Here is a 56,965-nt window from a genome sequence, read left to right on the forward strand (position 1 = left end):
GTGTGGCCAGCGGCGCGCTGCTACCGGTCACCCTGGCCCTGGGTGCCGATCTGTGGTCGCAACGCAACCGTGCGACGGTTCTCGGTGGCATTGGCGCCGCGCAGGAGCTCGGCAGCGTGCTGGGCCCGCTCTACGGCGTCCTGTGTGTCTGGCTGTTCGGTTCATGGACCGCGATCTTCTGGGTCAATGTGCCGCTGGCGATCATCGCCATCGTGTTGGTGCAGTTCAGTGTTCCGGCACATCAACATGACCCGAATCGTCCGAAGGTCGACGTCGTCGGTGGCGCGCTGCTGGCCGTCGCGCTGGCTCTGCTGGTCGTCGGCCTGTACAGCCCCGACCCCAAGGTGTCCGCGCTACCCGAATGGGCGCTGCCGGTCCTGATCGGATCCGGCGTCGCATTCGCGACGTTCATCCTGTGGGAATCGCGGGCCACGACCCGGCTGATCAAACCCGAAGGCGTTCGGTTCGGGCCGTTCTTCGCGGCCTTGGCCGCATCCCTGGCCGCCGGCGCGGCCCTGATGGTGACACTGGTCAACATCGAGCTGCTCGGGCAAGGCGTGCTGCAGATGGACAAGGCCGACGCGGTCTTCTTGTTGTCCAGGTTCCTGGTCGCGCTGCCGATCGGCGCGGTCATCGGCGGCTGGCTGGCCACCCGATTCGGCGACCGGATCATCGCGGTGATCGGCTTGCTTATCGCCGCGTTCGGGTACTACCTGATCTCGGGCTGGCCCGTCGACGTGTTGTCGGCCGTGCACAACTTCGGGTTCTTCACGCTGCCGCGGTTGGACACGGACCTGGTGGTCGCCGGTGTGGGTCTGGGCCTGGTGATCGGCCCGCTGTCCTCGGCAGCGCTACGCGTGGTACCCGCCGCCCAGCACGGCATCGCCTCGGCACTTGTGGTGGTGGCCCGAATGACGGGAATGCTCATCGGCATGGCCGCGCTCGGCGGCTGGGGCATTCACCGCTTCTACCAGAACTTCGATGCACTGGCCGCCAAGGAGCCCAAGCCGGAAGGCAAGCCGAATCTCTTTGTGCTGCAACAGCAGCTCCTGGACAGGAGCATCCACGCCTACAGCCAGATGTATAGCGAGATGTTCGCAATCACGGCAGTGGTTTGCGTGATCGCCGCGGTCATCGCGATATTCATTGGCTCACACCGCAAGGCGGGGAACGAGGCTCAGTAGCACGTCGGGCCCCATTCGCTCGATCTGGTCGTATTCCCAGCGCAATGCGCGTGAGAGGGTGGTGACGCCAACGTCCTCCACAGCGGGGACGTTGCCACCCAACAGCATCGGGGCAAGGTAGGCCAGGATCCGGTCCACCAGGCCCGCGCGCAGGAAGGCCCCCGCCAGTGTGGGCCCACCCTCCAGGATGATGTCGGTGCGATCCGCCAGGGCCGCGAGCACCTCGGCCGGATCGTGCGTCCGGATCACCATGGTGTGCGAATCGTCGTTCAAAACCTTTGCGTCCATGGATACCTCGCGCATGCCGACCACAACGCGCAGTGGCTGATGCGCCACCAGCTCGTTATCGGGGGTGCGGGCGGTGAGCTGCGGGTCATCGGCGAACACGGTACCGGTGCCCACCAGAACGGCATCGGCGAAGGCTCTCCGCCGGTGTACGTCGGCCCGCGACTCCTCGCTGGTGATCCATTGGCTGGTGCCGTCATTGGCGGCACTGCGGCCGTCGACACTGGCACCGTACTTCCATGTGACATGGGGACGTCCGGTGCGTTGTTTGTGTAGCCACTCTCGCAGCGGCCCCGCCGACACCCGGTCGGCGGCGAGACCATCGATGATGTCAACACCCAGCGCGCGTAGCCGCTCGGCTCCCCCGGCGGCCCGCGGATTCGGGTCAGCTACCGCGTAGGCGACACGCGAAACACCAGCCGCGACAAGTGCATCCACGCATGGCCCGGTTCTGCCCTGGTGGTTGCACGGCTCCAAGGTGACAATGGCGGTACCGCCCCGCGCGGCAGCGCCGGCCGCCGCCAATGCCACCACCTCGGCATGTTCCTGCCCCGGCGGACGGGTGCCACCTACGCCGGCGACCGCTCCCGCCGCATCCAGGATGACTGCGCCCACAGGTGGATTCGGATATGTACTGCCCTTGACCTCCTCGGCAGCCCTGATCGCCAGATCCATGGCGGCACCGAGGTCGATCGGGTTGGTCATATCAACGAGCCAAATGTGCTGCGGCCCTGGCGGCCTGCTCACGCAGCGCCCGCACCGCCGCTTGGGGGTCCTGCGCCCCGTAGACCGCGGAACCGGCCACGAAACAGTCGACGCCCGCCTCCGCTGCCTGCTCGATCGTGTCAGCGTTGATACCGCCGTCGATCTCCACCAGCACGGTCAGCTCACCGGAATCGACGAGCTTGCGCACCGTGCGCACCTTGTCCAACACACCTGCGATAAACGACTGTCCGCCGAATCCGGGCTCTACCGACATCACCAACAGCGTGTCAAAGTCCTTCAGTACCTCGAGATATGGCTCCAGCGACGTACCCGGCTTGATACTCAGGCCCGCCTTGGCTCCCGCGGCCCGAATGTCGCGGGCGACGGCGACAGGATTCTCGGTGGCCTCGGCATGGAACGTCACATTGTGTGCCCCCGCCTCCGCATATCCGGGTGCCCAACGATCCGGGTTGTCGATCATCAGGTGGCAATCGATGGGGATATCGGTCGCCGCCAGCAGGCTGTCGACAACAGGAAGGCCGAGTGTCAGGTTCGGTACGAAATGCCCGTCCATCACGTCCACGTGCAACCAGTCGGCTCCTGCCACGGCCGCCATCTCGTCGGCGAGACGTGCGAAATCGGCGGACAGGATCGACGGGGCAATCATGGGAGCGCGAAGAGACATGTCGTTCAGCTTATGTGCCGCTTTATGCGTGTTTGCGCAGGAGGGCGGTGAACATCGCGTCAGTACCGTGCCGGTGCGGCCACAGCTGCACCGCATCCGTGTCGCCCAGCCCGTCCACACCGGGGAACACCGCGCGAGCATCCTCGGCAGTCACCGCATGACGTCGCACCGCATCCGAGACCACCCCGACCGTCTCCGCCAGGTGCGGCGAGCAGGTGCTGTACACGATGATGCCGCCCGGTCGAGTCAATTCGATGGCACTGGAGAGCAATTCACGCTGCAGTTTGACCAGTGCCGGGATGTCACCCGGCTGCCGGCGCCAACGAGCCTCCGGACGACGACGCAGCGCTCCGAGTCCCGTACACGGCGCGTCGACCAGCACACGATCGAAGGAGGCTGACGGCAGCCCGCTCTCGCGCCCGTCGACGGTGAGCACGGTCACCGGCAAGGATTTCGCGGCCGTGGCCACCAACTGGGCCCGATGGGCAGCGACCTCGACCGCCGTGACATGGGCACCACGCTCGGCTGCCAGCGCCCCCAGCAGTGCGGTTTTGCCGCCCGGCCCGGCGCACAGATCGAGCCACTGCTCGTCGGCGCCATCCAGGGGAGCCAGCGCGGTCGCGCGGGCGACCAGCTGACTACCTTCGTCCTGTACCTGCGCCAGGCCGTCGCGGACCGACTCCAGCCGCCCCGGGTTGCCACCGGGCAGGTACACCGCATAGGGCGAGTAGCGGCCGACGGTGCCGCCTACCTCTTCGGCCAACGTTGCCGCGTCGATATGCCCCGGACGTGCGGCGAGATGAACCACGGGGCGCTCGTCGTCACTGGCGAGCACGTCAGCGAGCTCAGAACCTGCCGGTCCGAGCGCATCGGAGAAGGCCTGTGCAATCCACCGGGGGTGAGCAGTCGCAAAGGCAAGCCGTCCGATCCGATCGGATTCCGGCGGGGACAACTCGTCCACCCAGCCCGACTCATCACGACGGGAGATGGTCCGCAACACCGCATTCACGAAACCCGCTCTGCCCTGGTCAAATTCGACGGCAACCGCGTCCACCGTGGTCGACAGAGCGGCATGGGGCTCCACACGGGTCCGCAACAATTGATAGGCGCCCAGTCGCAGCGGGTCGCGCAGACCCTCGTCAACCTGGTCGATCGGACGAGCTGCGGCCGATGCGATCACCGCATCGAGAAGCCCACGGGCCCTAGATGTTCCGTATGCAAGCTCGGTCGCAAAGGCGGCATCGCGACCGGTGATACCGCGTTCGCGCAGCAGTGCGGGCAATGCAAGATTGGCATACGCATCTTGCCGAGACACCGCACGCAAGACATCGAGCGCGGCCTGGCGCGGCGGGTCGAGTTTGTTGCGCGCACGCTCCGGCGGCCGTGAATCCTGGCGAGGACTCTGGCGCGATTCCGGATTGGGCCGTCGACGCGGCGGGCGTGTGCTCATAGTGCGTGAACCTCCGAGTCCAGTCGCGCGCCGCGCGCCCAATCGGCGGCGTTCATCAGTTTCTTGCCCTGGGGCTGTACCTCATTGAGTGCGATCGCGGCGGTTCCGGTGCCCACCAACACGTCACGTTTGCGAACCGCAACGGCGCCGGGCGGCAATTGCTCATCGGCCTCGATCCCGACCGGTCCAACCTTGACCCGTGTCTCGCCAATTGTGGTCCAGGCCCCCGGCTCGGGCGTCATGGCCCGTATATGGCGATCAATCGCCTGTGCGGGAAGCTCCCAGCGGATGCGCGCCTGCTCCACCGTGATTTTCGGTGCGGTACTCACGCCGTCCGCGGCTTGCGGCACAGCCACCAACGCCCCATCCTCGATCCCGTCCATTGTCGATTCGAGCAATCCCGCACCGGACTCGGCTAGCCTGCCCAACAGCGCACCGGCGGTGTCGGTCGGCAAGATTCGCTCGGTCACCACCCCATACACGGGTCCACTGTCCAGTGCGGGCTCAATGAGAAACGTTGTGGCGCCCGTGATCTCATCGCCAGCGGCGATAGAAGCTTGTACCGGAGCCGCCCCACGCCAGGCGGGAAGCAACGAGAAATGCAGATTCACCCAACCGTGCCTGGGCACTGCCAGCAACTCCGGTTTGAGCAAGGCCCCGTAGGCCACGACAGCGCAGCAATCGACATCGAGTTCCGCCAACTCACCGACGAACTCGGGATCGTTGGGACGCGCTGGGGTGAGCACCGGGAGCCCGTGTTCGCGCGCCAGCTCCGCCACCGGCGAAGCCGCCGATGCCCGCCCTCTGCCCGCGCGGGCGGCGGGCCGGGTCAGCACCGCGACCACCTCATGACGAGACGCCAACAGCCTCTCTAGCGACGGCAACGCCGGGGCCGGAGTACCGGCGAACACTATGCGCACCGCGCCAGTCTAGGAAGGATGCACCGCACACATCGAATCCCGCTCGGACCGGCGCGGCCCGGACGGGGCACCGGCTTCGCCGAGGATAGCGGGAAAAAGTCTGGCTACATCCGATACCATAATCGCGATGGCTACCAGAGGACGAGGCCGGCCGACCGGCGCTCCTTACGATCGCAAACTGCGAACCGAGGAGTTACTTGACGCTGCGGAACGGGCGATTCGCAACAGCGGCGGGGCCGTCTCCATCGCGGAGGTGGCCAGGGAGGCCGGGTTCGCCAGGTCCGCGTGCTACGCCATATTCCCCACCAAGGCCGACCTACTGCGCTCGTTGAGTCGGCGCCATGCCGACCGATTGATTTCGGGCGCGTGGCAGCACAGTATGGTCGGCACCACACGCGACCAGATCCGGGCCTTTTCCGCTCTGGTGATCGACTGGATCAGCGCGGAGCCGGAGCTGTATATCGCCCTCGACCGCGATCTCACCGCCCAGGAACAGCTCGACCACGGAGTCTTCGACCTCATCGCTCAAGTAACAGAGGAGCATTTGCACGCCCAGTTTCCTGGCGACGAGATGATCCCGCTGGCACCCATCTGGTCGCGCCTCGCGGTCGGCGGCGTATTGATGACCATCAACTGGTGGAGCGCCTCACGCACCATGACTCGCGACGACCTCATCGGCTACATCGTCAACACCTTCGCCGAAGGCATCGGCGACCGATCCCGACTTGCCGCCGCAAACACCTGAAATTCGCCGGATCATCCCACGTGCAGTGGATCGATCTGAATCCGGACGGGCTCGGCGTCGCGCCGCGCGCTCAGCGTTGCGACGCCCCGGCGCAAAGCCGCCGCCAATTCCAGGCCCGCGGCGCGTTCGACTCGGACCAGCATGCGCACCACCTCGACACCATCGGATATTCCGGCCGGGCGGCGCGCCCCGATCGGAAGATCGACGGGCCCCAGTAGCTCGGCCCCCGCAGGAAGATCAGCGGTCTCGATGAGTGCGGCCACGGCGGCAGAAGGCCCGTCGATGGCGGCAATGTGCACGTGCGGCGGCAGCCCGACTTCGGCGCGTGCCGCGAGTTCGGCGGCGGCATGCCCCACCGGATCCCACCGGATCAGCGACTGCACCGTGGGCAGGGTGGCATCCGCGACCACCACCACGGTTCCGCCCTCCTCACGCCCGCGCACCAACGCGGCGGCTGCCATCCATTTGCGCAAGGTGTCTTCCGCGGCGCGCAGGTCCTGACGGCCCAGCAAGGCCCATGCGTCCAACAGCAACGCCGCGCCATACCCGTTGGGCGTCAAAGGTTCTGCACCCGGCGTGCACACCACCAAGGTGGGCGGACCGGTGACCGTGGCATGTACCTCGCCGCCGCCGGACGTCAACACCGGAACACCCGGTAGCGCCCTGCCCAGCTCTTCGGCCGTCCGGCGCGCGCCCACAACCACGGCGCGCACGGAGGTAGAACCGCAGCGGGCGCACCGCAGGTCCGCATCGACCCGTCCGCACCACCGGCAGCTGGGGCTGACGACGTTCGGTGCCCCACCGGGTCCTTCCAGCGCCAGCGGTCCGGTGCAATGCCGACAGCGGGCGACGGTCCGGCATTTTGTGCAGGCCAGCGCGGGCACGTATCCACGCCGTGGCACCTGCACCAACACCGAGTGCCCCCGCTTCAGCGCGTCCCGGGCCGCCGTGAGTGCCACCATCGGCAGGCGCGCCGAGCGTGCCGCGGGATCGCGTTCCTGCGCATACCCGCTGTCGTCGAGAGCGCTGATGCGCGCGGAGGCCTTCCGCACCGCGGACCGGGCGGCAACCAGGTCATGCGCCCAGCCGCTCTCGACGAGCGCCTGCGACTCTGCGGTGCGCGCGTATCCCCCGATGACCGCGGCGCAGCGCAGCTGATGTGCGCGCAGCATCGCCACATCCCGGGCATGTGGATAAGGAGACCGAGGCTCGGCGAGATTGTCGTCGCCGTCGTCCCACACCATCACCAATCCCACATCGGCCACGGGCGCGAACACCGCGGCCCTGGTACCGATCACCACGGTCGCTGCGCCACGCAGGACTGCCAACCACCGGCGGTACCGCTCGGCGGGTCCCAGCTCAGCCGAGAGTGCCACGACACGATGTGCGCCCACATGTTTCACGCATTCCGCGGACAACGCATCGATATCTCGCTGGTCCGGGACGATCGCCAATACTCCCCTGCCGGTGCTCGCCGTCGCCGCCGCGGCCTCGGCGAGTCGCGCGCACCAAGACTCCCCCGGCAGCGCCTGCCACACCGCACGCGCGGCACGGCCGTGCGACAGCGCCTCCAGGAACCGCTCGCCGCGCTGATACCGAGCCCAGCAGGAGCCATCCAACGCCGGCGCCTCGAAGTCGTCGACGACCGTCGGACGAGTTTCCTTCTCGACGCGCGCGTGCCGGGGCGGCAGAGCCAGGCGCAGCACGTCCGCGCGGCTTCCCGCGTACCGCGCCGCCACCGCGTCAACGAGCCGGCGCACGTCCGGCGTGAGCACCTGGGTGCGCGATACGACACGATCCAGCCACCCGAGCTTGCCGGGGTGGTCAGTTTCCGAACGGCGCTCCAGCAGGATGGCGTCCACCAGGCGGCCGTGGAACCGTACCCGCACGCGCACACCAGGCTGGGCATCGTCTGATTGCTCCGCGGACACCAGATAGTCGAATTCGCGATCCAGATGAGGCACGGTGAGCAACGGCAGCACCCGAGCAACCGGCTCGTGTTCGGCCACCACCCGCGTCGCAGTCACCTGGTGGTTCTAGCAGACGCCCCTGACTTGCAGGTCAGCACCCGATACAGTGACGACATGACCGCCACCGAAACCGGCATCGACCCGATCATCATCAAAATTCTGGAAGCTGTTCCGATTCAACTCGTTTCGCCGGACGGACCCCAGGCATCCCGGGACGCGTATCGGGCGATCGCCACGGCGCGCCCGCCGTGGATCGAGGTGGCCAAGGTCGAAGACCGCACCATTGCGGGGCCCGCGGGCGAGACACCGGTCCGGATCTACTCCCCCGCCGAGAGCGGGGTACGTCCCATCTTCATGCTGATCCATGGCGGTGGCTGGGTCATCGGCGACCTGGATACCCACGACGCGGTGGCCCGTGCCGCAGCGGTACAGGCCGACGCCGTGGTGGTGTCGGTGGACTATCGATTGGCACCCGAGCACCCTTACCCCGCCGCCGTCGAGGACTGCTGGGCCGCGCTGCAGTGGGTGCATGAGCACGCTGCCGAGATCGGCGGCGACGCGAGCCGTCTTGCCGTGGGCGGTGATTCCGCGGGCGGAAACCTGTCGGCGGTCATGGCGCAACTGGCCCGCGACAACGGTATTGAGCTGGCCTTCCAGGTGCTGTGGTACCCGGCCACCACCTTCGACGTGACACTACCGTCGATGGTCGAGAACGCCGAGGCACCCGTCCTGGATTTCAAGACCGTGGGCGCACTGAGCAAGTGGTATCTCGGGGACACCAATCCGACGACCGCGGGGCCGACGCTGGTCCCGGCCCGGGCGGAGAGCTTTGAGGGATTGGCTCCGGCATTCATCGGCACCGCACAGTTCGATCCCCTGCGCGATGACGGCGCCAAATACGCCGAGCTGCTGAGCGGCGCCGGTGTGCCGGTGCAGCTGCACAACGCCCCGACGTTGATCCACGGCTACCTCGGGTACGCCGATATCGTGCCCGCCGCCACCGAGGAGCGCGATCTGTCACTCGCAGCACTCAAGAAGGCGCTGCACGGCTAGGCCCGCGCCTACCGCGGCCCAGTGCGTACATGAGGGCGGCGCCCAACACGGCGCCCGTCGGCCACGAGAGTGCCGTCATGCTCTGGGCCCGCGGCAGCAGTGCGATGGTGACCGCTGCGGCACCGGAAATGCCCAGCGAGATCAATGCCGCCGGATTGAAGCCCCGCGTGTAGTAGTACGCGCCGCCGGTGGATTCCGAGTACAAGTCGGCGGTATCGGTGCGCTGTCGGCGCAACAGGTAATAGTCGACGACCAGAATCCCGAAGACTGGCCCCATCAAGGCACCCACACCACCCAGGAAGTACACGATGGCGGCCTCGTTCCCCCAGATTTTCCAGGGCAGCACCGCGACCGACAGCAGCGCGGTGATGATGCCGCCCGTACGGAATGAGATGTATTTCGGTGCGACATTGGAGATGTCGTACGACGGCGAGACGAAGTTGAGCACCACGTTGATACCGACGGTGGCGATCGCGAAGAGAATTGCGGCGACCACGACGACCGCATCCGAATCGATATCCGCGACCAGCGCCACCGGGTCGGTCATCGCACTGCCGTACTTCTTGAGCGCGGCAAGCGAAATGACGATCGAGATCACCACGAAGGCGGTCTCGTTGAACGGGATACCCAAGGCGTTCCCGCGCAGAATCGCACGTCTACTCGGCGCGAATCTTGCGAAATCCGCGTAGTTCACCAGCGGGCCCGCCATGAAGGCAACCATCAGGAACACCACCCCGGTGAAGGCCAACACCGCGGAGCCCGCCGACAACGGCGCTCCGGCGCGGGCACCGAAGTCGATGCTCCAGCCGACACCGTCCAACATCCATATCGCCAGGGCAATCATCCCGATCCAGACCACCGGGCCTGCCACATCCGATACCTTGCGCACCACCTCCATGCCGTAGTTCAGGATCACCAGCTGCACGGTCCACAGGGAAAGGAACGCGGCCCATCCCAACGCATGCAGGCCCAGGAAGGTCGGTTCCGTCCAGGAACGCAATCCCGGATCCAGTCGCAAGAGCAGCACGATGACCGCGGTGGACGCCAGGTAGGTCTGGATGCCGTACCAGAAAATGGCCACCAGCCCGCGCAGCAGCGCCGGGATGTTGGCGCCGAAGACCCCGAAGGTGGCGCGTGCGAAGACCGGGAAGGGCACTCCCAGCCGTTGGCCCGCCACCCCGATCAGATTGCTACCCGCCCAGAGCACCAACACCCCGGTAACAAGCGCCAGCAGGGTCTGCCACCCCGTCAGCCCCAGCGCCAGCATCCCCACGGCAAATCCGTAACTGCCCAGGCTGTGTGCCGAGGTCATCCACAGGCAGAAGATGTCCCAGGTGCGCCAGGTGGCCTGCGCTGCCGTGGTGGGTGCCAGGTCCGCGTTACTCAATCTGCCCGGCGTCTCCGCCGGGCCTTCGGCCTGCACCACCATCAGTCGCTCTTCGCCGTGATCTGTTGCGACAGAGCAGGAATCATAGTTTCCCCGTAGACCCGCAGCGTCTCTTCCTTATTGTCGTGCTGCAGGTATCCGGCGAACTGGTCCACCCCTAGAGCCTTGAGCTCGGACAGCTTGGCAATGTGATCGTCTGCGGTGCCCAGCACGCAGAAGCGGTCCACGATGTCGTCACTGACGAATTCGGCGTGCGTGTTGCCCGCCCTACCGTGCTGGTTATAGTCGTACCCCTCGCGACCGGCGATGTACTCGGTAAGAGATTGCGGGACTTGACCGTTGGCACCATACCTGCCCACGATATCGGCGACGTGGTTACCCACCATGCCGCCGAACCACCGGCATTGGTCGCGCATATGCGCCCAATCCGATCCCACGTACATGGGTGCTGCCACGCAGATCCGCACCTCGGCAGGATCACGCCCGGCGGCGACGGCAGCCTCCCGCACCGCCCCGATCATCCAACGCGCGATATCGATATCGGCAAGCTGCAGGATGAAGCCGTCGGCGACCTGTCCGGTCAGAGCGAGGGCCTTGGGGCCATATGCGGCTACCCATACCTCGAGCTCGGAGCCCCGGCTCCACGGGAATTGCAGAGTGGCACCCTGATATTCGACGGCGCGCGAATTCGCGAGCTCCCGGATGACATGTATTGATTCACGCAACGTGGCCAGCGTGGTCGGCGCTCCACCCGTTACCCGGACCGCCGAATCGCCACGACCGATACCGCAGATGGTGCGGTTGCCGTACATGTCGTTCAAGGTCGCGTAGAGCGATGCGGTCACAGTCCAATCCCGCGTCGCCGGATTGGTGACCATGGGGCCCACCACAATGCGCCGCGTTTCGTGCAGGATCTGGCTGTACAGCACATAGGGCTCTTGCCACAACAGGTGAGAATCAAATGTCCACAGATGACTGAAGCCATGAGCCTCGGCGAGTTTCGCCAGCTGCACCGTTCGTGCCGCCGGTGGATCACATTGCAGGACAACTCCGAAATCCATCCGTGGGGCCCTCTCCATCAACCGTCCTCAGATGAGGTATTGACACAGGTCGCGACGCAGGAACGCGCCGTCCCCCTTGCTGCCGAGATACTCGTCGCCGTCGACGATCACCTTCCCGCGGGACAGCACGGTGTCGACGTGCCCGTCGATCTCGTACCCTTCCCACGCCGAGTGGTCCATGTTCATGTGGTGGGTCTTGCCCAGCCCGATCGAGGTGTGCCCGTTGGGGTCGTAGACGACGATGTCCGCGTCCGCGCCCGGAGCGATCACCCCCTTACGCCCGTAGAGCCCAAACATCCGGGCCGGCGTGGTCGAGGTGATCTCCACCCATCGCTCGACGGTGATCCGGCCGTCCACCACTCCCTGATACAGCAGGTCCATCCGATGCTCGATCGATCCGATTCCGTTGGGAATCTTGGAGAAATCCCCGATGCCCATCTCCTTTTGCCCCTTCATACAAAACGGGCAGTGATCGGTCGACACCATCTGGATGTCGTTGGTGCGCAACGCGCGCCACATTTCATCCTGATGATGCTCGCGTTTGGACCGCAGCGGTGTGGAGCAAACCCACTGGGCGCCCTCGAATCCCGGCGCGCCCAGGTTGTCCTCCAGCGACAGATACAGGTATTGCGGGCAGGTCTCCCCGTATACATTCTGTCCGGCGTCACGTGCGGCGGCCAGTTGCGCGACAGCCTGTTTGGCCGAGACATGCACGACGTACAACGGTGCGCCCGTCAGATTGGACAGCATGATGGCGCGGTGCGTGGCCTCCTCCTCCAGCTGCCAGGCTCGGGCGATGCCGTGGTAGTAAGGATCAGTCTTGCCCGCGGCAAGCAGCTGGGCCACCAAAACGTCTATCGCAGGGCCATTCTCGGCGTGCATCATCGTCATCAGCCCGGTGTCGGCCCCCACCTGCATGGCCCGCAGTATCTGGGCGTCATCGCTGTAGAAGACCCCGGGGTACGCCATGAACATCTTGTAACTGGTGATGCCCTCGTCGGCCAGTCCCCGCAGCGCTACCAGTGAGGCATCGTTGACATCGCCCACGATCTGGTGAAAGGAGTAGTCGACCGCACATTGGCCGGCCGCCATCTCATGCCAGGTCTGCAGCGAATCCTGCAGCCGCTCACCAAATTTCTGGACCGCGAAGTCGATGATGGTCGTGGTACCACCCCAGGCCGCGGCGCGCGTCCCCGTCTCGAAGTCATCGGATGCCGTGGTGCCGCCGAACGGCATCGACATGTGGGTGTGTGCGTCGATACCACCGGGAATGACGTACTTGCCGCCCGCCTCGATCACCGTGTCGACGGTTGTGGTCAGGTCCATGCCGAGCAGCGTGCTGCCGGGCAGCACGACCGCCGCGATCTTCTCACCGTCGACCAGGACGTCCGCGGCGCCGCGCCCGGTCGCCGACACCACGGTGCCGCCTCTGATCAAAGTCGTTGCCATGGCGGCCTCCTACGGCGCGACGATCGGGCCGTAGGTGTCAGGACGGCGGTCCCGGTAGAACTGCCAGTCATCCCGAACCTGGCGGACCAGAGACAGGTCCAGATCCCGTATCACGATCTCTTCGTCGCTCTCGGAAGCGATTTCACCGACATAGTTACCGTGCGGGTCCACGAAGTACGAACTGCCGTAGAACGTCACCGCCTGGTCCCCAAACTCGTCCGTTTCGCTACCTATCCGGTTGTTGGCCCCGACGAAATACTGGTTGGCCGCTGCGGCAGCGGGCTGTTCAAGTTCCCAAAGCCTATTGGACAGACCCGGTTTGGTAGCCGACGGATTGAAGACCAGCTCCGCTCCCCCGAGCCCGTAGTTGCGCCAGCCCTCCGGGAAATGCCGGTCGTAACAGATGTAGACGCCGATCTTGCCGACAGCGGTGTCGAACACGGGGTAGCCCAGATTGCCTGGCCGGAAATAGAACTTCTCCCAGAACCGATCGAGATGCGGTATGTGGTGTTTGCGGTACTTACCCAGGTACGTACCGTCGGAATCGAGGACGGCAGCGGTGTTGTAGAGGACGCCGGGTTGCTCCTCCTCGTACACCGGTAACACCATCACCATCTGGTGTTGCCTGGCGAGCGCCGCGAACCGCTCCGTGACCGGTCCGGGCACAGGTTCGGCGTAGCCGTAATACTTCTTGTCTTGCACGATGCCGAAGTACGGGCCGTAGAACAGTTCCTGGAAGCAGATCACCTGGGCGCCCCGGGACGCGGCCTCCGCGACGAAACGCTCGTGTTTGACGAGCATGGATTCCTTGTCGCCAGTCCAAGTCGCTTGCGTCAGTGCGGCTCTGATCACCGTCATTGACCGACTTTATGCGTACGGCGCTCCTCGCGCGCGCCAAACGGCACAACGGCCGGTCGCACCCCGACGACTGACCACGTGGCCCGACCCCCGTGAGCACGTGGTAGAACACGTTACAGTTTTGCGGCCGGCATTCGGGCGGATCCGCCTACTCACGTAAAGGGAAAGTCATGCACTGGTACACCGGCAACACCGTTTACGACACCGTGCTGACGGCTGCCTTCGGCTTCGCGGCATTCGTGATCATCGGGGGCTTTTTCGCCCAGAGCTCGTACGGGCGTTTCTCCACCACAAAACTCGGGCTCAACCTGAATCCGAAGCTCGGTTGGTGGCTGATGGAAATCCCGGCGACCGTCGTGTTCTTGATCTGCTACCTGACTGGGCCCGCCCGCTTCGAGCCGGTGTCACTGGTGCTCGCCGGGATATGGATGCTGCATTACGCCAACCGCGGCTGGTTCTTCCCGCTCTCCATTCGCCAGGTGCCGGGTAAGCGCAGCACCTTCAACGTCTCGGTGGTCGTGATGGGCATGCTGGTGACATCGATGCACGGATACCTCAACGGGACTCTGTTCAGTCATGACTTTTTCGGACAGTACGACAACGCGTGGCTGCGCGACCCACGCTTCGTGGTGGGCCTGGTGCTCTACCTGTGCGGCTTCGCGCTACTACTCAGCTCCGAGTCGATCGTGCGCAATCTCCGCGACAAGAACCCCGGCGGTGGCGAATCCGAGTACCGCATTCCGCTCGGCGGCGGCTTCCGGTTCGTCACCAGCCCGGCGTATCTCGGCGAGCTCATCGCCTGGTCCGGCTTCGCGCTGCTTACCTGGGCACTGCCCGGTGTCGTCATCCTGCTGATCACCGCCGGCAACCTGATCCCCCGCGCGCTGGCCACACACCGCTGGTATCAGGAGAAGTTCGTCGACTACCCGGCCAACCGGAAAGCACTGATTCCCGGCGTCCTCTAGGCGTCGAGCACACGTAAAAGCCCCCGAACACCCAGCGGTGTCGGGGGCTTTTACGTGTGCTGGACAGAAAGGGCTAGATGGCAGCCTTGAGGGCGTCGACGCGATTGGTCTGTTCCCAGGGCAGCTCGATATCGGTGCGGCCGAAGTGGCCGTATGCCGCCGTCTGCGCGTAGATCGGACGCAGCAGGTCCAGGTCGCGGATGATCGCCCCCGGACGCAGATCGAACACCTCGTTGATGGCCTTCTCGATCTTGACCTGGTCAACGGTGGCGGTGCCGAACGTGTCGACGAACAGACCCACCGGGGCCGCCTTACCGATGGCGTAGGCGACCTGCACTTCCGCGCGCTCAGCGAGTCCGGCCGCGACAACATTCTTGGCAACCCAGCGCATCGCGTAGGCGGCCGAGCGGTCCACCTTCGACGGGTCCTTGCCGGAGAAGGCGCCGCCACCGTGGCGGGCCCAGCCGCCATAGGTGTCGACGATGATTTTGCGACCGGTCAATCCGGCGTCACCCATCGGACCGCCGAGCACGAACTTGCCCGTCGGGTTGACCAGCAGCCGGTAGTCGGAGATGTCCAGGTCGTCCTGGTTCAACTCGTCAAGCACCACCTGGACCACCTTCTCGCGGATATCCGGAGTCAGCAGGTTGTCCAGGTCGATGTCCGCGGCGTGCTGCGTGGACAGTACGACGGTGTCGAGGCGCACCGCCTTGTCGCCGTCGTACTCGATGGTGACCTGGGTCTTACCGTCGGGACGCAGGTACGGGAGCAGGCCCTCCTTGCGCACCTCGGTGAGGCGGCGGGACAGCCGGTGTGCCAGCGCGATGGGTAGCGGCATCAGCTCGGGGGTGTCGTTGATCGCGTAGCCGAACATCAGGCCCTGGTCGCCGGCGCCCTGGGCGTCCAGCGGATCCGCGGCACCCTCGACTCGCGCCTCGTGGGCCGTGTCCACACCCTGCGCGATATCGGGCGACTGTGCACCGATGGCGATGTTCACGCCACAGGAGTTGCCGTCGAAGCCCTTCGAGGAGGAGTCGTAGCCGATCTCCAGCACCCGCTCGCGGACGATATGCGGGATGTCGACGTACGCAGAGGTGGTCACCTCACCCGCGACGTGGACCTGGCCCGTGGTCACCAACGTCTCCACCGCCACCCGGGACTTCGGGTCCTGCGCGAGCATGGCATCCAGGATCGAGTCACTGATGGCATCACAGATCTTGTCCGGATGTCCCTCGGTAACTGATTCACTGGTGAAAAGCCGTCCAGCTGAGCTCACAGCGCAGCCCCTTTCAGATCCTTTTAAGGTCGTTTTAATACCTAATCATTATGGCCGACGAACCAAGATCGGGGCCATGCCCGGTTGTCAGTTTCTCTGACAAAGCCCGGCAACGGCATCCACAATACGGCTTGCCATCAGAACTTTGGTGCCGTGTTCGAGGACAACTTCGGTGACCTCGCCGCTGGCCTGAGCCGAAAGCAGCCAACCGTCATTGCTGTCCACTTCGAACGCCCGCCCCTCGCCAACCGCGTTGACTACCAACAGATCACAGCCCTTGCGCTGCAACTTAGCGCGAGCATGGAACAGCACATCCCCATTCGCGTCGCCGGTTTCGGCGGCAAATCCGACAATTGCCCGCATCCTGGGCAGCTGCCCGTCTGCGCGCGCACGGACCACACCGGCCAATACATCGGCGTTGCGCAGCAATTCGATGGGAGCGTCGACGGGGTTTTCGCCGTCGGCGCCGTGGCTCTTTTTGATCTTGCTGGTCGCAACGTGGGCGGGACGGAAATCTGCCACCGCCGCCGCCATGATCAGCGCCTCTGCCGCGGGGGCGTGTTTGGTGACCGAGTCCTGCAATTGCGCCGCGGAGCTGATGTGCACCACCTCGACCCCAGCGGGATCGGGTAGCCCCACGGTGTGCCCCGCGATGAGCGTGACCTCGGCGCCGCGCTGCGCGGCGACCCGGGCAATCGCGTATCCCTGCTTGCCTGAACTGCGGTTTCCGATGAAACGGACGGGGTCCAGAGGCTCGCGGGTACCACCGGCAGTCACCAGAACGCGCACCCCGGCCAGATCGTGCGGCAGCGCATCGGCGCGGGCCAGCAGCAGTTGGGCCAGGGTTGTGATCTCCTCGGCCTCGGGAAGACGCCCCGGACCGGTGTCGGCGCCGGTAAGTCGGCCCGACGCGGGCTCTAAGACAACTGCGCCATGGCTCCGCAATGTCGCGACATTCTGCTGCGTCGCCGGGTGCAGCCACATCTCGGTGTGCATCGCGGGGGCGAACAACACCGGACAACGCGCGGTCAACAGCGTCGCTGTCAGCAGGTCGTCCGCACGGCCCGTGGCGGCGCGGGCCAGCAGATCCGCGGTGGCGGGCGCAACCACGACCAGGTCGGCGTCCTGTCCGAGTCGCACATGCGGAACCTCGGGAACGTCGTCGAACACCCCGGTGCGGGCCGGCTCACCCGAAAGTGCCTCGAAGGTCGCGGCCCCCACGAACTGCAGGGCCGATTCGGTGGGAATGACCCGGACGTTGTGCCCGGCCTCAGCGAGCTGGCGCACCACGGTGCAGGCCTTGTAGGCGGCGATTCCCCCGCCCACTCCGACGATGATCCGCGACACAGCCCGGACCTCAGGCCCGATGCTCTTCGCGCGAGCCGCTCATCGCAGCTTCTACTCGCCTTCGGTGTGCTCGAGCAGGTCGCCGTGGATCTCGCGCAGCGCGATCGACAGCGGCTTCTCCTGCAGGCCAGGCTCGACCAGCGGTCCCACGTACTCAAGGATGCCGTCGCCCAGCTGGTTGTAGTAATCGTTGATCTGGCGGGCGCGCTTGGCTGCGTAGATCACCAGCGCGTACTTGCTCGATGCCCGGGCGAGTAGCTCGTCGATCGGCGGGTTGGTGATACCCAGCGGCGTGTCGAGAGCGGCGTCGTAGCTATCGGTGCCCGGTTCGACGATGACGTCGGTCTGGGAGGTGCTCACTAAGAAATCTCCTGGATAGGTAGATGGCGCTGAATATGGCTGGCGCGGTATTGGCACTGCGTGTTCGTACTGCGCTGCCGATTAACGTCCGACCAATAACGATACCAACTGTGCGCTGGCATTTTCCAACTGGTCATTGACGACGACGACATCAAAGTCGCTTTGAGCCGCCATCTCGACCTCGGCGGTTTCCAATCGCCGAGCGATCACGTCCTCCGATTCGGTGCCCCTACCGGTGAGCCGCTGTACCAGCGCCTCCCAGCTCGGCGGAGCCAGGAAGACCGTCAGGGCCTGTGGAAGTGCGGCCTTAATGGCGCGCGCACCGGCCAGGTCGACCTCGATGAGGGTCGGGCGACCGGCCTCCATCGCCGCACGAACAGGTGCGGCGGGCGTTCCCGAACGCTGCAGACCGCGGTGGATATCGGCCCATTCCAGCAGCGCACCGGTATCGATCAGCCGCTGGAACTCCTGGGCCGTGACGAAGTGATAGTCCACACCGTCGACCTCACCTGGTCTAGGGGCCCTGGTGGTGGCCGAGACGCTGAAGAACAGGCCGTCAACGTCATCACGTAGCCGGCGTACAACGGTGGATTTACCGACGGCGGAGGGGCCGGATAGGACTACTACCCGGCCCCTCGTCGAAGCTGTCATCTGGAGAAGATCAGGAGAAGTCGAACCGCTCCAGCAGCGCCTTGCGCTGACGGTCACCCAGGCCCCGCAGACGGCGGGTCGGAGCGATCTCCAGCTCGGTCATGATCTCCTGCGCCTTGACCTTGCCGACCTTGGGCAGGGCTTCCAGCAGTGCGGAAACCTTCATCTTGCCCAGGACCTCGTCGGTCTCGGCGTCCTTGAGCACCTGCTTGAGATTGGTGCCGCCTTTCTTGAGCTTCTCCTTGAGCTCGGCCCGGGCGCGTCGGGCGGCAGCCGCCTTCGCCAACGCGGCGGCGCGCTGCTCGTCAGTCAACTGTGGAAGGGCCACGATTCCTCCGTCTCATACGAAACTCGTCGGTTTTTCTATACGGCTGGAAAACAACCAGCCAGCGACAGCGACCGTACCCACGCCAACCGACATATGTGAACCCCACCCCCCTCTTCTCGGTGAAAATCGCCTGCTAGAGGGGCCGCGAGCGATCCCGCCGAGCAACCATCGCATCCGCGCGTTCCCACCCGGCATTTGCGCAGGTCGCAATTGAATAATGCTGTTGCACAATGTATTTCATTCAGAGTTGACAACACCACCGATTCCTGTGCCGGAACCGGAGACAAGCAAACCGTGATTGCCGTGAGGGCAAACTGAAAATCTTGTGTGAATCTCGTGTTGCGCGTGTCGCGACCCGTCAACGTTCAGTTGAAGAGGCGCAGGTGAGGGCACCGCAGACCGGGTGCCCGTGAAGTTGCTTAGCAAGGCGCACCAGTTGCTGGGTAGGGTGCGAAATATGGGTGACCTGCTGCGCCCATCACGTGATCGTGATCGGGTATTGGACGCCGTGAGGCTCGTGTCGCTGGCCACCGTGGTGGCCTACCACGTCCTCGCGGGTAGCCCCACCCTCGTCAAGGGCAAACCGGCGATGGCATCCAACTACAACGTGCATTGGCTGTTCTGGCTGATCCCGCTCATGCCGCTGTTCTTCTTCGCGGGTGCAGCGGCAAATCTTCATTCCTGGGAGTCCGGCAGATCCTGGGGACAGTTCCTGATGGGCCGCGCGACGCGGCTCTTTCGCCCCGTGTTCTATTTCCTGGCGTTCGTCGCGCTGGTGACCACCTTGCTGCGCATCACCATGGGCAACTCCCCTCAGCTCCTGTACCTCGAGATGCGGCATATCGAACTGCTCTGGTACGTGGGGGCATATCTGCTGACATTGGCGTTCCTGCCGCGGCTGGCGCGCATCCGTACCGCGGGCCAACTCGGCTGGTTCGTTGCGGCAATGTGCCTGTTCACCGCCCTGATCGACACCGTCAGCCTCATCACCGACACCTGGGTGACGACCGGCTGGACCAACATGATCTTCATGTGGCTCATCCCCGCCGCGCTGGGCATCGCCTATCAGCGCAGGCTTGTCCCCCGCCGGGTTGCGTTGGCGTACGCAGCCGCCGCTCTGGCCGCCACCGCGGCGCTGGCCACCCTCGGGCCGTATCCGTCGGGGCTGATCGCCAACATGCCGCCAACCTTGCTGCTGGCCACCAGCGCGATCGTGGAATGCCTGGCGGTGATCGTGTTCGCGCCGGCCATCAATCGCTGGGCACAGGGCGCCAGGACCTGGCGGTTCCTCGAGCTGTGCAATAGCGGCAGCATGACGATCTACCTATGGCACTGGGTGGTCACGTTCCTGCTGTCCTACGGGATTTACCTGGCCTTTCGCATCGGTCTGGTGGGCCAGCATGATGTTTGGTACTGGCCGGGAAACATGCTGCGACTGACCATCGTGTGCGCCATCGTGGCCGTCTTCTTCGTGCCGCTGCGAGCCACCGAACGCCGGCCGCTGCCGTGGTGGGACCGCCCTGTGCCACCGATGAAGGGCGGGCGCGATATCGCGGTCGGCGCACTGGTGCTGATCGGCGCGGTGCTGACACTGATCTACACCCGGATCTACGTCATCGATCCGCACTGGGGCGGATTCACCCCAATCGGAAGATGGATCGTTGTGGCCTCGCTCGTACCCTTGGCCGCCGCCCGATTCCTGTGTCGAAAACCGTTGTCCGGCAAGGCCAATAGTCGACCACCGGATCATTCCGCAGGCGTGGCGACTAAGCAGGCGGTGCCGGGATAGGCGGCTTGGGTTGGATCGGCGGCTAGTAGGGGTATGTCCAGGTCCCGTTCTGCGCGTCTCCGTCCGGAGCGGTGAGCGACCAGGTCATGGTGTAGACCCCAGACGGCAGTATTGCGCTCGAAAGCCCTATGCCGACAACCGCATCGGTGGCTTGAGTGCTTCCCGTTGAATACGTCTTGCCGTCCGGGCCCGCGACGCTCACGGTGGGCTTGGTGGGCGCCTCGCTGAGATCATCTTCACCTCGGTGGGCGCGCTGGTGACCGTGGATCCTTGCGTCGGGGTCGTCGACACCACCGTCACGTGTGCCGATGCGGTCGGCACCCACACTCCCCATTTTCTGCCGGCCAGGTGCCGTGTCTCTGCAGCATTATGAGCGCACAGACCTGCGCGCGCAGCACGAGAATCGGCGACCGACCCAGGGCCGCTCAGTCGAGCAGGTAAGCGACGCTGTCGCGCAAGCGATCAACCTCGGCACGCAGCGCCGCGACATCCGGTCCGGCGCGCAGCACCTCCCGCGAGACCGCGGGCAGCAACAGCGGTCCCGGGGCACCGCCCAGGCCACGCAGATCCTCGGGCTTGCCGCCCTGAGCGCCCAGCCCCGGAACAAGTACGGGGCCGCCGATCGACGACAGATCCGGCGGATCGGTGACGGTGACCCCGACCACCACACCCACAGAGCCCGGCCCCTCCTCCTCGGCGTTCAGCGCGGCCACCTGGTCCACCATCGCCTGCGCGACGGTCAGCTCCCCGGTGCGTGCCCGCTGCACCGGGGGCGCCTCCGGATTGGAGGTCGCGGCAAGGACGAAGACGCCGCGATCACGTTCACGCGCCAGGTCCAGCAGCGGAGACAACGATCCGAAGCCCAGATACGGCGAGGCCGTGACCGCATCGGAGCTCAACGGTGAATCGCCCACCCAAGCCTGCGCATACGCCGCCATCGTCGATCCGATGTCCCCACGCTTGGCATCGGCGAGCACCAGCACGCCCGCCTCGCGCAATCCCGCGATGGCCCGCTCCAGGACCGAATACCCGGCGGCGCCGTAGGTTTCAAAGAAAGCCACCTGCGGTTTGACGATCGCGACATCCGCGAAGGCCTCCACGCAAATATCACTGAATCTGGCCAGGCCGGCGGCATCGGCATCGAATCCCCAGGAGCGCAACAGCTCCGGATGCGGATCAATGCCCACACACAGCGGACCGCGGGATGCGGTGGCCGCCTGCAACCGCGCCCCGAATGTCACCGCAGTTCGACGCTCTTCACCCAAGGGGCTCATCGCCACCGCACGCTCTTCGCCCAAGGGGCTCATCGCCACCGCACGCTCTTCACCCAAGGGGCTCATCGCAAGCCCGCGTGCAGTTCCTGAAGTGAACGCACGCCGATATCGCCGCGGATACCTGCCTCGATACCCTGCACGGCAGCCGAAGCCCCCTGCACCGTGGTGATGCACGGGATGTTCATCGACACGGCGGCGGAACGGATCTCGTAGCCGTCGACACGTGGCCCGGAGTTGCCGTACGGGGTGTTGATGACCATCGCAACCTCGCCGGCCTTGATGACGTCAACCGCCGACTTCGCGGGCAGCGTCCCGCCCGGCTCCTGATAGTGCTTGCGCACCTCTTCGCACGGTATTCCGTTGCGGCGCAGCATCTCTGCCGTACCTTCGGTAGCCAGCACCTTGAATCCGAGGTCCGCGAGCCGCTTCACCGGGAACACCAGGGAGCGCTTGTCGCGGTTGGCCACCGAGACAAAGATGGTGCCCTCCTTGGGCAGCGAACCGTACGCGGCGGTCTGGCTCTTGGCGAACGCACTGCCGAAGTCGGCGTCGATGCCCATGACCTCGCCGGTCGACTTCATCTCCGGCCCGAGCAGGGAGTCCACTTGGCTGCCATCGGCCTTGCGGAACCGGTGGAACGGCAGTACGGCCTCCTTGACCGCGACCGGCGCCCCGGGCGGCGAGGTGGCGCCGTCGCCCTCGGCGGGCAGCAGACCCTCCTCACGCAGACCGGCGATGGTGGCGCCCAACATGATGCGGGAGCAGGCCTTGGCCAGCGGAACCGCCGTGGCCTTGGACACGAACGGCACCGTGCGGCTGGCGCGTGGGTTCGCCTCCAGGACGTAGAGCACATCGTCCTTGAGCGCGTACTGCACATTGAGCAGACCGACCACGCCGATACCGTGCGCGATGGCCTCGGTGGCCGTGCGCACCTTTTCGATATCGCTGCGCCCCAGCGTGACCGGCGGCAGCGCACACGCGGAGTCGCCGGAGTGAATACCGGCCTCCTCGATGTGTTCCATCACGCCGCCCAGGTAAACCTCGGTGCCGTCGCACAGCGCGTCGACGTCGATCTCGATGGCGTCTTCGAGGAAGCGATCAACCAACACCGGATGCTCGGGTGAAAGCTGGGTGGCGCGGGCAATGTAGCCGTGCAGGGTGTCCTCGTCGTAGACGATCTCCATGCCGCGTCCGCCCAACACGTAGGACGGGCGCACCAGCACCGGGTAGCCGATGTCGGCGGCGATCTGCTTTGCCTGCTCGAAAGTCGTTGCGGTACCGAACCGTGGCGCCGGCAGCCCGGCCGACACCAGCAGGTCACCGAACACACCGCGATCCTCGGCACGGTCGATGGCCGCCGGGCTGGTGCCCACCACCGGTACTCCGGCGTCGGCCAGACGCTTGGCCAGCCCCAGCGGAGTCTGCCCACCGAGCTGCACGATCACGCCGACGACACCCGGTCCGCCGCGACCGGATTCGGATTCGGCGTGGTAGATCTCCAGCACGTCCTCGAACGTCAGCGGTTCGAAGTAGAGGCGGTCGGCGGTGTCGTAGTCGGTGGACACCGTCTCCGGGTTGCAGTTGACCATGATGGTCTCGAATCCGGCCTCCGACAATGTGGTTGCCGCATGTACGCAGCTGTAGTCGAATTCGATGCCCTGCCCGATGCGGTTGGGGCCCGAGCCGAGGATGAGCACCTTGGGACGCTCGGTCTGAGGGGCCACCTCAGAGTCCGCGGCCGGATCCAGCTCGTAACTGGAGTAGTGGTACGGCGTCTTGGCCTCGAATTCGGCGGCACAGGTGTCGACAGTCTTGTACACCGGGCGGATACCCATCCGGTGGCGCAACGATCGAACGCCGTTCTCCCCCGCCAACTCCGGCCGTAGCGCCGCGATCTGGCGATCGGAGAGCCCGTAGTGCTTGCCGCGGCGCAGTAACTCCTCGTCGAGGATCGGCGCATCACGCAGCTCGGTGCCCAAACGGTTGATCTGCGCTATCTCTTCGACGAACCACGGGTCGACACCCGTGATCTCGGCGACCTGCTCGACGGGAACACCGGCGGCCAGCGCGCGCTCGATGCCGTAGAGCCGGCCGTCACGCGGCACTCGCAGCTCCTGCAGGAACGCGTCCAGATCCTCCATGGGCCCGGCGTTATCGGTCCAGAAGCCCGCCGCGGTCGTCTCGAGGGAGCGCATGACCTTCCCGAGTGCCTCGGCGAAGTTGCGGCCCAGGGACATCGCCTCACCCACCGATTTCATGGTGGTGGTCAAGGTGGCGTCGGCACCGGGGAACTTCTCGAAGGCGAACCGGGGTGCCTTGACAACGACGTAGTCCAGGGTCGGCTCGAAACAGGCCGGGGTCTCCTTGGTGATGTCGTTGACGATCTCGTCGAGCGTGTACCCGATGGCCAACTTGGCCGCAATCTTGGCGATGGGGAAACCGGTTGCCTTGGAGGCCAAGGCACTTGAGCGCGACACACGCGGGTTCATCTCGATGACGATCAGGCGGCCGTCGCGCGGATTGATGGCGAACTGAATATTGCAGCCGCCGGTGTCCACACCGACCTCACGCAGGATCGCGATACCCAGATCGCGCATCTTCTGGTACTCGCGGTCGGTGAGCGTCATCGCGGGAGCGACCGTCACCGAATCGCCGGTGTGCACACCCATCGGGTCGACGTTCTCGATCGAGCACACCACCACCACGTTGTCGCGGCTGTCGCGCATCAGCTCGAGCTCGAATTCCTTCCACCCGTAGATGGATTCCTCGATCAGCACATTCGCCGACGGGGACGCTGAGAGTCCCTCGCCCGCCATCCGCTCGACATCCTCGGGGGTGTAGGCCATGCCGGAGCCCAAGCCGCCCATGGTGAAGGACGGGCGCACCACGACCGGCAATCCGAGGTCGGCAACGGTATCGCGGACCTCGTCCATGGTGAAACAGACGCGCGACTTCGCCGACTCGCCACCGACCTTCGCGACGATGTCCTTGAACTGCTGCCGGTCCTCGCCGCGCTGGATGGCCTCGAAGTTGGCGCCGATGAGCTCTACGTTGTACCGGTCCAGTGCACCGTTCTCGTAGAGCGCGACCGCGGTGTTCAACGCGGTCTGGCCGCCCAGCGTCGGCAGCAGGGCGTCGATCTTATTGCCCTTCTCCGCCTGTGCGGCAAGGACTTTCTCGACAAACTCGGCAGTGATGGGCTCGACATAGGTGTTGTCGGCGTACTCCGGATCGGTCATGATCGTTGCCGGGTTCGAGTTGACGAGGCTGACCTGCAACCCTTCGGAACGCAGCACCCGGCAGGCCTGCGTGCCCGAATAGTCGAACTCGCAGGCCTGACCGATCACGATGGGTCCGGAGCCGATGACCAGGATGTGGTTGAGGTCTGTGCGACGTGGCATCAGCGGTTACCCCGATTCTCAAGTGCCGTGACGAACTGGTCAAAGAGGTACTCGGCGTCATGAGGTCCCGCCGCCGCCTCCGGGTGGTACTGCACCGAGAAAGCCGATCCGTCCAACAGCCGGATCCCTTCCACCGTGCCATCGTTGGCGCAGGTGTGGCTGACCTCGGCGCGCCCGAACGGCGTATCGAACTGCTCACCCGCCTCACCTTCGAGGGCAAAGCCGTGGTTCTGCGCGGTGATCGCGACCCGGCCCGTCGCGTGATCGATGACCGGGATGTTGATGCCGCGATGCCCGAAGGTCATCTTGTAGGTGGACCTGCCCAGTGCCCGGCCCAGCAGCTGATTGCCGAAGCAGATACCGAACAGCGGGATCTGCTGTTGCAGCACCGCCTGTGTCACCGCCACCACATGGTCCGCGGTGGCCGGGTCACCCGGCCCGTTGGACAGGAACACCCCGTCGGGCGCGAGTGCGAGCAGCTCGTCCGGGCTGATGGACGAGGGCACTACCTGTACGCGGACACCGCGTCGGGTGAAGTTGCGGGGGGTGTTGGTCTTGATCCCCAGGTCCAGCGCGGCCACGGTGAACCGGTGCGCGCCATCGGGTTCCACGATGTAGGTGTCGTCGGTACTCACCTCCCCCGCCAGGTCCGCACCCAGCATCGAGGGCTGGCCGTTGACGCGCGACAGCAGGAAGTCGGTGGGCGCGTCGGCGACGGTACCGCTGAAGATGCCGGCCTTCATCGACCCCCGGGTGCGTAGGTGCCGGACCACGGCGCGGGTGTCGATGCCTGCGATGCCGACGATGTGCTGTCCCTTGAGGGCGTCGTCCAGGGACCCGTTGGCGCGCCAGTTCGAGACCCGATTCGAGGGGTCACGCACCGCGTAACCGGCCACCCAGATCTTGCCGCCGCGGCTCTCGTCATCCTCGTCGTTCCACCCGGTGTTGCCGATCTGCGGGGCTGTCGCCACCACGATCTGCCGGTGGTAACTCGGGTCGGTCAGGGTTTCTTGGTACCCCGACATGGCCGTGCAGAACACCGCCTCACCGAGGGTTTCACCCACCGCGCCGAACGGCTTACCGGTGAATACCCGCCCGTCTTCGAGAACGAGCACCGCCTTGTCACTCATGACGCCTGCTTCCATTCCTCATATTCACTGCGCGGTCGGGCCAAAAAACCTGTGTCGATCTCGGTGCCCGAGGGCAGCCGCCACCGAATCGCGAGAATCCCGTCGTGGGTGAGCACCTTGCCTGCCAGCGCCTTGGCCGTACGGATCTCGGTGACGACATCGGCCGGTATCCAGATGTCTCCGGTTCCACTGCGCTCCAACAGGATTCCCTGAGAGTATCGAGTGAGAGTGGCATTGGCCCGGTAGCCCAGGTCGCCGACGGCGATGCGGTCCTGCCAGTCCGGCGCGATGGTGCTGCCGACATAGAGGCCTTCGACGGGTTCGATGACCATGTCACCGCGGTCTGCCGGGGTGACCGGCAGTTCTCCGACGGCATCGGTCTGCCGTTGCGCACGGGCATGCCAGCCGCGCCACATCAGGCGGAAGAGCAGCACTGTCAAGGTCAGTGAGGCACCCGCCATGATGAGCGCACCGATGAAGTCCCCGTGGTTCATAGTGAATCCTCTTCGCGCGAGCGGCTCATCGTTCGACCACCTTCCCGTCCCGTGCCGTGACACGGCCACGCAATAGCGTGGCGGTCACCGTGGCAGGCAATGTCATTGATTCGAATGGGGTGTTGGCCGACTTGCTGGCCAATCCGTCGCCCGTGACAGTCCAGGTGGCATCGGGGTCCACGATGGTCAGGTTGGCGGGCTCGCCGACGGCAATCGGACGCCCCTGATCGGGCAGGCCGACGATCTGCGCCGGGCGCTCACTCATCACCCTGGCGATATCGCGCCACGTGAGCAACCCGGGTTTCACCATCGTCTGCACCACTACCGACAGCGCGGTCTGCAGCCCGAGCATTCCGGGTCGGGCCGCGGCGAACTCGCAGCATTTCTCGTGATCGGCGTGGGGTGCGTGGTCGGTTGCCACACAGTCGATCACGCCGTCGGCGAGGGCCTGGCGCAATGCTTCGGCATCGGTGGACTCGCGCAGCGGCGGGTTCACCCGGTACACCCCGTCATAGGAAGCCAACCGACCGTCATCGAGCAACAGGTGATGCGGGGTTACCTCGGCGGTGATGGAAATCCCTTGTCCCTTAGCCCATTTGAGCAGCTCGACGGTGCCGGCGGTGGAGGCGTGGCAGATGTGCACCGGGGCGCCGGTATCGCGGGACAAGATGGCGTCCCGCGCGACGATGGATTCCTCGGCAGCGCGCGGCCAACCGGTCAGGCCCAACCGGGCCGCGTTGGCACCCTCGTGCGCCACCGAGCCGACAGTGAGCCGTGGTTCCTCGGCATGCTGGGCGATCAGCACACCCACGCCCTTCGCGTACTCCAGGGCACGCCGCATCACCAGCGGATCGTGCACGCACTTACCGTCATCGGAGAACATCCGCACCCGGCCGGCCCCGCGGGCCATCATCGCCATCTCGGTGAGTTGTTTGCCCTCCAGCCCGACGGTGACGGCACCGACCGGATGCACGTCGACGAGACCCACCTGCTGGCCGCGGTGCCACACGTGGTCAGTCACCACGGGGCTATCGGCCACCGGATTGGTGTTGGCCATCGCGAAGACCGCGGTGTAGCCACCCAGCGCCGCTGCGGCCGAACCGGAGTCGATGGTCTCGGTGTCTTCACGACCCGGCTCACGCAAATGTGTGTGCAGGTCGACGAATCCGGGCAGCAGCACCTGACCGGGTGCCTCGATGGCGGTATCGACCTCAGTCTCGATGCCCGGCCCGATACCGGCCTCGATGCGGGTGATCTGCCCGTCCTCGACGAGGACGTCGACCTGCTCACCCTCCCCGTGCAGCAGTACGCCCTTGATCAAGACACTCATGCGGGCACCGCCGCTGAGCCATCGGAGGAACCGACCAGCAGGTGGAACAGCACGGCCATGCGGATATGCACTCCATTCGATACCTGTTGCAGAACAGCGGATTGCGAAGAATCCGCCACGGAGGACGCGATTTCCATGCCACGCAGCATCGGGCCCGGATGCAGCACCACCGCGTGTTCGGGGAGAAGACGCCGTCGAGCCTCGGACAAGCCGTACAGCACCGAGTACTCGCGTGCCGACGGGAAGAATCCACCCGTCATGCGTTCGGCCTGCACCCGCAGCATCAGCACCGCATCGGCGCCCGGCAGCTCGGCATCCACGTCATGGGTGACCGTCACCGGCCAGGTCTCAACACCGACGGGCAGCAGCGTCGGTGGTGCCACCAGCACCACCTCGGCACCAAGAGTATTGAGCAGCAGGGCATTTGACCGCGCAACCCGGCTGTGCAGGATATCCCCGACGATCACGACGCGGCGGCCTTCCAGCCCACCCAACCGCTGACGGATGGTGAGCGCATCCAACAGCGCCTGCGTGGGATGTTCATGGGTTCCGTCGCCGGCGTTGATGACTGCCGGGCCACCCTCACCTTCGGCAGTCCACTGAGCCAGCTGGGCGGCGACACCCGATGCCGGGTGACGGACGATCAACGCATCGGCACCGATCGCCCGCAAGGTCAACGCGGTATCGCGCAGTGACTCGCCCTTGGCCACCGAGGAACCGGAGGCGCTGACATTGATCACGTCGGCGCTCATCCACTTACCCGCAACTTCGAAGGAAACCCTTGTCCGCGTGGAGTTCTCGTAGAACATCGTGATGATGGTGCGCCCGCGCAGGGTCGGCAGCTTCTTGACCTCACGCCCCGCTAGCGCCTGCAGGAACCGGTCGGCGTCATCGAGGATGGCGGTGGCCTCGTCGCGGGTCAGGTCGGCCGCGGACAGCAGGTGCTTCACCAGGCCGCTCCCTCTCCGCTGTTGATCACCACGGAGTCGCGGCCGTCATGTTCGGTCAGCAGGACCTTGACGTCTTCCGAGCGTGCGGTCGGCACGTTCTTGCCGACGTAGTCTGCGCGCAGCGGCAGTTCCCGGTGCCCACGATCAACCAGCACCGCGAGCTGCACCGCACGCGGGCGACCCAGGTCTCGCAGCGCGTCGAGCGCCGAGCGCACGGTACGTCCGGAAAACAGCACGTCGTCGACCAGGACAACCAGCGCACCGTCGACACCGCCCTCGGGGATGGAGGTGCGTTCGAGCGGACGGTGCGGTTTGTTCCGCAAATCGTCGCGGTACAGCGTGATGTCCAGGAATCCCGCGGGCACCTCGACACCGGAGAATTCGGTGATGTGGGCGGCCAGCCGCTTGGCAAGGGTGGCACCGCGAGTCGGGATGCCGACCAGTACGACGCGCGGGGCGTCACTGGAGTCGGAAAGCGCGGTCTTCTCGATGATTTGATGCGCGATACGCGCGATGGTCCTGCCGACATCTGCGGCGGACAACAACTCGCGTCCTTCTGATACTGCGCCCACGCTTACGCGAGACCTCCTTCTCCGCCTCACTGGACGGATCGTTAAAGGATGTCACTTACCGCCAGGGAGCTTAGCATCCGGGCACCCATCGGCCTCGGCTGACAGGATGGAGTGATGCCGGACCTCGACGACACGTTCGACCACGCCCTCGCCCCGATCCGTGCCGCGGTCGACGACCGCATACTCGCCGGAGCCGTAACGCTGGTGTGGCAGGGCGGGCAGCTCAGGCACCTGGGCGCTACCGGCTATCGCGATGTCGACGCGGGCCTGCCGATGGCCGAAAACACCATTTTTCGCATCGCCTCCATGACAAAACCGGTGATCAGCGCGGCAACCATGAGCCTGGTGGACGAGGGCACGATTCACTTGAATGACCCGATCACCACCTGGCTGCCCGAGTTCGGCGATATGCGGGTGCTCAAGGACCCGGACGGTTCCCTGGAGGACACGTTCCGGGCGCCGCGTACGATAACGGTCGAGGATCTGTTGACCCATCGCAGCGGGCTGACCTATGACTTCATCTCCACCGGGCCTATCGCCAAGGCCTACCACCCGCTGCACACCGCGGCGTTCAGCGAGCCCGACGAGTGGCTCGCCGCCATCGCCGCACTGCCGCTGGTGTATCCGCCCGGCGAGCGTTTCCACTACGGCCATTCCACCGATGTACTCGGCCTGCTCATCGCCCGTGCGGTCGGGCTACCGCTGAACAAGCTTCTACGCCAACGGATCCTGGACCCACTCGGCATGAACGACACCGACTTCTTCGTCCCCGAGCACAAGGCGAACCGTTTGGCACGCCTGTACGGCATAGGCGACGACGACACGATCGAGGTGGCAGACAGCGGCTATCTCACCGCTATGCCCACGTCAGCGCCCGCGCTGTGCCGCGGCGGAGGCGCATTGGCCAGCACTGCCCGCGATTACCTGACCTTTGCGCGTGCACTGCTGGGCGACGGCCAGGCCGACGGCGTGCGCATCCTGTCCCCCGAATCAACCCGCGCGCTGCGCACCAACCGGCTCTCCCCAGCTCAGCGGCGACTACCGGCCTTCGGCCTGCCGTACTGGACCGGACGCGGGTTCGGCCTCGGCCTGTCGGTTGTCATGGATCCCAACGAGGCCGCGCTGTTCGGGCCCGGCGGAGCCGGCACCTTCGGCTGGCCGGGCGCATTCGGCACCTGGTGGCATGCCGATCCGAAGGCCGACGCCATCCTGATGTTCCTGCCGCAGTGGCGCATGCCCGAACTTGACCCGAAGGCTGCCCTGGCGCGCACCTCGACGCTCCGCCTACAGCTGCTGCACGTGCAGTTCGGGCAGGCGGTCTACGCCGCGCTGTAGCTGCGGCGTCAGTCCAGGTGCGCCTGGAGCAGCCAGCCCGCCATCGAGACCCGGCCGTTGGATTCCGCACGGACCTCGGCGAAGCTCTGCGCACCGCCCCGCTGGAAACCGTCGGCATTGGCATACAGCCGCGCCGGGCTGATGTCGTCAATGGTCCAGTATTTCGACACGATCCCCCGCAGCTCCGGCTCGGTGACCGGGTACGGCCCGTCGACATCCGGCGGGAAGCCCGCCTTGTCGAAGACCAGCACGATGTAATTGGCACCCGGCGCCGCGGCGCGAACGATCGACTGCTGGTACCCCTCCCGCAACCCGACTGGCATCGAGTGGAACAGCGTGGAATCGATGATCGTTCCGAAACGACCGTCATACCCGGTGAAGTTCGAGATGTCGGCGACGTCGAAGGTGACGTTGGTCAGACCGCGTTCGGCCGCGTAACCCTTGGCCAGCTGGATCGCGGTGGGCGCGGCATCCAAGCCTACGGCGGTGTGGCCCCGTTCCGCGAGGTACAGAGCCGTCGCGGCCTCACCGCAGCCCGCGTCGAGCACATCACCGTGCACCTTGCCCTGCTCGATAAGCGTCAGAATTTCGGGCTGTGGCTGCCCGATGCTCCATGGCGGCCGAGCGGCGAGTTGCTCGGGTGCCTCACCGCGATAGGAGGATTCGAACATTTCTTGCAAGTTCTCGGTCATGCTTTCACGGTGCCAGGAATACCCATTGATGTCAATGGCGTTGACATCAATGGATTCAGTCCAACCCAACGAATCGAGATGACGATGAGCGAACCATCAGGCACCGAGCAATCATTCAACGAGGCAAACATCGCCGAGTTCCGGGCCAACGACGGCAAGGTGGGCGGCCAGTTCGAGGGGTTTCCGTTGCTGCTTCTCACGAGCACCGGGGCGAAGTCGGGCGCAGAACGTGTTAATCCCTTGGCCTACTTCGATATCGACGGCAAGGCCTACATCGTCGGGTCATCGGCGGGCAGGCCGAAGAATCCGGCCTGGGTCGCGAACCTGCGTGCCAACCCGAGCGTCGAGGTGGAGATCGGCTCCCATCCCAAGACGAACGCCACCGCTGTGGAACTGCCCCGCGTCGAGCGTGATCGCGTATTCGAAATCGTGAAACAGCGCGCGCCGGGGTTCGCCGAGTACGAGACCTTGACCGACCGAGTGATCCCTGTGTTCGAGATCCAGCTCGGCTGAACTACTCCGCCGAACTGGATGCCGAGCCACCGCGGATGTGCGGGGTCACCAGCATGAGCTGACCCAGCACCCCGTTCACAAACGCCGGTGATTCATCGGTGGAGAGCTGCTTGGCCAACTCGACCGCCTCGTCGACGGCCACCACTTCGGGTACGTCCTCGGCGTGCAGCAGCTCCCACACCGCGACCCGCATGATCGCGCGGTCCACGGCGGGCAGCCGGGCCAGCGTCCAGCCCTGCAAATGTGAGGAGATCAGCTCGTCGATATGCGTAATGTGCTCGGTCACGCCGTGCGCGACGGTCACCGTATACGGGTTCAACGGCTCGACGTCGGGCTTCGACGCCGCCAACGCACGACGTTCGTCGGCGACCGCGGCGGCCGTCATATCGCGCGCCTCGGCCTCGAACAGCAGGTCTACGGCCCGCTTGCGGGCCTTTCGGCGACCTCCCTTGCCGGACACTCGCCCGGCTGGGCCGGTTTCAGCCATTCACACGGCCGAGGTAGCTGGCGTCGCGTGTGTCCACCTTCAGGCGGTCACCGGTGTTGATGAACAGCGGCACCTGGATCTCGGCGCCGGTCTCCATCGTGGCGGGCTTGGTGCCTGCGCTGGAACGGTCGCCCTGCAGGCCCGGCTCGGTGTGGGTGACCACCAGCTCAACCGAGACCGGCAACTCGACGTACAGCGCGGCACCCTCGTTGAAAGCGACCTGCACGGTCATGCTCTCCAGCAGGAAGCGGTGGGCATCGCCGACAAGCTCCGGCGACAGGTGATGCTGCTCGTAGTCCTGGCTGTCCATGAACACGAACGAGTCGCCGTCGCGGTACAGGTACGTGGTGTCGCGGCGGTCGACGGTCGCGGTCTCCACCTTGACGCCGGCGTTGAAAGTCTTGTCGACAACCTTGCCCGAGAGCACATTCTTGAGCTTCGTGCGCACGAAGGCCGGTCCCTTACCGGGCTTCACGTGCTGGAACTCGGTGATCTGCCACAGCTGACCATCGATGTTGAGCACCAGGCCGTTCTTGAAATCGGCGGTTGAAGCCACGTGTTCAGTCTCCTCTTGTAACTGCTCAGTCGATAACGGTGAGTTCCTTGGGGAACCGGGTCAACAGCTCCGGCCCATCGGGCCGCACCACAAGCGTGTCCTCAATCCGGACTCCGCCGCGGTCGGGCAGGTAGACCCCGGGCTCGACTGTCACCGTCGAGCCAGCAAGCAGTGTACCGGTGGCTGTCGATCCAATGCCCGGTGCTTCATGGATCTGTAGACCAACGCCGTGCCCAAGGCCATGCCCGAAGTTCTCTCCGTACCCGGCGACGGTGATGATGTCCCGTGCGGCGGCATCGACGTCCTTCAGCGACGCGCCTGGCGCCAAGGCCTCGCGTCCCGCCGCCTGCGCGGCCAGGACCACGTCGTAGATCTCCTGCTGCCATGGCGCGACCGCCCCCAGCACCAGAGTCCTGGTCATATCGGAGTGATACCCGGCAACCAGCGCGCCGAAGTCGATCTTGACGAAGTCTCCGCGAGCCAGCACCGCGCCGGTAGGCCGATGATGCGGTATCGCCGAGTTCGGCCCTGCGGCGACGATGGTTTCAAAGGACGGGCCGTCCGCTCCGTGCTCAGCCATGAGACTTTCCAGCTCACGTGCCACCTCGCGCTCGGTGCGCCCGGGCCGGATCCCGCCAGTCTCGATCAGCGCCGACAACGCGGTATCCGCTGCCGCGCAGGCTCTTTCGAGTAAAAGAATCTCCGACTCATCTTTGACTTCTCGCAGTTTTTCCACTCGGTTCGGGGCCCTCACCAATTCAACATCTCCGGCCGCTTCCGCCAGCCTGTCGAATCCGTCGACCGTCACTACGTGGCTTTCGAAACCCGCACGCCCCGATGCGGCGAGGGCCACCAAGGCCGCGCCGTATCTGCGGTCGATCACGGCACGCAAATCCGGAACCTGTGCGGCCGCCTGGGTCCGATACCGGCCATCGGTGCACAGCACGGTGTCCGTCTCGTCCGGCCCATCACCGGCGGCCACCCAGAGCGCGGCGGCGGATCCGGTAAAACCCGTCAGATAGCGAATATTGAGCAGATCGGTGACCAAGAGCGCATCGAGCCCGTCCGTACGTAGCTCCTCCCGGAGCCGCTCTCTGCGGTCGATATGCCTGGGGCCCGAACCCGCTGTTCTTCGCGCAAGCGGCTCATCACTCTTCACAGGTGTCGACGCTACCGCGATACGCTGACCCCATGCCCGAGGCTGGAACACGTTCTATGACGACCCGATGGCTCACCCGCGGTGCCGTCTTCGCAGTCCTCATGGTGTTGATCCGTGTGGTGCAAGGTTTGGCCATCAGTCTCTGGGAGACCCACGGCACCGCCATCAACATCGTGCTGGTCTTGGTGTTCCCAGCGGCCGTGTCGGCATGGGCCATCGCCGACGGCCGCGGCGATGCCCAGCGCAACCCCGACCCGGACCGCCGCGACGATCTGGCCATGTGGTGGCTGCTGGGCGGTATCTTCGCCGGCGTCGTGAGCGGTCTTTTGATCTGGCTGATCAGCCTCTTCAACGACGGCATCTATGCCGCGAGCATCCTCGCCGAACTCACCACGACCGCGGCGTTCGTCGCGCTGCTGGTGTTCATGACCGCCATGGTCGGCGTCTTCGTCGGCCGGCTACTGGTGGACCGCAAGCACAAAGAGCACGCCGCGTTGCAGCAGTCCGATACCGACGTGTTCCAAGCTGTTCAGGAAGAAGAGGCGGTCTCCTAGCCCATGGCGTGGCTGCGGCGCGCCGAAGGCTACGACGAGCCGGTCAGATTTCCGGCGATGTAGCGCAAGGCGAGCAGGTACCCCTGCACACCGAGCCCGACGATCACTCCGGTCGCCAGCGCACTGAGATACGAGTGGTGCCGGAACTCTTCGCGGGCATGCACATTCGAGATATGCACCTCGATCAATCCGGCGGTCAGCTCGGCGCACGCATCCCGCAGCGCCACCGACGTGTGGGTGAATGCGCCGGCGTTGAGGATGACCGGGTCCTTGGCATCAGCAGCATCGTGAACCCAGCCGAGCAGTTCGGCTTCGCTGTCGGTCTGCCGCACCTGAACGTCCACACCCAATGCGCCGGCCTCGGCCTCGATGAGAGTTACCAGGTCCGCGTAGGTTGCGCTGCCGTAGACGGCGGCCTCCCGCTTGCCGAGGCGTCCCAAATTGGGGCCGTTGAGAACCTGAACCGTCACAGGAACACTCCTTCGCCACGCGCCTCGCCCGCGACCACCGAGTAGGCGGCGGCGAGCAGCGACGGATCGGGCCCCTCCAAACGTCCCGGCTTGGCCAACCCGTCAAGCACCACGAAACGCAGTATGCCTGAACGGGTCTTCTTATCGCCCTGCATATATTCGACAAGCTGCCCCAGCGCGTCGGCGTCGTAACTGATCGGCAGCCCCAGCGCCGAGAGCACCCGCGCATGACGATCGGCGGTCTCGTCGTCCAGACGCCCGGCCAAACGTCCCAGTTCTGCGGCGAACACCAGCCCGACCGACACCGCCGCGCCGTGACGCCACCGGTAACGCTCGCGCCGCTCGATGGCGTGACCGAGTGTGTGGCCGTAGTTGAGGATCTCGCGCAGCTCGGCTTCCTTCTCATCGGCCGCCACTACCTTGGCCTTCACCGCGATAGAGCGTTCGATGAGCTCACGCAGCACTGGCTTGGACGGGTCGATCGCCGCCTCCGGGTCGGCCTCGATGAGGTCCAGGATCGCCGGGTCGGCGATAAAGCCTGCCTTCACCACTTCGGCCATTCCGGCGACGATCTCGTTGCGCGGCAATGAGTCGAGAGTCGCCAAGTCCACCAGCACCGCCCCCGGCTGATGGAATGCGCCGACGAGGTTCTTGCCCGCCTCGGTGTTGATACCGGTCTTTCCACCCACCGCGGCGTCCACCATGGCGAGCAATGTGGTGGGCACGTGCACTACCTTCACGCCGCGCAGCCAGGTGGCAGCCGCGAATCCGGCGGTGTCGGTGGCCGCCCCTCCCCCGAGGCTGACGACGGCGTCTTTGCGTCCGATCCCGATGCGGCCCAGCACTTCCCAGATGAAGCCGAGTACGGCCAGATCTTTACCCGCCTCCGCATCCGGAATTTCGACGCGATGTGCCTCGATTCCGGTCTCGGCCAAAGTTTTCCGAATCTCCTCGGCGGTGACCGCCAGCGTCGGCTGGTGCAGGATGGCCACCTTGTCGGACCCCTTGAGCGCGTCCACCAGCTCACCCAGCAGGCCCGTCCCCACGATGACGGGGTAGGGCGGGTTCACCTCGACGTTGATCGTCGTCGGGTTGGCGCTAGTCATTGTCGGCTCTTTCCTTGGTTTCGGAGGTATTGGTTTGGGCTGCCGCTGCGGCGCCCGAGCTACGCCGCCGTGAACGGGGGCGTCGACGCGGACGTCGTCGCCGGGACGAGGCTGATCCGGCGTTCCCCTCGGGGTTCTCCAACCGGGAGACGATCATTCGCACCACCGCGCCCGGATTTCTCCTGTCGGTGTTCACCTTGATGGTGGCGACCTCGCGGTACAGCGGCACCCGCTGCGACATCAGTGCGTGATATTTCTCGGCGCGGTCCGGCCCCGCCAGCAGTGGACGCACCACGCTGCCACCGGTGCGCCGAATACCTTCGGCGGCACTGATTTCCAGATACACCACGGTGTGTCCGGCGAGCGCTTCACGAACGCCCTGGGTGAGCACGGCGCCGCCGCCCAGCGAGACGACCCCATCTTGTTGGTCCAGGGCCTGCCGAATCACCGATTCCTCCAGGCGCCGGAACTCCGGTTCACCGTCGGTGGCGAAGATATCGGCGATGGTGCGCCCGGCCTCGGTTTCGATACCGGCGTCGGTGTCATAGATGTTGACGTCCAACGCTTTTGCCAGCCGACGTCCGATGGTGGACTTACCCGATCCGGGCAGCCCGACGAGGACGGCTTTGGGGCTCATCCCGTGGAGGATTCTCGGCGTGGCTCCCGCTGCGCCACCGCATCAAGGTACGCACCGACATTGGTGGTGGTCTCGGACAGGGAATCGCCACCGAACTTCTCCAGTGCGGCGCGGGCCAGCACCAGCGCGACCATCGCCTCGGCGACCACTCCGGCGGCCGGAACCGCGCACACGTCCGAACGCTGGTGAATCGCAACGGCCTCGTCCCCAGTGGACATGTCCACCGTCGCCAACGCTCGCGGGACGGTCGAGATGGGCTTCATGGCCGCCCGCACTCGCAGTGGCTGGCCGTTGGTCATGCCGCCTTCCAGGCCACCGGCACGATTGGTCGAGCGCAGGATGCCGTCGGGGCCGGGGTAGATCTCGTCGTGAGCAGCGCTGCCACGGCGGCGCGCGGTGGTGAATCCGTCGCCGATCTCGACACCCTTGATGGCCTGGATGCCCATGATGGCCGCGGCCAGCTGGCTGTCCAGCCGGTCATCTCCGCTGATGAACGATCCGAGACCGACGGGCAGTCCGGCAACCACGACCTCAACGACGCCACCGAGGGTGTCACCGTCCTTCTTGGCGGCCTCGATCTCGCTGATCATCGATTGCTCGGCCTGCGCGTCGAACGCTCGCACCGGGCTGGCGTCGATGGCGGCTAGATCCGCGGCGCCGGGAACCGGCCCGTCATACGGCTCCGAGTCACCGATGGAGATGACGTGCGAGATCACGTCGACGCCCAATGCCTGCTTGAGGAACGCCTTGGCGACGGTGCCCACCGCCACACGTGCCGCGGTCTCGCGCGCGCTGGCACGTTCGAGCACCGGACGGGCGTCGTCGAATCCGTACTTGAGCATGCCCGCGTAGTCGGCGTGCCCGGGCCGGGGCCGGGTGAGCGGCGCATTGCGCGCGATGTTCTCCAGCTCGGCGGGGTCGACCGGGTCCGGGGACATCACGGTCTCCCACTTGGGCCATTCGGTGTTGCCGACCTCGATCGCCAACGGACCGCCCAAGGTCAGGCCGTGGCGTACGCCGCCGAGCATCGTGACCTGATCGGCCTCAAATGCCATACGGGCACCGCGGCCATAGCCCAGGCGACGACGCGCCAGCTGCCTGCCGATGTCGTCCGATGTCAGTTCGACACCAGCGACCATGCCTTCCAAGACCGCGACCAGCGCGCGTCCGTGCGATTCACCTGCCGTGATCCAGCGCAACACGTGCGCCATTGTCCCATGCGGGCAGGTCGGTCCTCCAAATCGATCGGCACAGCAGATGCTTCTCTGTCAGATATCCGGCGCCAGTGCGCACAACCCGACCGCCACAACCGTCGCCAGGCACATCGACGGCCCATGTGGAACCGATGCTCCCCGACGCCCGAAGGCCATGAGCACGATGCCGATCAGCCCAGTCACCAGCGGCGCTCCAATGGCTGCCAGGAACCACGCGTCCAATCCGAACGCCCCGGTCAGGCCGCCGGTCCCGAAGGCGAGCTTCACGTCACCGGCACCCATCGCGCGCGGCGACAGCAGATGCGCGGCCAGGTACAGGCCCGTCAGCACTGCCGCGCCCGCCACCATCGACGGGCTGCGCTCGATCAACGCCACCGCGACAACCGCGACCGCTGCGGGCAGGGTCAGCCAGTTCGGCAGTCTCCGATACCTGATATCGAAATACGACAATGCCGCCATCCAGCACAGCACCGCCACCCCCGCCCCGTAAACCATGTGGGGAATGTAACGCCGCGAGGTTAGATTCGGAACAGTGACGAGTACCCCGAAAACCCAGTGGAGCCCGCAGGAATACAGCCGTTTCGGCGATGAACGCAGTCGCCCGTTCTTCGAACTTCTTTCACGTATCCCAACCTCTGATCCGCGCACCGTCGTTGATTTGGGTTGCGCCAGTGGAGTCCTGACGGTCGAGTTGGCACACCGCTGGCCGAACGCCTCGGTACTCGGCCTGGATTCTTCTGCCGAGCTGCTCGCCACCGCCCCCGCAGACCTACCTGCCAACCTGCGTCTCGAACAAGGCGATATCGCCGACTTCCGCGCCGATGGTGTGGACGTGGTGTTCACAAATGCCGCGTTGCAATGGCTTCCGCAGCATCGCGACCTCATTGCCGGATGGGCCCAGCAGCTCAACCCCGGCGGGTGGCTGGCCTTCCAGGTTCCGGGCAATTTCGGCGCACCCTCGCACGCGTTGATGCGCCAGGTCGCCGAATCGCCGCGCTGGGCAGCCCGCCTGGGTGGGGTACTGCGCGGGACCGAGAGCACCGACAGCGCTGAAGATTATGCGCGCCTGGCGATTTCCGCCGGCCTGGTTCCAGATGCCTGGGAGACCACGTATGTGCATCTGCTCGGCGGCGATGATCCCGTCCTGCGGTGGGTGCACGGCACCGGTCTACGGCCCGTCATCTCGGCACTTACGGCCGATGAATTCCCAGAGTTCGAGGTGGAATACGCAACGCTGCTTCGGCACGCCTACCCGCGCTCCGGCGATGTGACACCGTTCGGATTCCGCCGGATCTTCTGTGTGGCATCGAAGCCTGATTCGGGTCGATAGACTCAACCGGTGCCGGATAGCGATGCCCAAGAGCGCTCACGAACCGGGCACGAGGCACGTTGGGAACGGCATAACTCCGCTCGACAGACCCGGATCGTGGAGTCTGCCGTCGCGCTACTCGACGAAACACAGCCCGGCACCGAGATTCCCGTGCAATCGATCGCCAAGCGGGCCGGACTGGCCAAGTCCGTGGTGTACCGGCAGTTCGAAGGCCGCGAGGATCTGGACCGCCGGATCCGCTCGCATCTGCTCGAGGACTTCGATACGACGATCTCCTCACAGCTCGATGTCACCGAAGGTTCGATCATCGACATCGCCACCAGAACCATTCGGGCCGTTCTGGATTGGATGACCGACTACCCACATCGCTACGAGTTCATGCGGTCCGGGGCCACCGATGACGATCCGGCTGTCGACGCGATCAGCACGGTCAAGGTGCGCATGGAACAACGTGTACGCGGGGTCTTGGTTCCGATCACCGAGCTGCTCGGAATTGACTACAGCCCCTTCGAATCGGTCACCTATGCCGTGGTGACCATGGTCGAAGGAAGCCTCTCCCGGTGGCTACGAGAAACCGAACCCGTACGCACTCGCACCGAGATCGTCGAGGATCTGGCGAACTATGTCTGGTACGTATTGGACGGAGCGGGCGGCTCGGTCGGCGTGTCGTTGGACCCGACGACCGACCTGATGGCCGCACTGGCCAAGCTGTCAGGCGCCAACCGCTAGCGGCGCGCCCGCGTGTGAGCGGTCGGGCTCGCTGCGGTACCGCGACGGACGACCGTCGATGTGCAGCACCTTCCACAGCGGGCGCACCCACCATGGACGCATTCCGATGTCCTCGGTGAGCTTGCGCATATCCCCGAAGTACTCGGAAAGGGTGTGCCGAGCGTGCGCACTACGCCAGAAGGCCTGTTTGAAGACTTCACGGGGGATGCCGAACTCGGCGGCGAAGGACCGTGGCGGAATCATGATCTCGTTCGCCAGTAATTTCATGACGATCGGGAACAAGAGGGTGCACAGCGCGCGCTTACGCGCGCTCATCAGCGGCATGTGCACGCGCAGGAATTCACCGGCAAAGGAGATGTGCCGCGCCTCTTCGGCGACGTGGATCTCCATCGTGCGGCGAACAGCCGGCGGTAGGTCGACGTCCTTGCGGATCAACGACTTCTGGTAGTGGTCGATGGGCTCCTCGCCACCAAGGATGCCGATGAAGAGCACCACATGGGCCCAGCCACCCGCCACGCCGATGATCGGCGACAGCCTGCGGAACCACTTGCGCATGCCGGGGACATCGTCACCGATACGGTTGACGAGCTCCTGGAACATCTGGATGTGGTTGCACTCCTCGGTCATCTCGTGGAGGCAGTAGCGGAACTCCGGCGAGCCGTTCGGCAGCTTCATGAGGTACTGCATCATGCCGCGGATCAGAATGCTCTCGAAGGCAAGCCCCACTTTGACGCTATTGGCCAGCCGCCAGCGACCGATCTCGATTTGACGGTCCAGCGGCAGATCCCGGTACCACTGCGTGGCGCCGAGCGTGTCCAGCTCCGGATTCAGGACCCAGCGCGGATCGTTGCGATCGATTTGGTAATCGGGCGCATCCCAGTCGATGTCCGTGAAGGGATCGAAGTGCAGGCGCACCGAGCCTTCGGACAGCGTGTGCAGGGTCTGCAAGTACTCCGCGTCGAAATCGCTCGGCCCGGGGACGGTGTAAAGCGGCATTGCTTCCTCCTCGAATTACCCCCCAATTTACTGGGACGCGACATCCCATGCAACACCTGATGGGACCAAAAGTCCCATGAATTTGATTCCCGCAGGTCCTACCGGCATTTACGAGTCTGAATCTCACGAGGACAACTGGCCGACAACGCCGGATTGCCGAACGTTCAGCGCAGGGCGGCGGCCATCGCCGCCCGTGGCGCAGGCCGCCCGGTAAACAGCTCCACCTGGGTGAACGCCTGGTTGAGCAGCATTTCCAGGCCACCGACCACGGTCGCGCCGCGGCTCCGCGCTGCTTCGGCCAGAGCGGTGGGCCAGGGGTGATAGATGACGTCGAGAATCGCCGGTGCCGTCGCCAGGGACTGCACGTGCGGCGCGGCAGCTTCGGCGGGCACCGTGCTCACCAGCACTCCCGACGCCCGGCAGAGCGAGGGCAGGGCTTCATCCTCGAATCCGAGCACCGAGGCCGGCAGACCTACCTGCTCGGCAAGATCGAGAACGCCCTGCGCCCGGCCCGCGTCACGGGCCACCACCGTCAGGGACTGCACACCCATCGCCGCGAGCGCCACAATCGCCGGACGCGCGGTGCCGCCGGCACCCACAATCACCGCGGGCTGACCGGCCGGATCGATGCCGGCCCCCGTCAACGCTCCAGATACTCCATCGACATCGGTGTTGTCGGCATGCCAGCCCTCACCCGAGTGCACCAACGTATTGGCCGCGCCAATCGACCGTGCGCGGTCGGTAGAGCTCGATGCGACCTCCAGCGCGGCGAACTTACCGGGCATGGTCACCGAGAAACCCACCCACTCGGGCCCGGCGCCGCCGACCACATGGGGCAGCTGAGCGGCCGTGCACTCAATTCGTTCGTAGGTCCAACCGGTCAGACCCAGCTCGCGGTAGGCCGCCAGGTGCAGATCGGGCGAACGCGAATGCCCGATCGGCGAGCCCAGGACCGCAGCGCGGCGAACGTCAGCGCGCACTGTCCAAGATGCCGTTCTTCTTGGCCAGCTCGATGTTTGACAGATGCTCGTTGTAATCGGCAGTGAATAGCGTGGTGCCCTCGGAGTCGATGGTGACGAAGTACAGCCAGTCCCCCGCCTCGGGATGCTCGGCCGCCTGCAGCGCCTCCGGACTGGGAGAACTGATGGGTGTGACCGGAAGGCCCTGCGACACATAGGTATTCCACAGTGTCTTACGCTCGCGGTCATCGTCTGTGGTCGCGACTTCCTGCCGGTCCAGCGGGTAGTTCACCGTGGAGTCGAATTCCAGTTTCTGATGCTTGGCCAGCCGGTTGTAGACGACCCGCGCCACCTTCGCGAAGTCGCGAGGTTTAGCTTCCCTTTGCAGCAGCGAGGCCACCACCAGCACCTCGTAGGGCGACAATCCCGCCGCCTCGGCGTTCAACAGTCCGAGCTGCTGGTACTGCGCGTTACTTTCCCGGATCAGGGAGGCCAGGATCTGCTCCGGCTCGGCCATCGGATCGAAATCCCACCGTCCGGCGGCGATCAGCCCTTCGATGCGGCGATGATCGTCGCGCACGGCGTTGACTCCGTTGGATGCCCATTCCGGGACGGCGAGCTCGGACTGCGACGCCGTCGTGGCGGCCTGCCGTAGATCCGAGGCGGCCACACAGTGTTTGTCTCCGTCCAGGTCCACACAGGAGGCGCGGGCGATCAGGGTGAAGATGCCTTCGGTGACCGCGCCGTTGGCTACCGCGGAGACGTCATCGAGCTGTCGGCCCTCCGGGATGACCAGCAGTCCGACTCGGTTTTCTTGCTCGGCAAGGCGCGTGACGGCGTCCTTGCCGGGAATCTTGGTGCGCAGCTTGTAGAAACCGGGCTGGATCGCGGCGATGGCCTGATTGCCCTGAGCGGCGTCAGTAAACGCGCTGGGGGTCGCCACCACACCCTCATCCTTCAGGCGCTGACCGATGACCTTGGTGGTGTCGCCGCGGTGCACCTCAAACACGAAATCCTTGACCCCGGACCCCGAGTAATCGGTGACCGGGTGGTCGGCACCGAACAGGCTGTCCCACAGCTTGGCTCCACCCACGACGGCAGCGACCGTGATGATGACAACCGCCGCCAGCCCTAGGATTCCGGCGTTGCGACGACGCCGGGCCGCCGCCCTGCGCCGCGCCCGTTCCCGGCGAGTCTCTCGAGGGCGGGGGCCGACAGCGACCGGGACGGCCCGGCGGCCGCCTCCCCAGTCGTCGTCAACGTGCTCCTGGCGATCGTCCCAGTCGCGCCGGTCGCTCAACGCGTGTCCCCTTCACTGCCACACCGGCGCCGCTGCTCGAGCCAATCCTGCAGAATGGCCACTGCTGCCGCCTGGTCGATGATGCCGCGCTGCTGACGAGACCGTACTCCTGCCTCACGCAGAGAACGCTGGGCGGTAGTAGTAGTGAAACGCTCGTCCACTAACCGCACCGGTACCGGGGCGATCCGTGCGCCCAACGCGCGGGCGAATCCCACCGCGTCGCGCGCCGACGACCCAGTACCCTCACGCAGGTTGCGCGGCAGGCCGACGACGACCTCGACCACGCTCATCTCCTCGACCATTTCCACGATACGGCGGAAATCACTGTCGCCCTTAGCATCTCGCGCGACCGTCTGAACCGGCGTAGCAAGAATTCCATCGGGGTCACTCGATGCGATCCCGATCCTGACGGTACCCACATCCACACCCAGCCGACGGCCTCGGCCCGGATCGTCGGGGCCGGGACGATCCGGGGTTGGGGTTTCGCTTGCCGGGTTTTCCGCAAGCGGCTCATCCATGCTGTCGGGCACTCGGCTCAAGCCCGGCGGATCTGTTCACGCAGCGCATGGAGCGCCGCGTCGATGCCTGCCGGATTCTTACCCGAGCCCTGCGCCGTATCGGGTTTGCCGCCGCCCCGGCCGTCCACCGCCTGACCGATAGCGCCGACGAGGTCGTTGGCGCGCAGCCCGGCGTCTTGCGCGGCCTGGTTGACCGACACCACGAAGGGCACCGAACCGTCGCCGGCGGCGATCAACGCGACGACGGCGGGGTCACTGCCGAGGCGGCCGCGGATGTCACCCACCAGACTGCGCAGGTCACCCGCGCCGGTTCCGTCTGGTAGCCGGTGCGCCACCACGGTGGTGCCGCCGATGCGTTCCGCGTTGGCCACCAATGTCGCGATGGAGGCCTTCACCGAGGCCAAACGTGTTTGTTCCAGCTCTTTTTCGGCCACCTTGAGCCGTTCCACCAGCGTGGCGACTCGACCTGGTACCTCCTCGGAGGGCACCTTCAGACTCGAGGAAAGCGCCGCCATCAACGCACGTTCCTTCGAGAGATACCGGAACGCATCCAGGCCGACATACGCCTCCACTCGGCGGACACCGGAGCCCACCGAGGACTCCCCCAGCAGCGTGACGGGTCCGATCTGCGAGGAGTGCGCGACGTGGGTACCACCGCACAGCTCCAGGGAGAACGGTCCGCCGATATCGACGACGCGGACCCGATCACCGTAGTTCTCACCGAACAGTGCCATCGCACCCATCGACTTCGCCTGGTCCAAATCGGTGACGAAGGTATTGACGGGGTAGTTGGCCTCGACTGCCTTGTTGGCAACGTCTTCTACTTCTTGCCGCTGCGCCTCCGAGAGCGCGCCCTGCCAACTGAAGTCGAAACGCAGATATCCAGGCCGATTCAGCGACCCTGCCTGAACAGCGTTGGGGCCCAACACCTGCCGCAGTGCGCCGTGCACCATGTGCGTACCCGAGTGGCCCTGCGTTGCGCCGTGCCGCCAGTGCCGGTCCACCGAGGCCACCACCTGGTCACCCTCGACGAATTCGCCGGATTCCACCGTGACCTTGTGCACGAACAGCGTTTTGGCGATCTTCTGGACATCAGACACCTTCGCCTGCGATGTCGCGTTGGTCCCGTCTCCACGAATGGAACCGATATCGGCGATCTGCCCGCCTGATTCGGCGTACAGCGGTGTGCGATCGAGCACGATTTCGGCGTCGACTCCCGCCGAGGCGACCGGAACCCGGGCACCGTCGACGAAGATGCCCAGAATCGTTGCCTGGGAATCCAATTCGTCGAACCCGGTGAACTCGGTGGGGCCCGCATCGACAAGTTCGCGGTACGCCGTCAGGTCCGCATGGGCGTGCTTGCGCGCGGCAGCATCAGCCTTGGCGCGCTGCCGCTGCTCGTTCATCAGATCCCGGAAGCCGTTCTCGTCCACCGAAAGCCCGGCCTCGGCCGCCATTTCGAGGGTCAGCTCGATGGGGAATCCATACGTGTCGTGCAGGGTGAACGCATCGCTACCCGAAAGCGTGCTCTTTCCGGCCGTTTTCGTCTTGTCCGCGGCATCCTCGAACAGCTTGGACCCAGAAGCCAGGGTGCGGTTGAACGCGGTCTCCTCGGCGACGGCGATGCGGCTGATGCGTTCGAAGTCGGTCACCAACTCGGGGTAGGACGGGCCCATCTCGTCACGCACCACGGCCATCAGCTCGCCCATCATGGGCTGTTCGACGCCAAGCAACTTGGTGGAGCGGATGATCCGGCGCAGCAGGCGGCGCAGCACGTAGCCGCGGCCTTCGTTGCCGGGGCTGACCCCGTCACCGATGATGATCGCCGCGGTGCGAGCGTGATCGCCGATGACCCGGTAGCGGACGTCGTCCTCGTGGCTGCCTTGCCCGTACCCACGCGGGGCAACCGCCGCCACACAGTCGATGACCGGCCGCACGAGGTCGGTTTCATAGACGTTGTCGACACCCTGCAGCAGACACGCGATGCGCTCGACGCCCATGCCGGTGTCGATGTTCTGACGCGGCAGCGGCCCGAGGATCTCGAAGTCCGTCTTGGAGGTGCCCTCGCCACGCTCGTTCTGCATGAACACGAGATTCCAGATCTCGATGTAGCGGTCCTCGTTGGCCTCCGGGCCACCCTCGATGCCGTACTCGGGGCCGCGGTCGTAGTAGATCTCCGAACACGGGCCGCACGGGCCGGGGATGCCCATGGACCAGTAATTGTCGGCCATTCCGCGGCGCTGAATCCGATCCAGCGGCAGTCCGGCGATCTCCTGCCACAGCTCGATGGCCTCGTCGTCATCGAGATAGACGGTGGCCCACAACTTCTCCGGACCGAATCCGTAGCCGCCCTCGGAGACCGGGTTCGTCAGCAGCGTCCAGGCGAGCCGGATCGCTTCCCGCTTGAAGTAGTCACCGAACGAGAAGTTGCCGGCCATCTGGAAGAACGTGTTGTGCCGGGTGGTGATGCCCACCTCGTCGATGTCCGGGGTGCGAATGCACTTCTGGACGCTGGTGGCCGTGTTGTACGGCGGGGTGCGCTGCCCCAGAAAGAACGGCACGAACTGGACCATGCCGGCGTTGACGAACAGCAGGTTGGGGTCGTCGAGGATCACCGAAGCGCTCGGTACCTCGGTGTGACCGGCGTTCACGAAGTGGTCCAGGAATCGCTTCCGGATCTCGTGTGTCTGCATGTCGTCCTTGCGTGTAGCTGGGGAATCTGACCGGACCACCCTACCGGTGCGCCCGCCTATGGCCGGTATACGCCAAGGTCAGGCGGTACCGCCACCGAGTATCTGATCCGTCACACTGCGCCGAGCTAACCGGAAATCGACCTCTGATAGGTACGGACGGGCATCGACAACGAGCGCAGCAATTGCGCCCCTGCACGTGGTCGTCAGGCGCTCGCGTGCGCCACCGGACCCGAACCGTTCCGGCATGCTGAAACCGTATTCTTCCGACGTGGAATCGAGCAGCGGACTGCAAGATCTGATCGACCGTGCGGCCTTCCTATCGACCGAGCATCAACAAGAGCTGCTCGACGGTCCGGGTCAGGCTGCCTGGGATGTCGACCTTCCGAGCCAATCATTCGTGTTCCACTCAGATCCGCCGACCACGTTGTCGTGCGACTTCCTCGGTTCAGCCTCGCCGGAGGCCGGCAGCTGGCTATGGGGCTGGGAGAACGTCAACGGCTTCCCTGACGGTGTGATCGCACTGGCAGGCACGATCCGCGACTATGGCGAAGCCAACGGCATTCCCGAACTCACTTCCGCGCAGATCCCGCTCGATGACGACACCGCGATCGATATCGCTCATCGACTGACGCTGGCTGCCAAATCGGTTTCGGGCAAGTACGCCCATTACTCAGGCCCGACAGGCGGACGCACTCGGGTCTGGCTGCTCCTGGAAGGACCCGCGGTGGCCCTTGCCGACCCATCGGTCATCCGAATCCCCCGGGTGATCACCGAAACCCTCGATCAAGGTGTGCTGTTCGACAGTCGCAAAGCCTTGCAGTCGTACGCGCTGCTACGCGGTCTCGATACCCGCTGGGAGACAGATAATTTGGCGCATCTCGTGGCACCGGACGGCGAGATCGCGATCGAATTCGACGACATCGGACGAATCTCTCGTATGAATCTTCACGCGGAACGCCCAACCCCTGCCCCAGAGGTGCCGACGCGCCGGGGCATCCGCGGCCTGTTCGGTCGGTAGCGCAGCCGCTAGGGGGCGCTCGGCGCGTCGCGGATCGAGCTGTCGACGGCACCACCGATGGGCGCGGTGGCCAACCCGGTGAACGGCCCCAGGAATGGGCCCAGCAGGATGCCCGCACCCGCCTCGGCGGCGTTTCCGGCGGCTCCCGCCCCGACATCGCGTCCGTACTGCTCCACCCATGGATCGACCGGCGCAGGTGGCGGTGGGCCTGGGTCTTCGAAGGGCGCGTCGGGTCCCGGATCTGGGTCCGGATCCGCCCAGGCCTGTGCGGGTGCTGCTATCACGGCCAGCGATACGAGTAATCCGCCCGCAGCCAAACGCGTACGTAACGTCATGCCTTCAGTATGCCGAGTGTGCGGTTCATCCCTTGAGGCCGCGCCGAATGATGGCGCGCAACTTGTCCAGCCGCGATGCGATCTCGCGTTCGTTGCCGTGATCGGTGGGCTGGTAGTAGTCGGCACCGACCAGCTCATCGGGCGGGTATTGCTGTGCCACCACGCCATCGCGGTCGTTGTGCGGATACACATAACCCACCGCATTACCGAGTTTGGCTGCCCCGCTGTAATGGCCGTCGCGCAGATGCGGTGGCACCAGCCCTGCCTTCCCCGCGCGAATATCGCCCATCGCGGCGCCCAACGCCGCCGGGACCGCTCCTGATTTCGGCGCCGTGGCCAGATGTATGACGGCGTGCGTCAGGGTCAGCTGCGCCTCCGGCATCCCGATCAGCTGCACCGTCTGCGCCGCCGCCACCGCCAGCGGTAATGCCGTGGGATCGGCCATGCCGACATCCTCACTGGCAAGGATCATCAGCCGCCGGGCGACGAAGCGCGGATCCTCGCCCGCGATCAGCATGCGCGCCAGGTAGTGCAGCGCGGCATCCACATCGGAGCCGCGGATCGACTTGATGAAGGCGCTTACCACGTCGTAGTGCTGGTCGCCATCGCGGTCGTAGCGCACCGCGGCCCGATCCACCGACTGCTCGACCACCTCGACGGTCACGGTCCCGCCGGCTCCCCCCGCGGTCTCCGCGGCGACTTCCAAAGCCGTCAACGCTCGCCGCGCGTCGCCCGCCGCGAGCTGTGCCAGCAGGCCGAGCGCCTCGGGATCTACCGCCACCGCACCACCGAGCCCGCGCTCATCGGCGATCGCCCGGGTGAGCACTTCACGAATATCGTTGTCGCCCAACGGCTGCAACTGCAGGATCAGCGAGCGCGAGAGCAGCGGTGCCACGACGGAGAAGGAGGGGTTCTCGGTGGTTGCGGCCACCAACAGCACCACCCGGTTCTCGACGGCCGCGAGCAGCGCATCCTGCTGTGTCTTGGAGAACCGGTGCACCTCATCGATGAAGAGCACCGTCTGGCGACCGTGAACCGCGGCGCGGCGGGCATCGTCGATGACCGCCCGCACCTCTTTCACTCCGGCGGACAGCGCCGACAGCGCCTCGAAACGGCGCCCGGTTGCACCCGAAATCAACGATGCGAGAGTTGTTTTCCCGGTACCCGGGGGGCCGTACAGGATGACCGAGGCGGCCCCGGATCCGTCGACCAGACGACGCAACGGCGAGCCCTGTTTGAGCAGATGCCCCTGCCCCACCACCTCATCGAGCGTTGCGGGGCGCATCCGGACCGCCAGCGGCGCGTTGGGCGGCACCCCTGGGTCTATGGGCGTCGAACCAAAATCGCCTCCGGGCACGTCGAACAGGCTGTCTGACACGTCTCAGGCTTACCACGTCGGGCCGACGGGTTCAGCCCGCCGGTTGCGTGACGAAATCGATCAGTTCCTCAACACGGCCGATCAGGGCCGGCTCCAGGTCCGTCCAGGTGCGCACCTTGCCGCGGATTTGGCGCCACGCCTCGGCGATCTCGGTCTGGCTGCCGTGCGGCCAGCCGAGAGCCTGACAGATGCCGTGCTTCCATTCGATGTCGCGCGGGACGGTGGGCCAGGCATGCAGGCCGATCCGCTCGGGCTTCACCGCCTGCCAGATGTCCACGAACGGGTGCCCCACCACCAGGGTGTGCGCGCCGTAGGGGCCCTTCTGCACCGTCTCGGCGATCCGCGACTCCTTCGATCCCTTGACCAGGTGATCGACCAGCACCCCGAGCCGACGGCCCGGACCGGGCTGGAATTCCTTCACGATGGCGGCCAAGTCGTCCACCCCGCCCAGATACTCCACGACGACGCCCTCGACGCGCAGGTCATGTCCCCACACTTGCTCTACGAGCTCGGCATCGTGGCGACCCTCCACGTAGATCCGACTGGCCAACGCGGTGCGCGCCTTAAGACCATGGACCGCAACCGATCCCGATGCGCTTCGGGTCTGTTTGGTGGGCGTGTGCCGCAGTGGCTCCTTGAGGATCACCGGCTTACCGTCGATGAGATATCCCGGGCCCACCGGGAATCCGCGGACCCGACCGTGTCGGTCCTCCAGGTCCATCCGGCCATACTCGATGCGCACGACGGCACCCACGAACCCGGTCTGGGCATCCTCGACTACCAAGCCCTTGATCGCCGCGACCTCGGTTGATTGAGGACGCCGCGGGGAATGCGGGTTGTTGGACAAAATATCGGTGCCATAGCGATCAGCCACCCGGCGATCGTAGGAATGCGGCGGAGCCGCGTCCGGCTACGACGCGCCCGCGTGATTAGACCGTGACCGGGATGGCGTGTGCGTGGGTGCGGGTGGCCACCACGGAGTCGGTGTTTTTCGTTCCGGCGTGCAAGCAGGCCGGAACGGGATATGTCAAAACCCGCCGACTATGCATCCGCAGAAAATAACAATCCTCAACGCACCCAGCAAGACATGGCATGTCCGCTACATCTCGACAGAGACCCGGAGAACTCAGTCCTCGGTGAAGGTTTCGCCGCGCAGCCCACCGATGACATCGGAGGCGTGTGCAGCCACAACGTCATCGTCGACACGCTCGGCGGCCGCCTGCAGTGCCACCCATCGGCCCAGCAGCGCGGAGTGGCTGGGCGCGGAGCTCTCGAATACGACGGTGTCGTCGGAATCTTCGGTGCCGCCGTCCAAGTCGACGTCCACCGTGAAGTATTCGTGGGTGGCGAGCCACACCCACATCAGGCGCGCGTCCAGAATGCGCCGCGCGAGGTTGTCGTCGTCGGCCAGTCCCGGCGCGATCGACACGACATCGGACCGCCACGCTTCGGTCATCGCATCATCGAGCTCGGCGACCTCCTCACGCTCGGTCGCGCCCAGGAACTCCGGGTAGACGGTGAGCGCGTGCGCGATATCCAGCACGATGTCGCGGAAACCGCCCCATTCGTAGTCAAGAATTCGGACGCCGTGTTCGGTGACCAGGATGTTGTCGGGGGCAACCTCGGAGGGACTGAAGGCCCGAACGCCGCCCTTCTCGAAAAGCTCCGCTGTTTGCTGTAGACGAGAGATAAGGGCCGGCGGGACCTCTAGGGAGTACTCGCTTCTCAGGATCTGCTGCAGTGGCGAGATGGCTTCCGCTCCCCCCAGGCGCTGCTGCGCCGGGTCCACATCAATCTTCTTGACATCAAGGCGGCGGAGCAGCGCAGCAAAGTCGCCTTCCCGGCCGATCGTGGCGACATGCATGCGCCCCAGGGCTTGCGCCCATGCCATCAGCGCATGATTTATCGCCGCACGATTGCGCTCCGCGAGCAGCTCGGACATGGTCGGAGCCGAACCTAGGTCGGTCAGCACGATGAGGCGGTCGGCGATGGAATAGGCAACCAGCTCCGGACCAGGCCGATGCTTGGCCGTCAAGGAGTTTGCGAACTGGTACGACACCACCTCGCGGAGCACCGCGGCGTCGGATCCACCCTCGGGGACCTGCTTGATCACCATGGACTTCGGCAACGCGAACGGGTTCTGCACGGCGCGGACCCGAATGACGATCGCAGGCCCACTGCCACCGAGATCTTCCGGTTCGGCAAGCGTGACCGTTGCCCCCGCGCGCCTGGAGAGCAACTCCTCGGCTGTGGCGATAACCTGCGCGACGGGGTCTGCCAATAATGTCGTCATTACCGTCTCACCATACCCCGTCTTTATAAGACTGTGGGGCGGCACACACTCATCACAATATTCGCGTCCCGGTATTTGCCAGTCCACGTACAGAAGATTGCTATTGCCTTCACTGACCGATCGGTCTAATTTATGACCATGCGGTCTGAGAAGTCGTTGACGTTCACCGAACGTGCCCGGCGAGCACAAATAGTGGCGGGCGCCATCGAGGTGCTCGCCAACGCGGGCTATCCGCAGACATCGCTGGCCAAGATCGCCGAGCACGTGGGGGTAGCCAAGAGCGCGGTGCTGTATCACTTCGCGTCAAAAACGGATGTCATCGAGTCCGTGATGCTCGAGGTCTTCACTCGGGCCGCAGCCATGATCGTGCCCGCGGTGCACGCAGAACCCACCCCGACGAGACGGCTCACGGCGTACATCAGAGCGAACATCGAGTTCGTCGTAAACAACCGGGTGGCCGCGATAGCCCTATTGGAGATCATCACCGGCTACCGCAGTGAAGACGGCCTGCGGTTCGACCAGGCAGCAGCGGGTACGGAGCCTCCCGCCGAATTCGCCGCGATGGATCCCGAGTCGATCTTCACCGACGGTGTCACATCCGGCGAGTTCCAGCCGGTTTCACCGCGATTCATGAAGAACGCCTTGCGCGCCGCATTGGACGGGGCGGTATGGGAGCTGGGACGCGACCCTGACTACGACGCTGTCGGCTACGGCGAGCAGCTGGTCGATATGTTCACCAAGGCTGTTGGTGGCGAACCGTGACCACGGTCGTGATCTGCGCCTACGGGACCCGCGGAGACGTGGCACCCCTGACAGGACTGGCCGGTCGGCTGCGCGACACCCTGCCCGCCCGTGTGGTCATCGCCGCGCAGCAGCCCTATGCGGAGATGGTGCGTTCCGCCGGTCTGGAATTTCGCCCCTTGCCCGGCGACACCGAGACGGCAACCCGAGATTCGGCATATGGCCAGGCACTCGTGGACGGCACGCGGATGCGACCCTCACGAGGGGCCCTCACCGAGATGCGTGCCGGACTTGCCGGAGTCGGCGAAGCCATGGCCGAAGCAGCGCGAGACGCCGACGTGCTGCTGGCCGAGGGGCCGGTGGGGACCCTGTTGGGATATCACGTGGCCGAAGCACTCCGCGTACCCAGCGCCGGACTATCCCTTCAACCGTCCTGTCCCACTGCGAACTTCGCACCGCCACCACTCACGGCCCGATCGTTTGGCAGGTACGGAAACCGATTGACGTGGCGCCTTGCCGAGTCCGGGGAACGGATCTATACCCCGCTCATTGATAATCTCCGCCACAACCTCGGCCTGGCTCCGTCGTCGCTGCGCAGCTATCACCAAGCCCGCATCAAGAGCTGGCCGGTAATACACGGCTATAGCGGTCACGTCGTCGCACGCCCCGACGATTGGCTGCCGCACTGGCACCTGACCGGTTACTGGTGGCCCGATGATGATGAAACCTGGATTCCCCCACAAGAACTAGCAGACTTCCTCGACGGCGGTCCCGCTCCCCTCTTCGTCGGTTTGGGCAGCACCGCCACTTCCAAGGGGCTCGAGTTGTCAGAGACCATCGCTGCCGCAATACATGGGGCAGGGGTGCGCGCGGTGGTGCAACGCGGGTGGGCTGGGCTCGTCGGCCTGGGCGAGAACGTCATCAGCGTGGATGACATACCGCACTCTTGGCTGTTTCCGAGGATGGCCGCGGTCATCCATCACTGCGGGGCGGGTACCGCGGCCGCCGCACTGCGAGCAGGGGTCCCCTCTATCCCGGTGCCCGGCATCATGGACCAACCGTTCTGGGCCAATCGACTGGCCCAACTGGGTACCGCCTGCACCCCCCTACCCCGATCATCGCTGGGAGCCCAAGAGCTCTCGGCCTCAATCGCGCGGATGGTCGGGGAACCGCGGTATCGCGAAGAAGCCCAACGTCTCTCACGACTCGTTCGTGACGAAGACGGCGCTGGGGCGGCGGTGGCCGTCATCGCCGCACTGCTGGATACCACGACGAAGGATGGGGATCATGGCTACTGAACTTCTGATGGGCAACGCGCTGCTGGCTGGAGCGATCACGCTGGCGGGTGGCGCCATCGGGGCGGGTATCGGCGACGGCATGGCCGGGGCACAGCTCATCGCCGGGGTGGCCCGTCAGCCGGAATCTCAGAACCGGTTATTCACACCATTTTTCATCACCGTCAGCCTGGTGGAGGCGACATTCTTCATCAATGTGGCATTTATGGCCCTGTTTGTGTTCGCCACACCGGGCGGGTAGTCAGCCCTCGGGATCCCCCGCGGCCATGACGATCTCGTGAATCAGCCGCATCTTGTCCAGGACAGGGCCGGGCAACACGAAGGGGTACAGATCGCCGTGTCCCATCGAACGATTGACCATGTTGAGCGACCACGCCAGCGGCAGCCACATCTCGATGATGGTGTCGAATCCGCTCGGCCCCAACACCCTGCGATCGAAGGTGCCGCCGGCCGGGGCCAGCGCAAAGGATGCGGCGGTGTCCAGCGTGTCGCGGATGTGCAGATAGTGCGCGAAGGTCTCGGCCCAGTCCTCAGCCGGATGCATGCTCGCGTAGGAAGAGACGAAGTTCGCCTCCCAGTCCTCCGGAGCGCCCTGTTGGTAATGGCGATCGAGCGCCACCTGGTAATCGGCGTCCGCATCACCGAAGAGTGCACGGAACCTCTCGGCGTAGTCCGGTGAGCTCCCGATAAGCCGGTAGTAAAAGTAATGCCCGATCTCGTGGCGGAAATGTCCGAGCAGGGTGCGGTACGGCTCGTCCATGGAGATGCGAAGCTGCTCGCGGTGGACGTCATCCCCTTCGGCAAGGTCCAGGGTGATCACCCCGTTGTGGTGGCCGGTCATCACCTGCTCGTGCTCGCTGGAGAGCAGGTCGAACGCCAATCCGAACTGGGGATCCGCGTCCCGGCCCGTGACGGGTAGCCGCAGCTCGGCAAGCTCGGCGATGAGCCGGCGCTTTGCCTTCTCCGCGTCGGCGAATGCCGGCATAGCGATCGTGTCAGAGTCGTTGGGCCGGGTGCGAGTGAGCGCACACGAGACACATACCGTTCCTGCCCCGGTGCCATTCACCAACCAATTGCATTCGGCCACATGCAAATTTGCGCACAACTGATGACTATCGGCATCGACGAATCCGGGACCCTCATCCTCGGCGAGGACGAGCAGTGCCTTCTGTTCAAGCGAGAAACCGACATGACTGCCACAGGACAGGCATACCGAGTTCTCGAACGCCAGATGCTGGCCGCATTGCGGGCAGATGAAGTCACGCATGAGCAGGACTCTCCTCACAGGGGGCGACGTCGACCGACACCTTGATGGTGCTGCTCTCGGAGTCGGTGTAGATGATCCCGCGCAGCGGTGGAACATCGGCGTAATCGCGACCCCAGGCAACGGTGACATACCGTTCGTCGGCAACCGTGTTGTTGGTCGGGTCAAAGGCTACCCAGCCGTCGACCGGGACCCACACCGCCGCCCAGGCATGAGTGGCGTCGGCGCCGACAAGACGGGCCTGTCCGGGCGGCGGATTGGTTGCCAGATAACCGGATACGTAGCGAGACGCCAGGCCCTGGCTTCGCAACGCCGTGGCCGCGATACGGGCGAAGTCCTGACACACACCTTCGCGGGCAGCCAGAACCTCGCTGACCTTGGTGGAGATGGTGGTCGACCCGGAGCGGTACTCGAAGTCGCGATAGATCCGCCCCATCAGGTCCACGACCGCCTCGCCGAGCGGCCGCCCGGGGGTGAAACTCACTGCGGCGTAGTCACATACCTCATCGGTGATCTCCGGAGTCGCCAAGTCCAAAACAAACTCTGTGGCCAACGCCGCCGCCCCGGTCGGCTCCCCGTACGCCGGGCGGGCAAGCTCCCATGCCTGGTGCCACCCGGCTCCCGGCGGCGCCGGGTTTTCGACGTCGACAACTGAGTGCGCCGTCACACTCAGCTCGCGGTGCGGCGTGGTGACGTGGAAGTAGGAGCTCAGATTCCCGTACAGGTCTCTGCCGGTCGAACTGTCCGAAGGTTCGGGCTCGACAATCAGCTCACTCGATTCGCAACGCTGCCAGTCGGTGTCACGCGGCGTGAGGTAGCCACGCCCGTACGAACTGGTGACGTCATCGGAGTACCGATAGAGGGTGCGGTGCGTCACCCGATAACGGATCACCGATGAGCCGCCGCCGCCAACACCATCGGTCACGGCAGCTTCCGCCTCGTGTCGGGACCCCACAGTGGCTGCATGCCAGTCGGCATGGACAGGTGGGTCGCGGTGACCACGGTCGACAGTTCGCGCAGCGCCTGGTGAACGTTGTCGAGAGTTTCGGCCAGCGTGTCTCGCCGCCCCTCCTCGTTCGCGGTGTCCAGATCGGACGGGTCAATTCGCCGCAGTTGGGTCACCAAGTCTTCCACCAGCCGTTCGGGGCGTGAGGTACCCGAGGCACTGGGTAGCGATTTGAGGTCATTGCGTAGCGACTCCACTTGATACAGCAGCGATCTGGGATTGTCGGCGTCGAAAAGCAACAGATCGGCGACGGCCTCCAGACTGATCTTGCCGCGGGTGCGGCGGCGGTACATCACCGAAGACTCGCAGGCCACCAGCGTGGATTCGGTCACCGACTGGTCGGCCGCACGGCCGCGAACCGCGGTGAGAGTGGAACGCAACAGGGCGGTCAGACCGAGGCCACGCTCGATGCGTTTACCGATATCCATGATGGTCCAGCCGATATCGTGAACCGTCGACTCTGCCGCAAGCCCGGACAGCGCGAGCAGCCCTGCCAGTACCTGGGTTTGTGTCGCGGCGAGCACGGTGTCATCCATCCGCGTCGGGGTGTCCCCGGATCGCGTGAACTCGTCGTACTCCGCCGCGGCGGACGCGATGGCCCGATCCATCCCGCCGAGCACCATCCAGGTGTCGTTGGACATCTGGTCGCGGACCGCGCGAGCAGCCAGTCCGAGCCGCTCCAGCGATTGCGCCAGCGACCCGGCCCGTTCCTTGTCCACCGTCAAGGACCACAGCTGGGTTCCCAGATCCTCTGCCGCGGTGTCGGTA

Annotated in this window: 58 protein-coding genes (2 of these 58 only partly in view); 14 read left to right on the plus strand and 44 right to left on the minus strand. The window is 65.4% G+C overall.

Going from position 1 to position 56,965, the window contains the following annotated elements:
• Nucleotides 1–1,184, plus strand: partial view of an MFS transporter gene (locus B4393_RS19460; RefSeq protein ID WP_078335479.1) — the 3' portion only. Its footprint begins 355 nt before the window's first position; 1,184 of the gene's 1,539 nt are visible here — the last part of the coding sequence; its start codon lies off the left edge, out of view; its stop codon occupies nt 1,182–1,184.
• On the opposite strand, the gene ribD is transcribed toward B4393_RS19460, so the two are convergent.
• Genes ribD through fmt form a run of 4 tightly spaced genes read right to left on the minus strand, consistent with a single transcriptional unit; the run spans nt 1,152 to nt 5,229 of the window.
• On the minus strand, nt 1,152–2,174 hold the full coding sequence (gene ribD / locus B4393_RS19465; protein ID WP_078335480.1) for a bifunctional diaminohydroxyphosphoribosylaminopyrimidine deaminase/5-amino-6-(5-phosphoribosylamino)uracil reductase RibD: 1,023 nt from the start codon (nt 2,172–2,174) through the stop codon (nt 1,152–1,154). The genes B4393_RS19460 and ribD overlap by 33 nt on opposite strands.
• Before the next feature lies 1 nt (nt 2,175).
• On the minus strand, nt 2,176–2,841 hold the full coding sequence (gene rpe, locus B4393_RS19470) for a ribulose-phosphate 3-epimerase (protein WP_078335481.1): 666 nt from the start codon (nt 2,839–2,841) through the stop codon (nt 2,176–2,178).
• A gap of 40 nt (nt 2,842–2,881) precedes the next feature.
• On the minus strand, nt 2,882–4,309 hold the full coding sequence (locus B4393_RS19475; protein WP_078335482.1) for an RsmB/NOP family class I SAM-dependent RNA methyltransferase: 1,428 nt from the start codon (nt 4,307–4,309) through the stop codon (nt 2,882–2,884).
• A complete protein-coding gene (gene fmt / locus B4393_RS19480; RefSeq protein ID WP_078335483.1) occupies nt 4,306–5,229 on the minus strand; it encodes a methionyl-tRNA formyltransferase in 924 nt (307 codons plus the stop codon). Before fmt ends, B4393_RS19475 begins: the two co-directional genes overlap by 4 nt.
• A 178-nt stretch (nt 5,230–5,407) precedes the next feature.
• Between fmt and B4393_RS19485 the strand changes: the two genes are divergently transcribed.
• On the plus strand, nt 5,408–5,974 hold the full coding sequence (locus B4393_RS19485) for a TetR/AcrR family transcriptional regulator (protein WP_078335560.1): 567 nt from the start codon (nt 5,408–5,410) through the stop codon (nt 5,972–5,974).
• Nucleotides 5,975–5,985: 11 nt separating this feature from the next.
• Here the strand turns inward: B4393_RS19485 and B4393_RS19490 are convergent, their stop codons facing one another.
• Nucleotides 5,986–8,001 (minus strand): primosomal protein N', encoded by a 2,016-nt coding sequence (locus tag B4393_RS19490; protein ID WP_109558453.1) that lies wholly within the window; start codon nt 7,999–8,001, stop codon nt 5,986–5,988.
• A gap of 57 nt (nt 8,002–8,058) precedes the next feature.
• Here B4393_RS19490 and B4393_RS19495 point away from each other — a divergent pair, with 57 nt between their 5' ends.
• Nucleotides 8,059–8,997, plus strand: coding sequence for an alpha/beta hydrolase (locus tag B4393_RS19495; RefSeq protein ID WP_078335562.1), 939 nt, complete (start codon nt 8,059–8,061; stop codon nt 8,995–8,997).
• Here B4393_RS19495 and B4393_RS19500 read toward each other — a convergent pair.
• The 4 genes from B4393_RS19500 to B4393_RS19515 are packed head-to-tail and all read right to left on the minus strand — an operon-like array spanning nt 8,975 to nt 13,752.
• Nucleotides 8,975–10,426 (minus strand): NCS1 family nucleobase:cation symporter-1, encoded by a 1,452-nt coding sequence (locus B4393_RS19500; RefSeq protein ID WP_078335484.1) that lies wholly within the window; start codon nt 10,424–10,426, stop codon nt 8,975–8,977. The genes B4393_RS19495 and B4393_RS19500 overlap by 23 nt on opposite strands.
• Complete coding sequence (locus B4393_RS19505; RefSeq protein WP_078335485.1) at nt 10,426–11,445, minus strand: TIGR03842 family LLM class F420-dependent oxidoreductase; 1,020 nt, start codon at nt 11,443–11,445, stop codon at nt 10,426–10,428. Before B4393_RS19505 ends, B4393_RS19500 begins: the two co-directional genes overlap by 1 nt.
• A gap of 27 nt (nt 11,446–11,472) precedes the next feature.
• Complete coding sequence (gene hydA, locus B4393_RS19510) at nt 11,473–12,894, minus strand: dihydropyrimidinase (RefSeq protein WP_078335486.1); 1,422 nt, start codon at nt 12,892–12,894, stop codon at nt 11,473–11,475.
• Between the two features lie 9 nt (nt 12,895–12,903).
• Entirely contained in the window at nt 12,904–13,752 is an 849-nt protein-coding gene (locus B4393_RS19515) for a nitrilase-related carbon-nitrogen hydrolase (protein WP_078335487.1), read from the minus strand.
• A gap of 170 nt (nt 13,753–13,922) precedes the next feature.
• Here B4393_RS19515 and B4393_RS19520 point away from each other — a divergent pair, with 170 nt between their 5' ends.
• Nucleotides 13,923–14,717, plus strand: a complete 795-nt coding sequence (locus B4393_RS19520) for a phosphatidylethanolamine N-methyltransferase family domain-containing protein (RefSeq protein WP_078335488.1) — start codon at nt 13,923–13,925, stop codon at nt 14,715–14,717.
• Nucleotides 14,718–14,790: 73 nt separating this feature from the next.
• Here B4393_RS19520 and metK read toward each other — a convergent pair whose 3' ends face one another.
• The 5 genes from metK to mihF all read right to left on the minus strand — a co-directional run bounded on the left by metK (nt 14,791) and on the right by mihF (nt 18,679).
• A complete protein-coding gene (gene metK / locus B4393_RS19525; protein ID WP_070939542.1) occupies nt 14,791–15,993 on the minus strand; it encodes a methionine adenosyltransferase in 1,203 nt (400 codons plus the stop codon).
• 87 nt (nt 15,994–16,080) lie between these two features.
• Nucleotides 16,081–17,340: a bifunctional phosphopantothenoylcysteine decarboxylase/phosphopantothenate--cysteine ligase CoaBC gene (gene coaBC, locus B4393_RS19530; protein WP_078277915.1), complete on the minus strand. Its 1,260-nt coding sequence runs from the start codon at nt 17,338–17,340 to the stop codon at nt 16,081–16,083.
• A gap of 51 nt (nt 17,341–17,391) precedes the next feature.
• Nucleotides 17,392–17,700: a DNA-directed RNA polymerase subunit omega gene (gene rpoZ, locus B4393_RS19535; RefSeq protein ID WP_005057694.1), complete on the minus strand. Its 309-nt coding sequence runs from the start codon at nt 17,698–17,700 to the stop codon at nt 17,392–17,394.
• A gap of 81 nt (nt 17,701–17,781) precedes the next feature.
• Nucleotides 17,782–18,351, minus strand: coding sequence for a guanylate kinase (gene gmk / locus B4393_RS19540; RefSeq protein WP_078335489.1), 570 nt, complete (start codon nt 18,349–18,351; stop codon nt 17,782–17,784).
• Between the two features lie 10 nt (nt 18,352–18,361).
• Nucleotides 18,362–18,679 carry an integration host factor, actinobacterial type gene (gene mihF, locus B4393_RS19545; RefSeq protein ID WP_030093544.1) on the minus strand — a complete coding sequence of 106 codons (318 nt, stop codon included), beginning with the start codon at nt 18,677–18,679 and terminating at the stop codon, nt 18,362–18,364.
• 457 nt (nt 18,680–19,136) lie between these two features.
• On the opposite strand from mihF, the gene B4393_RS19550 reads away from it, so the two are divergent.
• Nucleotides 19,137–20,468 carry an acyltransferase family protein gene (locus B4393_RS19550; protein ID WP_078335563.1) on the plus strand — a complete coding sequence of 444 codons (1,332 nt, stop codon included), beginning with the start codon at nt 19,137–19,139 and terminating at the stop codon, nt 20,466–20,468.
• A gap of 22 nt (nt 20,469–20,490) precedes the next feature.
• On the opposite strand, the gene B4393_RS19555 is transcribed toward B4393_RS19550, so the two are convergent.
• The 8 genes from B4393_RS19555 to pyrR all read right to left on the minus strand — a co-directional run bounded on the left by B4393_RS19555 (nt 20,491) and on the right by pyrR (nt 29,619).
• Entirely contained in the window at nt 20,491–20,793 is a 303-nt protein-coding gene (locus B4393_RS19555) for a copper resistance protein CopC (protein ID WP_157901296.1), read from the minus strand.
• A gap of 100 nt (nt 20,794–20,893) precedes the next feature.
• Nucleotides 20,894–21,742, minus strand: coding sequence for an orotidine-5'-phosphate decarboxylase (pyrF, locus tag B4393_RS19560; protein ID WP_078335564.1), 849 nt, complete (start codon nt 21,740–21,742; stop codon nt 20,894–20,896).
• Nucleotides 21,743–21,804: 62 nt separating this feature from the next.
• A complete protein-coding gene (gene carB, locus B4393_RS19565; protein WP_078335491.1) occupies nt 21,805–25,143 on the minus strand; it encodes a carbamoyl-phosphate synthase large subunit in 3,339 nt (1,112 codons plus the stop codon).
• Nucleotides 25,143–26,288: a glutamine-hydrolyzing carbamoyl-phosphate synthase small subunit gene (gene carA, locus B4393_RS19570; protein WP_413816157.1), complete on the minus strand. Its 1,146-nt coding sequence runs from the start codon at nt 26,286–26,288 to the stop codon at nt 25,143–25,145. The genes carB and carA overlap by 1 nt, the downstream gene beginning before the upstream one ends.
• Nucleotides 26,270–26,767 (minus strand): PH-like domain-containing protein, encoded by a 498-nt coding sequence (locus tag B4393_RS19575; protein WP_078335492.1) that lies wholly within the window; start codon nt 26,765–26,767, stop codon nt 26,270–26,272. The genes carA and B4393_RS19575 overlap by 19 nt, the downstream gene beginning before the upstream one ends.
• A 25-nt stretch (nt 26,768–26,792) precedes the next feature.
• Nucleotides 26,793–28,097, minus strand: a complete 1,305-nt coding sequence (locus B4393_RS19580) for a dihydroorotase (protein ID WP_078335493.1) — start codon at nt 28,095–28,097, stop codon at nt 26,793–26,795.
• The gene (locus B4393_RS19585; RefSeq protein WP_191986981.1) at nt 28,094–29,050 is read right to left on the minus strand and encodes an aspartate carbamoyltransferase catalytic subunit; all 957 of its coding nucleotides are present in this window, start codon (nt 29,048–29,050) and stop codon (nt 28,094–28,096) included. Before B4393_RS19585 ends, B4393_RS19580 begins: the two co-directional genes overlap by 4 nt.
• Nucleotides 29,044–29,619, minus strand: a complete 576-nt coding sequence (gene pyrR, locus B4393_RS19590; protein WP_109558454.1) for a bifunctional pyr operon transcriptional regulator/uracil phosphoribosyltransferase PyrR — start codon at nt 29,617–29,619, stop codon at nt 29,044–29,046. Before pyrR ends, B4393_RS19585 begins: the two co-directional genes overlap by 7 nt.
• 114 nt (nt 29,620–29,733) lie before the next feature.
• Here pyrR and B4393_RS19595 point away from each other — a divergent pair, with 114 nt between their 5' ends.
• Nucleotides 29,734–30,954, plus strand: a complete 1,221-nt coding sequence (locus B4393_RS19595) for a serine hydrolase domain-containing protein (protein WP_078335496.1) — start codon at nt 29,734–29,736, stop codon at nt 30,952–30,954.
• Between the two features lie 8 nt (nt 30,955–30,962).
• On the opposite strand, the gene B4393_RS19600 is transcribed toward B4393_RS19595, so the two are convergent.
• The gene (locus B4393_RS19600; RefSeq protein ID WP_078335497.1) at nt 30,963–31,646 is read right to left on the minus strand and encodes a class I SAM-dependent methyltransferase; all 684 of its coding nucleotides are present in this window, start codon (nt 31,644–31,646) and stop codon (nt 30,963–30,965) included.
• A gap of 84 nt (nt 31,647–31,730) precedes the next feature.
• On the opposite strand from B4393_RS19600, the gene B4393_RS19605 reads away from it, so the two are divergent.
• Nucleotides 31,731–32,159, plus strand: coding sequence for a nitroreductase family deazaflavin-dependent oxidoreductase (locus tag B4393_RS19605; protein WP_078335566.1), 429 nt, complete (start codon nt 31,731–31,733; stop codon nt 32,157–32,159).
• Nucleotide 32,160: 1 nt separating this feature from the next.
• On the opposite strand, the gene nusB is transcribed toward B4393_RS19605, so the two are convergent.
• Genes nusB through B4393_RS19620 form a run of 3 tightly spaced genes read right to left on the minus strand, consistent with a single transcriptional unit; the run spans nt 32,161 to nt 34,361 of the window.
• A complete protein-coding gene (gene nusB / locus B4393_RS19610; RefSeq protein WP_078277927.1) occupies nt 32,161–32,646 on the minus strand; it encodes a transcription antitermination factor NusB in 486 nt (161 codons plus the stop codon).
• Nucleotides 32,639–33,202 (minus strand): elongation factor P, encoded by a 564-nt coding sequence (gene efp, locus B4393_RS19615; protein WP_070939529.1) that lies wholly within the window; start codon nt 33,200–33,202, stop codon nt 32,639–32,641. The genes nusB and efp overlap by 8 nt, the downstream gene beginning before the upstream one ends.
• A gap of 25 nt (nt 33,203–33,227) precedes the next feature.
• On the minus strand, nt 33,228–34,361 hold the full coding sequence (locus B4393_RS19620) for a M24 family metallopeptidase (RefSeq protein WP_078335498.1): 1,134 nt from the start codon (nt 34,359–34,361) through the stop codon (nt 33,228–33,230).
• 56 nt (nt 34,362–34,417) lie between these two features.
• Here B4393_RS19620 and B4393_RS19625 point away from each other — a divergent pair, with 56 nt between their 5' ends.
• The gene (locus B4393_RS19625; RefSeq protein ID WP_109558455.1) at nt 34,418–34,915 is read left to right on the plus strand and encodes a B-4DMT family transporter; all 498 of its coding nucleotides are present in this window, start codon (nt 34,418–34,420) and stop codon (nt 34,913–34,915) included.
• Nucleotides 34,916–34,944: 29 nt separating this feature from the next.
• Here the strand turns inward: B4393_RS19625 and aroQ are convergent, their stop codons facing one another.
• From aroQ to B4393_RS19650, 5 genes are all read right to left on the minus strand, one after another.
• Nucleotides 34,945–35,385: a type II 3-dehydroquinate dehydratase gene (gene aroQ, locus B4393_RS19630; protein ID WP_078335499.1), complete on the minus strand. Its 441-nt coding sequence runs from the start codon at nt 35,383–35,385 to the stop codon at nt 34,945–34,947.
• Nucleotides 35,382–36,491, minus strand: coding sequence for a 3-dehydroquinate synthase (aroB, locus tag B4393_RS19635; protein WP_078335500.1), 1,110 nt, complete (start codon nt 36,489–36,491; stop codon nt 35,382–35,384). The genes aroQ and aroB overlap by 4 nt, the downstream gene beginning before the upstream one ends.
• Entirely contained in the window at nt 36,484–37,128 is a 645-nt protein-coding gene (locus B4393_RS19640) for a shikimate kinase (RefSeq protein ID WP_078335501.1), read from the minus strand. The genes aroB and B4393_RS19640 overlap by 8 nt, the downstream gene beginning before the upstream one ends.
• A complete protein-coding gene (aroC, locus tag B4393_RS19645; RefSeq protein WP_070940015.1) occupies nt 37,125–38,330 on the minus strand; it encodes a chorismate synthase in 1,206 nt (401 codons plus the stop codon). Before aroC ends, B4393_RS19640 begins: the two co-directional genes overlap by 4 nt.
• Nucleotides 38,331–38,396: 66 nt before the next feature.
• Complete coding sequence (locus B4393_RS19650; protein ID WP_078335502.1) at nt 38,397–38,837, minus strand: prepilin peptidase; 441 nt, start codon at nt 38,835–38,837, stop codon at nt 38,397–38,399.
• Nucleotides 38,838–38,874: 37 nt separating this feature from the next.
• Here B4393_RS19650 and B4393_RS19655 point away from each other — a divergent pair, with 37 nt between their 5' ends.
• Both B4393_RS19655 and B4393_RS19660 read left to right on the plus strand, forming a co-directional pair.
• On the plus strand, nt 38,875–39,672 hold the full coding sequence (locus tag B4393_RS19655) for a methyltransferase domain-containing protein (protein WP_078335503.1): 798 nt from the start codon (nt 38,875–38,877) through the stop codon (nt 39,670–39,672).
• A 9-nt stretch (nt 39,673–39,681) separates the two neighbouring features.
• Nucleotides 39,682–40,401 (plus strand): TetR/AcrR family transcriptional regulator, encoded by a 720-nt coding sequence (locus B4393_RS19660; RefSeq protein WP_070939522.1) that lies wholly within the window; start codon nt 39,682–39,684, stop codon nt 40,399–40,401.
• On the opposite strand, the gene B4393_RS19665 is transcribed toward B4393_RS19660, so the two are convergent.
• The 6 genes from B4393_RS19665 to B4393_RS27580 all read right to left on the minus strand — a co-directional run bounded on the left by B4393_RS19665 (nt 40,384) and on the right by B4393_RS27580 (nt 47,113).
• Complete coding sequence (locus tag B4393_RS19665; RefSeq protein WP_070939521.1) at nt 40,384–41,397, minus strand: AurF N-oxygenase family protein; 1,014 nt, start codon at nt 41,395–41,397, stop codon at nt 40,384–40,386. The genes B4393_RS19660 and B4393_RS19665 overlap by 18 nt on opposite strands.
• Before the next feature lie 164 nt (nt 41,398–41,561).
• Nucleotides 41,562–42,377, minus strand: a complete 816-nt coding sequence (locus B4393_RS19670) for a shikimate dehydrogenase (RefSeq protein WP_078335504.1) — start codon at nt 42,375–42,377, stop codon at nt 41,562–41,564.
• Nucleotides 42,367–43,656 (minus strand): endolytic transglycosylase MltG, encoded by a 1,290-nt coding sequence (gene mltG, locus B4393_RS19675; protein WP_078335505.1) that lies wholly within the window; start codon nt 43,654–43,656, stop codon nt 42,367–42,369. The genes B4393_RS19670 and mltG overlap by 11 nt, the downstream gene beginning before the upstream one ends.
• Nucleotides 43,653–44,174 (minus strand): Holliday junction resolvase RuvX, encoded by a 522-nt coding sequence (ruvX, locus tag B4393_RS19680; protein ID WP_078335506.1) that lies wholly within the window; start codon nt 44,172–44,174, stop codon nt 43,653–43,655. Before ruvX ends, mltG begins: the two co-directional genes overlap by 4 nt.
• Nucleotides 44,175–44,191: 17 nt before the next feature.
• A complete protein-coding gene (gene alaS, locus B4393_RS19685) occupies nt 44,192–46,867 on the minus strand; it encodes an alanine--tRNA ligase (RefSeq protein ID WP_078335507.1) in 2,676 nt (891 codons plus the stop codon).
• 78 nt (nt 46,868–46,945) lie between these two features.
• Nucleotides 46,946–47,113 carry a hypothetical protein gene (locus tag B4393_RS27580; RefSeq protein WP_157901297.1) on the minus strand — a complete coding sequence of 56 codons (168 nt, stop codon included), beginning with the start codon at nt 47,111–47,113 and terminating at the stop codon, nt 46,946–46,948.
• 22 nt (nt 47,114–47,135) lie between these two features.
• Here B4393_RS27580 and B4393_RS19690 point away from each other — a divergent pair, with 22 nt between their 5' ends.
• Nucleotides 47,136–47,885 carry a DUF6882 domain-containing protein gene (locus B4393_RS19690; protein WP_133052574.1) on the plus strand — a complete coding sequence of 250 codons (750 nt, stop codon included), beginning with the start codon at nt 47,136–47,138 and terminating at the stop codon, nt 47,883–47,885.
• An 8-nt stretch (nt 47,886–47,893) separates the two neighbouring features.
• Here the strand turns inward: B4393_RS19690 and B4393_RS19695 are convergent, their stop codons facing one another.
• From B4393_RS19695 to B4393_RS19710, 4 genes are all read right to left on the minus strand, one after another.
• On the minus strand, nt 47,894–48,220 hold the full coding sequence (locus B4393_RS19695) for a hypothetical protein (RefSeq protein ID WP_078335509.1): 327 nt from the start codon (nt 48,218–48,220) through the stop codon (nt 47,894–47,896).
• Nucleotides 48,221–48,245: 25 nt separating this feature from the next.
• On the minus strand, nt 48,246–49,598 hold the full coding sequence (locus B4393_RS19700; protein WP_078335510.1) for a replication-associated recombination protein A: 1,353 nt from the start codon (nt 49,596–49,598) through the stop codon (nt 48,246–48,248).
• A gap of 31 nt (nt 49,599–49,629) precedes the next feature.
• Nucleotides 49,630–50,472, minus strand: a complete 843-nt coding sequence (locus B4393_RS19705; protein WP_078335511.1) for a DUF3097 domain-containing protein — start codon at nt 50,470–50,472, stop codon at nt 49,630–49,632.
• Between the two features lie 252 nt (nt 50,473–50,724).
• Nucleotides 50,725–51,891, minus strand: a complete 1,167-nt coding sequence (locus B4393_RS19710; protein WP_078335512.1) for a kinase — start codon at nt 51,889–51,891, stop codon at nt 50,725–50,727.
• Nucleotides 51,892–52,029: 138 nt separating this feature from the next.
• Here B4393_RS19710 and B4393_RS19715 point away from each other — a divergent pair, with 138 nt between their 5' ends.
• The 3 genes from B4393_RS19715 to B4393_RS19725 are packed head-to-tail and all read left to right on the plus strand — an operon-like array spanning nt 52,030 to nt 54,168.
• The gene (locus B4393_RS19715) at nt 52,030–52,653 is read left to right on the plus strand and encodes a TetR/AcrR family transcriptional regulator (protein WP_078335568.1); all 624 of its coding nucleotides are present in this window, start codon (nt 52,030–52,032) and stop codon (nt 52,651–52,653) included.
• Complete coding sequence (locus B4393_RS19720; RefSeq protein WP_078335513.1) at nt 52,650–53,930, plus strand: glycosyltransferase; 1,281 nt, start codon at nt 52,650–52,652, stop codon at nt 53,928–53,930. Before B4393_RS19715 ends, B4393_RS19720 begins: the two co-directional genes overlap by 4 nt.
• Entirely contained in the window at nt 53,920–54,168 is a 249-nt protein-coding gene (locus B4393_RS19725; RefSeq protein WP_070939513.1) for a F0F1 ATP synthase subunit C, read from the plus strand. The genes B4393_RS19720 and B4393_RS19725 overlap by 11 nt, the downstream gene beginning before the upstream one ends.
• On the opposite strand, the gene B4393_RS19730 is transcribed toward B4393_RS19725, so the two are convergent.
• The 3 genes in view from B4393_RS19730 to B4393_RS19740 are tightly spaced (each overlapping or abutting the next) and all read right to left on the minus strand, a layout consistent with a single transcriptional unit that may run on beyond the window.
• The gene (locus B4393_RS19730; protein ID WP_078335514.1) at nt 54,169–55,194 is read right to left on the minus strand and encodes a zinc-binding metallopeptidase family protein; all 1,026 of its coding nucleotides are present in this window, start codon (nt 55,192–55,194) and stop codon (nt 54,169–54,171) included. It abuts the gene before it with no gap.
• Complete coding sequence (locus tag B4393_RS19735) at nt 55,187–56,146, minus strand: transglutaminase family protein (protein WP_078335515.1); 960 nt, start codon at nt 56,144–56,146, stop codon at nt 55,187–55,189. The genes B4393_RS19730 and B4393_RS19735 overlap by 8 nt, the downstream gene beginning before the upstream one ends.
• Nucleotides 56,113–56,965 carry the 3' end of a circularly permuted type 2 ATP-grasp protein gene (locus B4393_RS19740; RefSeq protein WP_078335569.1) on the minus strand. The gene runs 1,751 nt beyond the window's last position, so the window shows 853 of its 2,604 coding nt (coding positions 1,752–2,604); its start codon lies off the right edge, out of view — the gene reads right to left on this strand; it ends in the stop codon at nt 56,113–56,115. Before B4393_RS19740 ends, B4393_RS19735 begins: the two co-directional genes overlap by 34 nt.

It is taken from the genome of Mycobacteroides franklinii (assembly GCF_002013895.1).
In the GTDB taxonomy this organism is placed as follows: Bacteria; Actinomycetota; Actinomycetes; order Mycobacteriales; family Mycobacteriaceae; genus Mycobacterium; species Mycobacterium franklinii.

What these genes read in the sequence shown, in the direction of transcription:
- B4393_RS19515 (WP_078335487.1), bottom strand. Translation starts at nt 13,752, where the DNA reads ATGACGGTGATCAGAGCCGCACTGACGCAAGCGACTTGGACTGGCGAC.
- B4393_RS19730 (WP_078335514.1), bottom strand. Translation starts at nt 55,194, where the DNA reads ATGCGTGACTTCATCTGCCCGCAATGCGGCCAGCATCTGGCGTTCGAG.
- B4393_RS19495 (WP_078335562.1), top strand. Translation starts at nt 8,059, where the DNA reads ATGACCGCCACCGAAACCGGCATCGACCCGATCATCATCAAAATTCTG.
- B4393_RS19640 (WP_078335501.1), bottom strand. Translation starts at nt 37,128, where the DNA reads ATGAGCCCCAAAGCCGTCCTCGTCGGGCTGCCCGGATCGGGTAAGTCC.
- rpe (WP_078335481.1), bottom strand. Translation starts at nt 2,841, where the DNA reads ATGATTGCCCCGTCGATCCTGTCCGCCGATTTCGCACGTCTCGCCGAC.
- B4393_RS19505 (WP_078335485.1), bottom strand. Translation starts at nt 11,445, where the DNA reads ATGGATTTCGGAGTTGTCCTGCAATGTGATCCACCGGCGGCACGAACG.
- carA (WP_413816157.1), bottom strand. Translation starts at nt 26,288, where the DNA reads ATGGAAGCAGGCGTCATGAGTGACAAGGCGGTGCTCGTTCTCGAAGAC.
- B4393_RS19500 (WP_078335484.1), bottom strand. Translation starts at nt 10,426, where the DNA reads ATGGTGGTGCAGGCCGAAGGCCCGGCGGAGACGCCGGGCAGATTGAGT.
- B4393_RS19475 (WP_078335482.1), bottom strand. Translation starts at nt 4,309, where the DNA reads ATGAGCACACGCCCGCCGCGTCGACGGCCCAATCCGGAATCGCGCCAG.
- B4393_RS19605 (WP_078335566.1), top strand. Translation starts at nt 31,731, where the DNA reads ATGAGCGAACCATCAGGCACCGAGCAATCATTCAACGAGGCAAACATC.
- pyrF (WP_078335564.1), bottom strand. Translation starts at nt 21,742, where the DNA reads ATGAGCCCCTTGGGTGAAGAGCGTCGAACTGCGGTGACATTCGGGGCG.
- alaS (WP_078335507.1), bottom strand. Translation starts at nt 46,867, where the DNA reads ATGCAGACACACGAGATCCGGAAGCGATTCCTGGACCACTTCGTGAAC.
- ruvX (WP_078335506.1), bottom strand. Translation starts at nt 44,174, where the DNA reads ATGGATGAGCCGCTTGCGGAAAACCCGGCAAGCGAAACCCCAACCCCG.
- B4393_RS19520 (WP_078335488.1), top strand. Translation starts at nt 13,923, where the DNA reads ATGCACTGGTACACCGGCAACACCGTTTACGACACCGTGCTGACGGCT.
- carB (WP_078335491.1), bottom strand. Translation starts at nt 25,143, where the DNA reads ATGCCACGTCGCACAGACCTCAACCACATCCTGGTCATCGGCTCCGGA.
- B4393_RS19650 (WP_078335502.1), bottom strand. Translation starts at nt 38,837, where the DNA reads ATGGTTTACGGGGCGGGGGTGGCGGTGCTGTGCTGGATGGCGGCATTG.
- B4393_RS19600 (WP_078335497.1), bottom strand. Translation starts at nt 31,646, where the DNA reads ATGACCGAGAACTTGCAAGAAATGTTCGAATCCTCCTATCGCGGTGAG.
- gmk (WP_078335489.1), bottom strand. Translation starts at nt 18,351, where the DNA reads ATGACAGCTTCGACGAGGGGCCGGGTAGTAGTCCTATCCGGCCCCTCC.
- ribD (WP_078335480.1), bottom strand. Translation starts at nt 2,174, where the DNA reads ATGACCAACCCGATCGACCTCGGTGCCGCCATGGATCTGGCGATCAGG.
- B4393_RS19575 (WP_078335492.1), bottom strand. Translation starts at nt 26,767, where the DNA reads ATGAACCACGGGGACTTCATCGGTGCGCTCATCATGGCGGGTGCCTCA.
- nusB (WP_078277927.1), bottom strand. Translation starts at nt 32,646, where the DNA reads ATGGCTGAAACCGGCCCAGCCGGGCGAGTGTCCGGCAAGGGAGGTCGC.
- B4393_RS19715 (WP_078335568.1), top strand. Translation starts at nt 52,030, where the DNA reads ATGCGGTCTGAGAAGTCGTTGACGTTCACCGAACGTGCCCGGCGAGCA.
- B4393_RS19625 (WP_109558455.1), top strand. Translation starts at nt 34,418, where the DNA reads ATGACGACCCGATGGCTCACCCGCGGTGCCGTCTTCGCAGTCCTCATG.
- B4393_RS19710 (WP_078335512.1), bottom strand. Translation starts at nt 51,891, where the DNA reads ATGACGACATTATTGGCAGACCCCGTCGCGCAGGTTATCGCCACAGCC.
- B4393_RS19665 (WP_070939521.1), bottom strand. Translation starts at nt 41,397, where the DNA reads ATGCCGCTTTACACCGTCCCCGGGCCGAGCGATTTCGACGCGGAGTAC.
- B4393_RS19550 (WP_078335563.1), top strand. Translation starts at nt 19,137, where the DNA reads ATGGGTGACCTGCTGCGCCCATCACGTGATCGTGATCGGGTATTGGAC.
- hydA (WP_078335486.1), bottom strand. Translation starts at nt 12,894, where the DNA reads ATGGCAACGACTTTGATCAGAGGCGGCACCGTGGTGTCGGCGACCGGG.
- B4393_RS19725 (WP_070939513.1), top strand. Translation starts at nt 53,920, where the DNA reads ATGGCTACTGAACTTCTGATGGGCAACGCGCTGCTGGCTGGAGCGATC.
- aroB (WP_078335500.1), bottom strand. Translation starts at nt 36,491, where the DNA reads ATGACTAGCGCCAACCCGACGACGATCAACGTCGAGGTGAACCCGCCC.
- B4393_RS19595 (WP_078335496.1), top strand. Translation starts at nt 29,734, where the DNA reads ATGCCGGACCTCGACGACACGTTCGACCACGCCCTCGCCCCGATCCGT.
- B4393_RS27580 (WP_157901297.1), bottom strand. Translation starts at nt 47,113, where the DNA reads ATGCCGGAACGGTTCGGGTCCGGTGGCGCACGCGAGCGCCTGACGACC.
- B4393_RS19580 (WP_078335493.1), bottom strand. Translation starts at nt 28,097, where the DNA reads ATGAGTGTCTTGATCAAGGGCGTACTGCTGCACGGGGAGGGTGAGCAG.
- B4393_RS19695 (WP_078335509.1), bottom strand. Translation starts at nt 48,220, where the DNA reads ATGACGTTACGTACGCGTTTGGCTGCGGGCGGATTACTCGTATCGCTG.